This is a genomic window from Candidatus Methanoperedens sp. (genome assembly GCA_027460535.1).
GTDB lineage: Archaea > Halobacteriota > Methanosarcinia > Methanosarcinales > Methanoperedenaceae > Methanoperedens.
This window is the reverse complement of sequence record JAPZAR010000007.1, coordinates 1-57,671: the sequence shown is the minus strand read 5'-3', so window position 1 is coordinate 57,671 and position 57,671 is coordinate 1. Positions and strand designations below refer to the sequence as shown.

The following is a 57,671-nucleotide window of genomic DNA, read 5'->3' as shown; positions in this document are numbered from 1 at the left end:
CGCTATCCAGTGGTCTGTGGATAATGGGGCCAATATAATCAGCCTCTCTCTTGGGGGCGATCGCGATCCGGTAATAACCACAGCGGTTAATAATGCAATAAGCTCAGGCGTGGTGGTTGTTGCAGCCGCTGGAAATGATGGTCCTTCTGCTGACACTATAAACTTTCCTGCAGGCGAAAAAAATGTAATTGCCGTCGGGGCTGTGGATGGTTCTGACGTAATTGCATATTTCAGCAGCAGAGGGCCGATTACCGTCGATGGAGAAGTTTTAACAAAACCAGACGTCAGCGCACCGGGTGTAAGTATTAACTCACTTCGTCTAAACTCATCTGGATACACAAACGCTTATTCAGGCACCTCCATGGCAACTCCACATGTTTCTGGCACTGCTGCGCTCATACTGCAGACCGCACGAAGAGTCGGTTCAACACTTTCACCGGCCCAGGTAAAATCCATCCTTGAAAACACATCTGTGGACGTTGGCAGCCCCGGAAAGGACAATGACTACGGCGCCGGCAGGATCGATGCTTATGCTGCGGTCACATCTCCACCCATTGTAACCGCAAACCCCACTGGATACCAGGGGGGACTGGGTGCAGCCAGGAACGGCACGGTCATCACCCTCAATGGCACAATAAGAGATATGGGCTTTGGCATCAGGAACGCCAGCGTAAATGCCTTTCCACTTAATTCATCCATTGCAACTGTTTTCCTCGCAAACGTTTTGGGATTCTGGATAAACAGCAGTGTCATTATCAATACAAGCGACAGCTTCTATCTTCTCAATATTACAGCCTACGATAATGTGAGCAATGTGAACAATAGCGTGCAGCTCTCCGTGATCGTGGACAATACGCCACCTCAAGTTCACATAAACCCCGCATCCTATCAGCGAGGAAACGCTGCAAACAACGGCAGCATCATAAAGTGCAATGTTTCAGCCTCAGATAATTTAGCAGGATTGAGGAATGGATCCGTAAATGCATCCATTATTAATAATACGGGAATTATCGAACTCACCAATTTATCCGGTTTCTGGAAGAGCAATGTAACCTTTGACAAATTCGTACCCGACGGCAATTATTCATTGAATGTGACCTTCTTTGACAATGCAGGAAACATAAATAACAGTGTGCAAATCAATGTTTCCATTGACAACACACCACCATCAGTAACTGATGTCATTGTGTCATCTCAGTTCATAAACGTAAGCAGCTTTACAAATATCTCGGCTAATATCACCTCGCTCGATACAGTGTCGCCTGTGAATCAAAGTGAAGTGTTTGCACGGGTGACGTATCCAAACGGTTCTTCAATAAATTATGGCATGAACGTGGGTGGTGGCAGTTTATTCTATTATAATTTCACCGATACAGCACAATACGGTCGCTTCAATGTAACCATACTCGCAAACGATACCACAGGGAATACAAACAGCACTCAAAGAATACAATTTGCTACTGCATTCATTACAAATAATGTAAGTGTGGTTGCTCAGGCAAATAATTCAACAGTTGTCAGTGCTCCCCTGTCCAACACCACCCTGCGTTTGTTCACCAATAACACAAGCGATGGCGCAATAAACATCTCCCAATCCCGAGTAAATATTACCTCGGAGGAACTGAATATCACAAATCCCGGCATATATGTATATATAAACGCAAGTGACAGCATAAAAAGCAACCTGTCCTATGTGGTCATCAGCGTAAATTATACTGATACCGAGATAAGTTCTTTTGTTGAGAGTTCACTTCGATTATATAGATGGAATATTACATCATCGAGTTGGGATAAACTCTCTGGCGCTGGATCTTACCCCTATGTGAACGATGCGGGTGTAGATACCGTAAATAATTTCGTGTGGGCGAACCTGACGACATTAAGCGAGTTTGCGATTGCTGGAGAAATATTCGTTCCACCCCAACAGAAATCCTCGGGCGGCGGTGGCGGTGGGGGAGGTGGCGGTGGAGGGGGCCCTTCGGGTGAAGACTTCAAGAATATCGTGGTGAAGGAGAATTACGACCTGTTCATTTTTAAGGATATGGTGACGCCCTATGCTTTCACCAATGGGAGCAATCCGATAATGTTTCTCAACATAACGGGTAATATCAGTGCCGGGGAGATCAATGCGGCGGTCGAAGTTCTACGGAACACGTCCACGCTCGTGAGAAACCCTGCGTCGGGTTTAGTCTACAAGAACATCAATATCTGGGTTGGAACATACATGTTTGCCGTTCCGAAGAATATAAAGGAGGCAATAATAAGGTTCAGGGTCGAGAATTCATGGATCAGCGAGAACGCAGACACGTATATCAGACTCATGAGGTGGGACGGGAGCAAATGGGATCAGCTGGAAACAGCAGAGATCACTAAAGACAATATGTATACATATTACGAGGCAAAAACGAACGCCTTCTCGCCATTTGCAATAACTGGATTGAAAGGTGAAGCTGTATCATCTATAACCCCTGCCAAACCGGTAATTTCAGCCACATCAACCGCACCTTCTGCTGCCCTTCCGATTGACAAGGGTATACCGGGATTTGACATCATCCTGGCTATTGCATCGACATTTTCAGCGCTACTGTCAAGAAGAAAATAAACCACGGTTCGAAATGCAATCATTCTAATTTGTATTGGAATTTGAGGATTTTATTAATGCTGTGGAAGAAATAAAGCAAACAAACAAACTTTGAACCTGCTGAAAATTATCTTCACATTGACCAAGAGCATACAAAAGTAACCAATGATGAGAAGCGCATAATTTTTCCTGGAATCGATTTCGCAATATTTAAATAAAGGAAGCTACCTTCCGCTTCCGAGCGTGACCAACCACGCACAACTTGTTTACAATGTAGAAGAAGAGCAACCATAGATACTTCTTTCAATCAGGAGGCAACATGAATCTTAGACAACCAAATGCGAATGAGGCGACGCAAACCTATAATCGCTCAAAGAGTGTCTCTCCCATGTCAGGGATATGCACCCGGTGTTTAGACGGATGCCGCGGGAACTGCGAGATATTCAAATCCTCGTTCCGGGGACGCGAAGTCATATATCCGGGTCCCTTCGGGACAATAACTGCGGGCGCAGACAAAAACTACCCGGTAGATTACTCGCATCTGAACATACAGGGCTATGCAGTAGGAGCATGGGGACTTCCTGAAGGCGAGGAAGCAAATCCTGATACTGCGATCTTCCCGAGAGTGGACACGGAGACCGAATACGGCTGGGACAAGAAGGTTCGCATGAAACTGCCGATCTTCACAGGTGCCCTCGGTTCGACTGAAATCGCAAGAAAGAACTGGGAACACTTTGCAGTAGGCGCGGCGATCTCGGGTATCACGCTTGTGTGCGGAGAGAACGTGTGTGGCATCGATCCCGGACTTGTACTTGACAGCAGCCACAAGATAAAAAAATCACCAGAGATGGATCGGAGGATCACCACATACAAGAAATATCATGAAGGTTTTGGTGAGATCCTCGTTCAGATGAACGTTGAAGATACAAGGCTCGGCGTGGCTGAATATGTCTCATCCAAGCATGACCTGGATACAATAGAGCTCAAATGGGGCCAGGGTGCAAAATGCATCGGCGGTGAGATAAAGGTAAATACAATAGAACGGGCAGTAGAACTTAAGAAAAGAGGATATATCGTTACACCAGACCCCGAAGAGCCTGCCATAAAAACAGCTTATAAAGATGGGGCTATAAAAGAGTTCGAGCGCCATTCCAGGCTTGGCTTTGTCACAAAAGAAGGTTTCTTTGCAGAGGTTGACCGTCTCCGCGACCTGGGATTCAAGCGGGTCACATTGAAGACAGGTGCTTATTCCATGGTAGAAGCCGCAATGGCAATGAAATACTGCTCGGAGGCGAAAATAGACCTCCTGACATGCGACGGCGCGCCGGGAGGAACGGGCATGAGTCCATGGCCAATGATGGAAGAGTGGGGCATTCCGACGTTTTATTTCCAGTCGCTGATGTATGAGTTCGCAGAAAAATTGAGCAAAAAGGGAATGAGAGTACCAGACCTTGCCATGGCGGGAGGGTTCTCAAGCGAGGACGGCGTGTACAAAGCACTCGCAATGGGCGCGCCATACTTTAAGGCCGCATGCATGGGAAGGGCATTGATGATACCCGGGTTCGTAGGCAAGAACATCGGTCAATGGATAAAGGACGGAGACCTGCCAAAGACGGTTTCAGAGTTCGGATCCAGGCCAGAGGAGATATTCGTTTGCTATGAGGAACTTGCCCAGCGCTTCGGGAACGACATAAAGAACATCCCGCTGGGAGCAGTTGGCGTTTACACCTATGCACAGAAGTTCAGGACAGGATTGCAGCAGCTCATGGCAGGCTCACGAAGGTTCAGGGTCTCTGCTATCGGGCGCCAGGATGTCATGGCACTTACCGAGGAAGCCTCAAAAATCTCAGGTATACCTTATGTGATGAACGCATACCGAGAGACCGCAGAAGCAATACTCGATGAATGAACAGGATGAAATGCTTGCCCTAGGCAAGCCATTTTTTTCTTTTTTAAATAAGGTTACTTAATACCCTTTTCCATACGTTCGCGTTTTTTCTTCAGGGAACGAAGGGTCAGATAATTATAACCCATAGCCATTGTCGCTGCCAGGATAAGGAGAACAAAAAGATAGATAAGCATTGCTGGAGCAGTTTTATCGTAATACTTTACAGATATTGATGTATGCTCGGGATACGGATTTTTCCAGATAAGCACCTCCCTTCCCGATGCATCCCGGGTGATGTTATCCGGTTCTGGATATGCAATACCAAGGAACCTTGAACCTGTGGTGTAATTCACTGGCAGGACGATGCGGACGCTTCCATTTTTTGTGAGCATGCGTGTGAAATCCTGGCCATCGGGCTGGGAAAATGCCACGAATCCTGAGAAAGGATATTTGAAATCAAAATTTGCATAACTCCGTCCAAGGATGGTTTCCTTTGAGACATTAAAACTGATGTTCTTCCCTGAATAATCCACTGCAACAGGATTTTCGAAGGTCATTTCGCCGGTTTCCCCGATGGGGAATCTGACCGATGTTACGTTGATCACATTATCCACAACCTGCACTGATGAAATGTTTGCATAAAAAATAGTTGTATTGTTGAGGCCGGGGAGTTCATATTCGCCAGGGGTTCCGGCCTTGAACTCCGGGTTAACGCATCCTGCGAAAAGAACGGCAAGCAAAATCATGATCAAACGAGACTTCATCACTGTATCAGCATGATGTCCGGTTCAATCTTAACCATTTCCATTCCATCCTTGAAGACCCTGATAATACCTCCGCTGGTAGAAACCGTTATCGCTATCGTTTCAGTATCCCGCGTGATGGCCGCTGCGGAAGCATGTCTTCCCCCTAAACCTTTTTCGACCGGAAGGTCCTTTGCATTGATATCAAGATATCTCCCTGCCGCCCGGATTATTCCAGCCCCCGTGATCACAAAAACTCCATCCAACTGGGCAAAACTTTTAACAGTTTCCCAGCTTTTGGGGTTGACTATGTCGCAGTTATCTTTTGACTGTCCCTCAAAAGGATTGAGCACAAGTTGATGTGAACGCCGCAAGACCTCATCTGAATCACCAATTATAAAAGCGGATCCGAAGGGCTTGCCTTCCCTTCCCTGGAAGGCTATCTGAAGAGAGACATTCAAGACAGCACGCAACACCGGAGCCTCTGCACTTTCTGTACATTCCATGAGTTTTTTCATTGCCTTGTTTGTTGAGAGATCGTAGATTATTATAGAATCGTTGTCTTTCATCCTTGTAATTCCAACGACTAAACCTTTGGTGTCGAGTAGATTATTGATAAAAGCGATCACGCTCGCGTCGCTCACATCTTCAGCGGCGCTTTTTGTCCTGTCCTGCATCCTCTCATAAATATTTTTATCGTTTTCCTCAATACACCTTGTAAACTCATTTACCATTGTCAACTTTCGACCGGTAAAAACAAGCACGGGGATATGGGCGGGAACTTTAGGGATCTCCTCAGAAAAGGTAATAATGGCTGAAGCATTGAGTTTATCGGCTAATTCAAAAGCCGCACCTGTTATCAATGAGATATCCCTTTTGCCGTATGCCATATTTCGACTTTTAGAAAGACCATTTTGAATTTTTATCTTGCGTTGAAGAGCAGCACTGCTCGATACCACGGTCTCCATAAATATTAATATATAATTAATTATTACTCTTATATATAGTTTAAGTTGATACAAGATAACTATTAAAATATTATTATCTATTTTAACAGGTCGAAATACTCCCCAGGTGAAGGAATCCTTCCAAGCGCAGCGGTTATTGCGGCAAGTTCCGCTGACCCGAGATAAACCTTTGCATTCTTACCCATACGGTTGTCAAAGTTGCGGGTGCTCGTTGAGAACACGACTGAATTATCAGCCACTCTTGCCTGATTGCCCATGCACAGGCTGCATCCAGGGATCTCCATCCTCGCCCCGAGTCCTTTCAATCTCTCATAATCTCCATTCTCTTTCAGCCGCTTTTCAACGAGCCTTGTTGGCGGGGCTATCCACAGTTTTGATGAAATCCTACCCTCCCTGTAGATCAATGCGGCTGCTTTCTGGAAATGATCAAGACCGGTCATACATGAACCTATGAAAACCTCGTCGATTTTTTCCCCCCCGACCTTTGAGAGAGGTTTTATGTGATCCGGGTCGTTGGGACATGCGATAAGGGGTTCGATTATCTCAGACAGGTCGATTTCCAGGATATCTGCGTACTCTGCATCCGCATCTTTCTCCAAAAGAACCGGATTGGTCAGCCACTCCTCCATCGCAAGAATCCTCTTCTCCAGTGCTGCCGATGTGTACCCCTCGCTCAAGAGCGATCCTAGAATGGAAATATCGGTTCTCAGGAATCGGGAAACCTGCTCTTTTGACAGGGCTATTACTGCAGCTTCGGCTGAGCGCTCGGCGGAGGCATCCGTGAGTTCAAATGCCTGCTCCACAGTGAGATCGGGAATACCTTCCATCTCAATTATCCTGCCATTGAAGACATTCTTTTTATTCTTTTTTTCTATCGTAAGTTTCCCATGCTTTTCTGCAAAATACGGTATGGCATTGACGGCATCGCGCAGAAAAATACCTTTCCTGAGTTTTCCCCTGAACCGGACAAGCACACTTTGGGGCATATCCAGTGGCATTATGCCAAGAGCAGCGGCAAATGCCACAAGACCGCTTCCAGCGGGAAAAGATATCCCTATCGGGAAACGGGTGTGACTATCGCCTCCCGTCCCCACGGTGTCAGGAAGGATCATCCGGTTCAGCCAGGAATGGATAATTCCGTCCCCGGGTCTCAGCACAACGCCGCCCCTTTCCCTGAAAAATCGGGCAAGTTCAATGTGCATCATCCTGTCCTCCTGTGTGGGGTAGGCTGCGGTATGGCAGAAGGACTGCATGACTAAAGGTGCTTCGAATTCGAGGCAGACAAGCTCCATTATCTCATCTGCGGTCATGGGGCCTGTAGTGTCCTGGGAACCTACGGTTGTGATCTTGGGGAGACATGATTGACCAGGCCGAACACCATCCAGTCCGCATGCCCTGCCCACGATTTTCTGGGCAAGGGTGTAACCTTTTTCTGAGGGCTCAGGTTCCTTGGGTTTAATGAACACCTCGTATAGCTTTCCTGTCGCTTCCTGTGCCTTCCGGGTCAGGTCCTTTCCAATTATCAGCGCAAGCCTCCCCCCTGCCCTGTATTCATCGGGCAGTGTCTCCGGCTCAAGATTAAATTTTACGATCTCTTGCGATTTTTCATCAAGTATCCTCCCCTTCGAAAAATCAATCGTGATCACCATGCCGGTTTTCAATGCCGACACCTCGCACCTTATTGGAATGGCGCCGCTGTCGCGCGCCGTGTTAAAGAAAATCGGGGCTATCTGGCCTCCGATTATCACCCCTCCGTTTCTTTTGTTCGGGACCCCGGGAATATCCTTGCCGATCCACCAAAGAAGAGAGTTCATGGCCGATTTCCTGCTGCTTCCTGTTCCAACAACGTCAGCAACAAAAGCCACAGGGTGCCCCTTCTTTTTGAGTTCACTTATTTCCGGAAGCGCTTTCGGATAAAGGGATTCAAGCATGGAAAGGGCATGAAGGGGTATGTCGGGGCGCGTGCCCGCGTGCGATGCGGGAGAAAGATCATCTGTATTGACCTCGCCCTGCACCTTGAATACCGTTACCTTAAAAAAGTCAGGAAATCCGGATTTACACATGAACCAGTCTGCCCTTGCCCAGCTCTCTAGAACCTTCATGGCGCGGTTATTCGTATGCGAAAGCTCCTTTATTTTATCAAAGAACCCAAACACAAGGATCGTGTTGGAGAGAGCAAGAGCCGCTGTTTCGCCGAGTTCATCATCCTCGAGCAATTCGATAAGCGTCTCAAGATTGTATCCACCCTTCATCATGCCCAGCATCTCAACGGCATCTCGGGGAGAGACTATCACTGATCGCCGCTCGCCCAGTGCAATGAGTCTCAAAAGTTTTGCTTTTTCAAGCGCTGCGGGATCTACGCCTGGAGGAATGTTATCCTTAAGCAGTTTTAATACAAGTTTTTCATATCCGGATGGGGGATCAAAAACCAGATTTGAAAGAGCCCTGGCCTGTTCGGCATTTAAAGGCAAGGGGGGAATGCCCAGTTCCTGCCTTTTCGCAATATGTTGCAGATAAGCTTCAAGCATTTGGGAATCACTTGCCTCAAGAGTGCTGTCCTGTTCTATTAATTTAACGTTAACCGGTGTTATAATAACAAAATTTATCTACACAAATACTTATTAAACAGAAGTGAATACATGAAAAAGACACGATACATTCTTTCAATATTTTTGATCACTTTTTTGATAAGCACAGCCTACGGATTTCCTGGAATGGTACAAAATTCAACATCACCTGTTGATAACAATTCACAACAGGGCCAGATAATAGACCTGGCCAATACCACACAATCCGATCAGGATATCGTGTTAGTGCAGCATCTCATAGAACTTGATGCAGTCAGTTTCCAATCGGAAAATAAATTATCCGTCCGGGAAACATTGATATTCAGGAACAACGGCGCTGAGAATTTTTCGGGAAATCTGCGGACCTGGATCCCGGATGGATCATCTGGAATCGCTGTGGGGAGATCTGAAATGATGACCGGAGGAGGGCTCATGCCGCTTCCTTTTGACATGAAAGGAAATATCATAAGCTGGCAGGATTTTATCGAGCAAAATAGCCGGCTGCCCTTCCTGTACGTGGTGGAATACAAAGTTGATCAGACACCGGGAGGAACGCTCTCTTATGTTGAAAAATATTCCAAGATGCTGGCATATCCAACATTGATAAATTATAAATATGGTCAAAGGCCGGATCTGCCAGCTATCGTAATCAAAGTGATGAAACCTGAAGGGAGTTCGGTTTCATTCCAGGATGAAAATGGAAATAAGATCAGTCCTTCGGAGGTAACAGAGGATGGCAATTCCGTCATAAACAGGTTTTATTCTCCCGTATTCAAAGAAATAAATGTGGAAATCTCAAGATCCGCCATTGCTTCCTCAGGAAGTCTGGCAGTGTACGTGATCCTTGGGATCATTATCCTGCTTGCTCTTTCATATCCAGTGCTTCGGAAAAATAGTGAAAAGATCCGGGCATTTGAAGAGAAAATAAGAAATTCGCTGAAGAGGGAGGAGAAGAGCAGCGAAGAGGAAGTCATCGAAGAGACAAGGGAAATTCCTGCCGAAGAAATCGGGGAAGATGAAGAACTCACAGGAAAAACAAAAGACGAATTGCTGGATGAAAAAAATGAGATAACCTCAAAACTCGACATGTTGAATAAGGACTACACATCAGGAAACTTGATGGATGAAGAATACGAAGACTTGAAGAAATCCTACCAGGGGAAAATTAAAAAGCTGGACTCCAAGATAGAAAAGCTCAGTTAGCTATCCATCATTTTCAAAAAATAATGGTGTATTCTCAGATCTCCTGCCAATTCGGGATGAAACGCCAGAGCAATTATATTTTTCTGCCTTGCAGCAACGATTATACCGTTGTGTTTTGACAGGATTTCCACATCTTTGCCAGCTTCTGTGATACAGGGGGCCCTTATGAAAATCGCATTGAATGGTGAATCAAGGCCTTTAAACTCAACCAGAGCTTCAAACGACTCTCTCTGCCTCCCGAAAGCGTTCCTGCAAATTCTTGTATCCATCAGACCGAGAAGATTCTGCTTTGTCTTTTCTACCTGTTCATCACCCAGTTTTGCAAGCAATACAAGTCCCGCACATGTTCCCATTATAGGGATTCCGGCATGAGCCGCCTTTTTTATCTCCGAGGATATCCCTTCCCGCTCCATAAGCCTGCCAATAGTTGTGCTCTCCCCTCCGGGGATAATGAGGGCATCGCATGCTGGAACTGATCCTTTGTGTTTTATCTTTATGACCTCTACTTTTCTTTTTGCCTGCTTCGAAGCTTCCATGATTGCGCTGACGTGCTCTTCCACGTTTCCCTGGATCGCAATAACACCGATACGCATGCTTCTAACTTATTGGAGGATAATATAAACTTTATAGCTGGTTTCCATGACTTGATGAAAAAGTCCTCATTAATCAGTCCACACATTTCATCACAAACTCGCAGAAGTTATCTCCTTTCGCGGCACACTTTACTTCCTCCGCATCAATGGTCCTGCATTTCAGTACCTCTGCAAGACCTGCGTTGTAACCTCTTAAAAAATGACAGACTTCGACCTTCGAATTCCCGTAACCTCTTGCAATGAATGAGTTCTCGACCCTTATCACAATCTCATCGTCACTATCATCAATATTAAACTTGCCCCATCCAAGTTCGGCGTAGAAGTTCTGAACTGCCTCAATGAACTTTTCATTCTTCAAACCCCAGTCCGTGGAAAATCGATTTATCCAGCGTTCACCTGCGTTTTTCCCGGCTTCGTAAAAGAGCACAGCTGCACCATCAAAGCCTAATATCTTTTCAGCACTCTTCTGTAAATCCACAAAGGTCTTGATACTCACTATGATAGCCGGAACTTCGATAACTGAGAACTCTCCTTTACTCCTTTTCCATGAGGCAGTTTCCTTGACATCCTTTAGCATAAGCAGTCAAATAATTGTCACATGTATCATAAGCCTATCTATGGATAGGTTCTGAAATATCCAGGGATGAAATCAGGGCAAAAAGAAAATCATCCCGGTTTCACTAATGCTATAAACGTGGATGATATTTTATCAGGTTTTTCTTATGATCGTGTAAGTTTTTCGATTTTATTCAAACCATGCTGCTATGATGGGAAGAAATATTTTTCGATAACCTAATCAGATCTGAGGATAATGGTAAAGCAATGAGCAAGAAGGATCGTATCGTCCGGCTCATGGAAGAGTGGGGAGGCAGATTCTCTGCCAGGCTTGGCATTGATATTGACTCGGAGAGGTCAGAGGAGATATTCAAATGGTTCCTTGCTTCGATCCTTTTCGGTGCCAGGATACGGCAGGAGGCAGCTATGCAAACTTATCGCGAATTTCAAAGGCAGAACGTGCTCACACCTGAAGCCATTCTCAGTACAGGCTGGAACGGTCTTGTGGTAATCCTGGACGCAGGCGGTTATGTGCGCTATGACTTTAAGACCGCGACAAAACTTCTGGAGATTTCGGAGATGCTGAATAAAAGATATGGCGGAGACCTGAACCGCCTGCATGAAGAAGCCCTGGATCCAAGGGATTTGGAATCAAGACTCATGGAGTTCAAGGGAGTGGGCCCTGTGACCGTGAACATTTTCCTCAGGGAACTTCGAGGGATATGGAAAAAAGCTGAACCCCTGCCGGTCGATGTCATGATTTCAGCGGCACGCGCTCTGGGATTGACCGGATTGGAGGGAAAGAATGAAAATGAAAGGTTAAAGATCCTCAGAGAACTTGAAGGCCTTTTGAAAAAGGAAAAACTTCCTTATTCGTTTCCTGATCTTGAAGATGCCCTGGTCAAGTTCGGGATAGCATACAGGCGAAAGAAGCATCAGTAGTCAAGACTTAAAGTACCATTCATTATAATTATAACCTATGGATATACCAGGGTCAATTCCTTTCACTCTGGAGTCATAAGCATAATTCATTGTAGGAAAATTCATAAAGTTGACAGGCTGATCCTCTGATAATATGCGGGATATTTCGTTATATATCTCCTTCCTGACATCTTTTCCAAGTGCTTCCTTAGTGCGGACTTTCGCAAACAAATCATCAATTTTCTTATTTGAATAACCATAGCTATTTTGACCGCCATTCGAAGAAAACCAGACCCAACTATTAGAAGGCGCAAGTGGGTCAACTCCTTGACCAGATAAAATGAAATCCCAAGTCTCCTCGCTTATGGCCTTTGGCCCGTTATTAGGTCTTGGCTCCTGATCACTTCCTGGTACTTTGGTCATGAAATATTTCCGAAGCTCGGTTTCCCATGGGACAAGCTTAATTTCAACATCTATTCCCAGCTCTCCAAGTTCTTGTTTGACAAGGAAAGCCGTAGATTCAGCCACTTTGCTTCCGGTATTGGTCACGAGTTTTAAATTTATCTGGCTTCCATCTTTATTTCGCAATTCAATCTTTCCTTCTTTTTTTACGCCGTAACCTGCTTCAAGGAAAAGTTCTCTGGATTTATTCTTATCATAAAGGTCTCCGACTCCAAATTTCATGAGGCCATCTTCGGCATACCATGGGGAGACTTCCGGTATAAAACTGAATGCTGGCTCACCAAAACCTAGGCGTATTTGGTTGATTATTGCGTCTTTGCTTACAGCCATTGAAATGGCCTGCCTTATCCTTTTGTCTTTCAACCCAGGCCAACCATTATCCCGCATATTGTACTGCATTATCTGGTATTGTTTTGTCGGAACTGTATAGACTGCTATGCCTTTCATCTCCTTAAATTTCCTTGCCTGTTCAGGTTCAATTAATGTAGAAGTAACATCACCGGCTTCCATGGCAGCATGTCTTGCTGCAGATGTGCCAAAAAGCTTTACAGTGTAAGTCTCAAAATACGGTTCGCCCTCATCCTTGCCCAGATAATAGTCAGGATTTCGCTCAGCTACAAATTTATCACTTCGTATCCATTCCTTAAAACGGTAAGGCCCTAAATTCCCCGTATATGAGAGATTATTAAGTTCAGATGCCTGCGTAAATTCTTTAATATTACCTGCATATTTTGATACGATATGTTTCGGATACGCCAATAAACCATATACAGTGTATAGAAATTCCGGGTATGCGGTTTTCCTTGTGATGCTGAAAGTTGTCTCATTCTCGATTCTTGGCATTATGAAAACATTCTTACCATCCACTTCTTCCTGCCAGTCTCCCGCATAGGTATATGCCATCCAGTCAGCGAACATCAGGTTCTTCATGGTATAGACAAAGTCATCCGAAGTCACCTGATTTCCGTCGCTCCATTCAAGGTCATCCCTGATCGTCAGCGTATAAATCAGACCATCATCCGAGACTTCAACATCTTTTTTAAGCCACCTGAGCAGGAAATTGAACTTGTTGTCGTAAGTTCCAAGCCCATCCATAGTGAGGCCTATATAACTAAAAGAAGTGGCATCTCCGGCCAGTATCCAGTTAACAGTCTCTGCATCCCCGCCCGATGCCCCGTCGATGAAATTACCTTTGAGCTTTGGGGCAGCTGTAGCATTCAGCTCAATCGGTGGTTTTTGAAGACATCCTGCAAGCCCGATACCTGAAGCCAGAATGCCTGCCTTCGCGCACATTCCCACAAACTTCCTTCTAGTTACCTTCATTTTTCCAGTCATCTATTAAATCAAAACTACATTAATTTTGCCATGGGTTCAGATTTTATAGCGATTATAGAGTTCTTTTCTGACAGGGCAGGTGCACACGGAAGAATATCCAAAAGGTATCTGGTAGCTGCAGAGGCTCGTGTACATGCATTTAAGGAATATTATCTCGCCGTTTATGCATGACTCCACCTGGCAGAGGTCGGTCCTTTCACCGGACAAACAGGAAAAGTTTTTTTTACATCTATACGTTTTTTTTATAATGTCTTCACATATTTCAATAACCATTTTGATCTACGACCGAATCTTCGAACGCGCATAAAATTCACATTGGTCCGTATGCAGACATTATTCAACCAACGCATATATTTACCTGATGGATACGACCGAATGAAGTCCGGCGGATAATTAACTTTCAGTTTTTGTCATTTTCAATTCCCATGCAGTCAAAAGCATTAAGAGCATGAAAAATCATTGATTATCAACGAGGTGAGAACTATGTGTTTTGTAGATACCTCCGCGAGTGTGGACATCGACCCGGAAGAAATAAGTGCAATCCAGTACAAATGCATTGACTGCAATACCAGATTCAAAGGGCTGGGGAAAAAGATATGCTGTCCGTCATGTGAATCGACCAACATCAAAAAAGTTTAGAAATCATTTTTAAATCCATCAAGCTATTATAATAAATCTTATTCATGTGGATGGCTCATAAATTCAATCCGCAGAATGCGGGAATACTCGACAGCCCGGATAGAATCCGGATTTTAAATCCCGAAAGCATTCTGGATAGGCTTACCAGGGATATGATTCTTGTCGATCTTGGCTGCGGAACGGGTTATTTTTCGATACCCGCATCCATGAAGGTCAAAAAGGTGTTTGCTCTCGATGTCCAGCAGGAGATGCTGGATAGCCTCGGTGATAAGATAAAAAAAGAGAACATCACGAACATTGAGACCATTCTTTCAGGAGAATCCTCCATCCCGCTGCCCGATAATTCCGCGCATGTTCTGCTCATGGTAAATGTATTCCATGAACTTGAAGACAGGGAAGCCATATTGAGAGAAGGAAGACGCATCCTTTTCAGCGGGGGAAAGCTGATGATCATCGACTGGAAGAAAATGCAAATGGATTTCGGGCCGCCTGTCGAAGAGCGGCTTACCCCGGATGAAATTATTTCGATCTGCAAAGATAATGGTTTTGAACTCAAAGAAGAATCGGATGCGGGACCTTATAATTACCTGCTGGTTTTTGAAAAACCAGGGAAGAGGATCGAAGAGACAGAGGATAAGCATTTTCATGGAGAGCGGAAGCAGTACAGCGATATTGATGACCTGATCAAGAAAACGCTTGAGGACAGGAAAAAGAGGCGGTCTCAGCAGCTGAAGCATTAATTTTCCATATACTGCGGCAAGTGAGAATATTATTGTGGTTTCAATATAATTTGTTGGTATGAAATTATGATCCCATTTGTAGTTTAACAAAATATTTTATAAGTGCCATGTAAATAATGGTGGCAGAAAAATATTAGTACTACAATCTTGATTTAGGTGTATGGTGGTGTAATGCTGGAAAAAATAAGGTGCGTCTATCTAGGTCTACAATCTGCGAAACTTCGTAAAATTATCTCTTTGATCATAATCGGATTGCTGCTGGTTTCTCTTGCAGTTGTGTGGAGCGGCCGGGAAGGAAAAAATTGGAATAACATCGAAGGTTCGGCAACTGTGGTTTCAAAGGATGGGCCGAAAATCGCCCTCCTCTCCCTTGCAAAGGCGGCTGGTGAGGAGAAGATAAGGAGCGAATTAACGGTTTATAACCAGAATCTTGCTCTCGTAAAAGAATACAGGACGATGGAGCTCAACAGCGGCAACAATGTCATTAAATACGTCGATGTCGCCTCCAAGATAGACCCAACATCCGTGATGTTCAGGGACCCAAAAAGCGAGAACACTATGGTCGTTGAGCAGAACTATGAATATGACCTTGTCAGCTCGGATAAACTCCTGGATAAATATCTTGATAAAGATATAACAGTCACATCCGACAATGAGTCTTTCACAGGCAGGCTTCTTGGCCGCTCCGGTGGCATAGCGCTTTTGACCCAGAAAGGGGTAGTGGTTCTCAATGATGTAAAGAAAATTGAATATCCCGATGCAGCAGGTCTTCTTACAAAACCCACTCTTATCTGGCAGATATACACTGATACCTCGGGTAGCCGGGAAGTCGAGACAACATATCTCACGGAAGGGATGAACTGGAAGGCAAACTACATCGCAACCATAGACCAGAACGACGCTAAGGCGAACATCAAAGGATGGGTCACCATCGAGAACAATGCGGGAACGGCATATCCGGATGCAAAGCTTAAACTGGTGGCTGGAGACATCAACAGGGTTTATGTTCCACAATACTATCCTCAAGTATACGCGGGGGCTACTGCCACTTATGCGGTAGGGGCACCACCATCAGGTTTCAGTGAAGAAGGACTCTTTGAATACCACCTGTATACACTGCAGCGAACTACGACCCTGAACAACAATGAGATTAAACAAATTTCTCTTCTCAGCGCGGATAATGTACCTGCGAGGAAAGAGTATTCTTATGATGGCACGAGGGATGGAGAGAAAGTAAAGGTAGTGCTTAACATTACCAACTCAAAAGAAAATGGCCTGGGCATGCCGCTACCAAAGGGCGTGGTCAGGGCATATAAGGCTGACACTGACGGCCAGCTACAGTTCTTAGGGGAGGACAGCATCGACCATACGCCAAAGGATGAGAAATTAAGGATTGCTGTGGGCAATGCCTTCGATATCGTAGGCAATCGCCTTGTGACAAATGTAGAAGGCCTTGGTAGCAATGGGAACAGGGAGAGTTACAGCATCGAACTGAAGAACCATAAGACTGAGGATATTAATGTAACAGTGATCGAGCACCTCAATGGCAACTGGAAGATAACGAAATCTTCGGAGCAGTACAAAAAGAAAGATGCCTACACCATCGAATTCGAGGTTAACGTTTCAAAGGATGGTACTAAAAACATAGCTTACACCGCTGAGATCAGGTATTGACAAAGGATCTGAAGAAATAGTAAATATCAAAAATAACAATGATTGCAAGATTGCTTCTAGTCTCAAAATTAGGATGATGAAATTATGGATAAATCAAATGATTGTTCGCGCACTGTAAGGATAGTCGGGACAGCATTGGTCATAACTCCAATTATTGCCGCAATCCCGAATTTCTTGATGGCTATATTTAGCGGCGGTACATATCCAGGACCGGACAGGCCAGACCTGAGCCAGGAATATGTGGTCGCATCAGGTCTCCTGATAACTGCCGGGTTTATTCTTATCCTGTACGGATCTGTTGAAAAGTTCAAAGAAGGATACCAGGAATCGATAGGGAAAATAACTGAACCAGGTTTACGTTCGAATGATGAAGATAGAAAATGATATAGATGGATGCACAAAACCAGGTTATTTTATTTATACTTGCCATAATCCTATTAATTGTGTGGATATTTAAAGAGAGACTAAAACTCAGGGAAATGGCGCATTCTCATGAAAAAAGAAAGCTGGTCGTCATTTCAGGAGTTGCTGCATTCATGGCCGTGCTGAACAGATTGTCTTTTCTATGTTTTCGATCGTTATTCTGGATTCTATTAACGTGGTAAGCATTATAGGAAATATTGGCATGTATGCGGCTATAGTACTTGTGCCAATTATTCCGTCTGGCATGATGACGGCGTCAATTCTAAGAAATCGCATATGGGTGTCTTATACGATTTTGTTAACTTTATTAACAGGACTGTATATTGTTTTATCATGCTTCTATTGTTTCTATAGCTAGTCTGGTAGATTAGAATGACAATTCTTACACTTTTCACGCTGGCTTATGAACTGGGCATAGCACGCTCGATACCGCTTTTTGGCTTTTCTTTTTTAATCAGTGTGCTCATTTCCTTTTTTTATTCGAGAAAACTTGGAAGAAACCTGCTATCTTCGTCTCTATCCCTTCTGCTCGTATTTTCATCTTCCATCTTTATACAAAATCTACCGATATAAAGCGCCTGAATTTTCGCAAACCGGGAGAAGCTAACAAACGCGTTTCAGGGAGCGTAGTGGAATGCCGAAAGAATTCGGCAGCATCAACGGTGGCGAATGAGGGTTTCTATCGTATGCCCGTTAGTTTGGCATTGTAATAAAATAGATGGGGGCTTGAAATAATTATCTCAGGGGGGCGCAACTTCTATGGTTCTGTTGATGTTTTGAAATAATTCATCGCAGGTCTTACTTTCTTGACTTCGAGGATCTTGTTTTTAAATCATGTTTTATTTTCATGATTTCCCTTTTCAAATCTGGAATGTCCTTTTGTACTACTTGCCATGTCAACTCCAGATCAATTCCGAAGTATTCATGGATAAGGACATCCCTCATTCCGGCTATCTTTTTCCATGGAACGTCAGGATAATTGTTCTTAACCTCATCAGGTAAATTCTTGACCGCTTCCCCAATTATTTCTATTCTACGAATGATCGAATCCTGAAGTTGAACAGATTTGATGAAATCGCTGATAGTTTTATTTGCTGTATATTTTTCAATAAGTTCTATACTTTCTAAAATATGCTCAAGAAATACCTCCGGATCTTTTTTCATAGTATCACTTCCTGTTCGCGAAGTATCCTATCCTTTAAAAGAGGATGCAGGGAATTGTATGTAAGGACATCAACCTTTCTTTTCAATACCTCTTCGAGCTCTAATTTTAATCCTACAAGATCAAGTAGGCTTTTTCTGCCTCTAAACTCAACGAGAAGATCTATATCGCTCTCATCTGTCAATTCTCCTCTTACAACAGAACCAAAAAGGGAGGCACGTTTAACATCATTCCGCCTGAGTGCATTGAGGATTTTATCTTTTATTTCGATTATTTGCTCATTCATTTATGCAACCTTCTTTTAATGAGAAATAAACTCTTGTCCTGGGAGACAATTAATGATCTCTCTTTAGATTTCGTCATTCAATCAGCTCTAATTTTAAACAGTTTTTAATAATATTTTAACAGCTTCAACAAATTCATCAATTTTGATATATTCATCGATTATTTTATTTCCTCCATTCGCTTCAATATTATTTCGATAACTCCTTCCTTTAGGCGCCTTATCATTCGTGCCTTATTTTTCTCTTTATCTCATTCACCGCAGCCCCCGGCTCTTTTCTCTCCCATGCGCTCCTTACCTGTTTATTTCCCAGGAGCGAGGATATCCGCTCTATCCTTTCAGAGGCTGACTTCCTGTAATCAAGGTTAACTTCCGGCCTGACGTTCGGAGGGCCGTTCTTCCGCTCGACTTTCTCCACGCTCAAGGTATGAGAGATGTCGGGCCGTCCTCTCTGCTGCGTGGTGAGACTTAAGATCGCGCTTTTCCAGTCAGGCGCCCAAGGCGTATCCGCTATTTCGGTATGTTTTGCTGCCGTCCTTTTCACCCCGATAGCCTTTACATGGCACGCCTTCTCGCATGCGCCGCAGTAGGTGCAGAAATCCCGGACAACATCTATTTTCTTATCCTTCGGGATGATCCATGCTTTTGAAGGACAGACATTGAAACAGCCATGACATCCCACAGGATCGCAGCCTTCAAGTTTGCCTGGAATGAGTTCTATCTCGCCCTCGAAGGGTTTTTTTACCTCAGCAGCATCGTACGGGCAGACGGCTTCGCACCAGCCGCATCTGGTACACTTATCATTATCCACTTTGATCGTGCCCGCGAGCTTCGGCTCCTCCCCGAAGAACTCACCCTTAACCTTTATGGCATCCTCAGGGCAGAAAGGCACGCAGATACCGCAGTAATCGCACTTCTCCCGGTCTACCAGCAGGTTCTCAAAAGGCATGAGATCGTCCGCTTTTGCCTTTTTCTCAACGAGAACGAACGCAGGGCAAAGCTCCGCGCATGCGCCGCACAGGGTGCACTTATCCATGTCCACCTCGATCTGACCCTTCCTGCCCGCCCGAAACGGCGCAGCGGTCTCTTTTTTCGCAAATGTGAGATCAACGCTGATAGCTTCCTCGGGGCATGCCTTCTTGCAGAGCAGGCAGGGGAGGCATTTATCATTAAAGACAACGCTTGAATCAAGATGCGGGAACTCTGTTAATCCAAGCAGGTCCTTATCGTTCACAGACATTCGGACAGCCTTCACGGGACAGAAGGCGGCGCACATGCCGCAGAATGAACATTTGGTATGGTCGATGATAACCGGCGGCGCGTCCAGTCCCGTGGCTATTTCGATCAGCGGACCGGGTTCGATAGCTTTTTTTGGGCAGATATCAATGCAAATCCCGCAGCCGTTGCATCGTTTATAATCATAATCAAGGAGCTTCTTGGATTTCCCCGTTCTCTGGGTGAAGAGAAAATGAGTGTCTTTGACTTCGCTCTCTACTGCTACTTCCAGTTTTTCTTCGCTCACGAAATCACCGCTTAAGCTCGCTGCCGACCGGACCGAGTTCTTTTAGCTGCTGAACATAGTCCTTCACTATCCCGGCGAACTTCTCTCCTTCACTTGCGGCGATCCACTCAACGCGAAGCCGCCGCTCATCAAATCCAAGGTCAACGAGCAGTTTTCCAAGCACGTTCATCCTCTGCAGGGCGCAAGTATTACCTATGGTGTAGTGACACTCCCCGAGCCTGCATCCTGCCACAAGCACACCATCAGCCCCACGCCGCAGCGCCTCAAGCACAAAGGAGGGATTGACCCTGCCCGCGCAAAGAACCCTGATGCTGCGCAGGTTCGTGGGATACTGAAGGCGCAGGGAACCCGCAAGGTCAGCAGCCGCGTAACTGCACCAGTGGCACAGGAACCCGATCACCAGAGGATACTCACTGATCACCCGGGTGGCTTCCTGTATCTGCGCCATTATCTGCTCGTCCGTATAACTTCCAAGCTGTATCGCACCGTTCGGGCATGCGGCACTGCATGCGCCGCATCCCCTGCATGCCACCTCGTCCACGACTGCCTTCCCGTCGATTACCTTGATGCGTCCCAGCTCGCATACGTTTTCACATATCCCGCATCCCTCGCAAAGCTCAGGGAGTACATATGCACTCATGGGCATGATCTCTATCTCCCCCGTATGGAGAAGGCTAACGGCTTTGGCTGCGGCCGCACTCCCCTGCTCTATGGATACCTGTATTTCCTTCGGACCAGAGGCGCAACCTGCAATAAATACGCCCTTCGTATGTGTTTGCACCGGGCGCATCTTGGGATGGGAGCTCTGGAAGAAGCGGTCAGGTCGCGTGGAGAGGTTCAGCATCTTTCCCAGCGCCTCTGCGTTTTTGTTCGCCTCCATGCCGATGGCGAGCACAACGAGATCGTATTCCTCATGGCATTTCTCTCCTGAAAGAGTATCTTCATAATGGATTATCGTTTTCCCGTCGGATTCTTCTACTTCAGCCACGCGCCCGCGTACGAACGAGACGCCCATCTCCTGGGCGCGTCTATAGTACTCCTCATACATCTCGCCGCCTGCCCTGATATCAATGTAATGCACTGAGACTTTCGCATCAGGATATTTTTCAGCGATCTTGACGGCGTTCTTTATTGATGCCATGCAGCACACCTTGGAGCAATAGGGATTTCCCACCTGTTCGTCACGCGAACCAACGCACAGGATGAAGGCGGCGCTTCTCACATCCTTTCCCGTGGATGGCGAGATCACCCTGCCGTGTGTTGGCCCTGCAGAGTTCAGCATCCTCTCAAGCTCCAGGCTGGTTATGACATCCCTGTACCTGCCATAACCATACTCTTCCTTCCGCGCGGCATCAAAGGGCTGATAGCCTGTTGCAACGATTATCGCCCCTACATTGAACTCGAACTCCTCCGGCTTCTGTGTGAAATCCACTGCCTCGGCAGGGCATGCAAGCCTGCACAGGTCGCAGCCCACGCAATGCTCGTCTATGCATGCTACCAGCGGCACGGCCTGCGCAAAAGGTATGTAGATGGACTTTCGCTTTCCTATCCCGAAATCGAACTGGTTTGGTACATCGATGGGGCAGACCTGGGCGCAGATGTCGATACAGCCCTTGCATTTTTTCTCATCGATGTAGCGCGGCTTTTTAATTCCTGTTACTTTGAAATTCCCCGCTCTGCCCTCGATTTTCTTTATCTCTGAATAGGTATACAGGGTAATGTTTGGATGGTTCTGTGCATCTGACATCCTGGGAGCCAGAACGCACATCGAGCAGTCGTTGGTAGGGAATACCTCGTTCATCAGCGCCATTTTGCCGCCGATGGTCGGTTCCTTTTCAACCAGTCGGACTTTTACTCCGATATCAGCCAGGGAAAGGGCTGCCTCTATACCCGCAACTCCTGCCCCGATAACAAGCACATCCTTGTTCGCTGGAAGCGTCTTTTTTTCGAGGGGGGAGAGAAGCGCGGCCTTTGCCACGCCCATAGCTACGAGATCTTTTGCTTTCTGCGTCGCCATGCTGTTGGTATTTGAGTGTACCCATGAACCCTGCTCCCTGATATTGACCATCTCAAGAAGATGGGGATTAAGGCCAGATTGTTCAAGCACGCGCCTGAAAGTGACTTCGTGCAGGCGTGGAGAACATGCGGCCACTACTATCCTGTCAAGCTTCAGCTCCTCGATGTCTTTTTTGACCTGCTCCTGCCCGGAGTCGCCGCACGCGAAAGGTATGTCCCTTGCTACCACTACGTCTTTCAGCTTTTCTGCATGTTTCCTGACGTCCTCGACATCAATGGTTCCTGCTATGTTCGACCCGCAGTGGCAGATATATACACCTATTGGCATTAATGCTCCAGATTCTCAATGAATACTAATTTACCGTTAACAGCATTATTAATATTAGTATCAGTCTCGGTCTCGCGACTTCCCTCTTTTGTAAACCATTTTTATCATATTCTATCTTGAATGCCTTTAATGACATTTATTAACTTCTCACATTCTTTTTAATGCATAAAAGTATATGGTATCTGTGGAAGGAAATTTTTGAAAAAATATTGTCATTATCCCTTAATTCCTCACGACAGATGCCTGTCCAGAATGTTTAATGAGTTCTATGGCTCTGTCAAAATGAGTTGTGCCTGTATTATCTTGCGATAAAGTAAGGATTACAGTCCAAGCTCTATCATGAAGCATTACTGGATAGCCTTCGTATATTCCTTGCATAATTGTTAGTATATTAACGAATGATTGTTTATATATCTTATTGAGACTATAGCAGGAGAGAAATGCCCTAAAAGATGCAAAAACGGTAGAAGTAAAAAGAAGGATGATAAAAGAAGATAAGTTTTCCTAAGTATTTTTGCTTTTATCTCCATCAGAATTTTGGCATTTTAAATAATGGTAAATTGCCTTTGAAATAGCCTCTTTAATGGAGGACTCACCTGTTTTTTCCTTTAATGCAATGGTATCTTCATATAGTAATACTGATTGGACATGAACTATTTTTGTCATCATTTAGTTTTTCTCCTTCTTTTCATTCCTTTAAATAATGGATATAATAATATACTAATAAAGTATAAAAGTTTAACTCGTTACATACACATGTGAATTATCCAAATGTATATTATTGATTTTTATAAATTGCAGTAGAAATATAGGGGTTTATTATTTCCCTGATTCCTTCAACCGTTTAATCCTTGCTTGTGTTTCACCTATCGCTTTTTTATGCTGCTTCTCCAGTTGAGCGATTAAGTTTCCTTCAAATGTTATCCTGACGAGCTTCAGGGATCATTTCTATAAGCCGCTCAAGAACCGTATCCACTCCTTCTCCTGTCAGCGTGGACATACTCATATCCACACCCTCGGCCGGGGCGGAAATATCTGTCTTGTTCGCTACGACTATCATGGGGATATTGAACTCATTTTTTATCTCCTCCAGAAGATGCATCTGCTTTTCAAGAGTATAGCCGCAGGTCTCGGAGGGATCGACTATGTAGAGCATGACTTTTCCAACATGCTTGAGCGCAGAAATTGCCTGAAGTTCTATTTCATTCCTCTCTTCAAGGGGACGGTCAAGAAGCCCCGGGGTGTCTATTACCTGGTATCGCACCCTTTTCCGTTCAAAGTGCCCTACTGCCAGCCCTTTTGTGGTGAAGGGATACGGGGCTATCTCAGGGTGCGCGCTGCTCACAAGCGCAACAAAACTGGATTTTCCCACATTGGGATAACCGGCAATGACTATTGCAGGCCCCTCATCTATGGCGGGAAGTTTCCGAAGCTTATTCCTTGCATTATTCAGGAATCGCAGGTTTCCGTCTATGCTGTCCACGATAGAGGAGATGCGCCCGAACGCCTGCTTTCGCACCACCTTCGCATCCTCGGCATCACGCATCATCCCAACGTACTTTCGTGCCAGCTCATTTATCTTGGTCCCCGCCCACTGCACCGAGGCGAGATTCATTTTCATCTCTTCCACGCCCACGAGTATATCTGCAAGTTCCAGATAGAAAGGCGGTATCCCGTCCAGGCTCGGGAATTTCCTGACAACATTCACCAGGTTATCATTGAGTATGTTGGCCGCGGTGAGAAGCATGGATTCCTCGGCTTTGAGCTTGGATGCGCGGTCAAGTATGCGCTTTCCATGCTTGGCGCGCGCGGCGCGGCGGAAGGACTTGTCCAGGAGTTCTTCAGAGGTGGGGACTGTGGGGATTTTTTCGAATATCATTGAGGCTTAAGAGGTGATGGTGGGATAAAATGGTTATGTAATAAGATATATTAACTTAATGAATGGACACCGAAAATCTCAGGCAAATACTCGCCTTCACCCGCGCCGAGAAAGAACTCATTTCAAGCTTCGACATCCCCAGCGACGCCTTTCTACCGCTCCTTCTCTCTCTTAGGGACGGCGGCGATTACAGTTATTCCTCGGAGAACATAAGGACCATAGCCATCCTGGACAAAACCACAATTTACGATGACGAAGAAAGACTTGGTTATTCCCTCGAGGAAATATACCTGTTCGTAAATCCCGTCCTAAAAGAAGAAGAGGGACTCGTCCACAGGCTGGAGAAATGCGGCGAAGAGGAAGTAAGGCTGCTGGTCAGGCGCCCGTACAGGGTCAAGGTCACGAGCGATCGCATCATTAAAGCGACCGTCCATCCACTCAAAAAAGAAATAAATGTAGAAGAACTTGCAGAAAAGGATTTGGTATTTGACGGGTCAACTGCTTACGACATAGCCCATGAGATAGAGCACCTGAAGCAAAAGGAGATAAAGGGCGGGAGCCTGTGGGAATTCAAATTCGTAAGAAATCAGTAATTCATGAGAAATAAATTAAAATCTTCTTGACAAATTCCTGGATTTCCTTCAGGTCTTCTGACATGATTATAAAAAGCCGCATTGTGTCAGCTTTACCATATCTGAATCCCCTTAATATTCATCCAACGGCATCTCTTTCCATTCCTGATTCATCGGTGCAGGGTTTTTACGAAGAGCAAGAATTATTGACCCGTCACTTACCCTGTGGTTCTTGGAATCCTTTTCCTCCACCCACTTTTCGAGCGCGCCTTTCTTCAACATGGAGCGAAGCGCAAATTTTATACTTCCCCCGTCTCCGTTATTCCTGATATTCGTTGAGCCGTGGATCAGCCTGATATGCCTGAACCCGTGTTCATAGGCCTCCTGTATTTTCTCGCGCGCAGCAATCAGCGCAGTTCTATGGGAATAGCAATGCAGGTCTACCTCGATGCATTTCCTGAATATATCCACATCGAACCATGCCATAAGTGGACAGGTATTATTAGCTGATTTATTTAAGATTTTGCGATAATGTTGAAAAAGACCGCTGAGATCTATTTTTAGCCGCGACCCGGCCTTTCAATATCACAGGCCATAGGCGTCCTCCATTTTCATTGAGGCAGATGGACAGGTCAAAAGTCCTGCTCAATACTTCACCTGTAAGCACTTCCTTTTTTGGACCGCATGCAACAATACTCCCATCCCGCAGCGCCATTGTATGGGTTATGGCAGGCATTATCTCTTCAATATGGTAAGTGACATAGATCAATGTCGGGCCACCTGGCATGAGACACATTTCCTGCACCGCATCCAGAAGTTCTTCCCTTGCCCTGGGGTCAAGCCCTGCGCATGGCTCGTCCAGCACCAGTAAATCAGGTTCAGGCATCATTGCCCTGGCGATCAGGGTCTTCTGCTGTTCTCCGAACGAAAGCGTTCTGAACTGCCTGTCCCCCGACAATCCAAAAAATTCCATCAGAAAGGAAGAGCGTTCAAGGTCTGCCATGGATGGGGATTCATAAAGACCTATACTGCCGAACCTGCCTGATAGCACGATATCATTGACAGATTCCCAATCATGTACCATATCCCGTATCTCGGAACTGCATTCTCCGATATTTCTGCGCAGTTCCCGAAGGTCGGTAGATCCGAATTTTTTTCCCAGAACCCATGTTTCTCCTTCGGAGGGCTGGTGATAGCCGTTGATTATACTTACAAGGCTTGTCTTTCCCGAGCCGTTTGGTCCCAATATCGACCAGTGCTCGCCTCGATTAATGCAGAAGGAGATATCCTGCAGGACGGTTTTATTGTTCCGTACCAAAGAGACGTGACTGATGCGGACAACGGGATTGGGGACCATGGCTTCTTCATATGCGTATAGAACCATAATTTTTTTGTAACAGAGGGAAATTCAATCCCTGACCTCTTTTCTCAATAGCAGGTACGCCAACCCCAATCCAGCTAAACCGTATGCAATGAGTGGCACAAGATATCCAGCGAGTACATCGAACCCTTTCTGGTAAATCAGGACAGATTCCAGCGCCTTGATGCCCAATGTGATCGGAAGAGCGCCGCCAAGAGCAGCCATCAGCTGGGGCATGGTCTCGAACGGGAAGAAAACGCCGCAGAGGAAAAGCATGGGTATGCTCAGCACCAGGGATGAGAGCATGGCCGTATTCTCCGATTCCGCAAACGTTGCAACTGCCATGCCGATCCCTATGAAGCAGGCCGAATATATGAGTATCACCAGGAAAAGGAGACCGAGCTGGTTGACCGGTATCGCTATTCCATAAAGCACGTAGGCCACGACGATCATGATAATTCCCTGCAGCAGGGCGATAAAGATGAGCGCAGATGTCTTTGCGAGGATAAATTCTTCTAAAGATAGGGGTGTCAAAAGCGTCCTGATCAGGGTCTTCTTCGACTTCTCCTGGACGATTGTTATGGATGCAAGAAGGAATGAAACGAACATCAGCACAATTGAAATAATTGCGGGCATCAGGAAGTCAAGATATGACCTGTCGCTGAAAACCGACTCCCTTTCCAATTTAATTGGGGCGGCAATAGCAGCGGGTGACTTCTTGATCACTTCGCTTAAAACGCTTTTCGTCCAGGCAATATCCGATGATAGATTGGATGTTCCGTTGGATATTTCAGAGGTCAGGTTTCCCATCTGGAGGGAGAGGTTGGCTGAACTGTCCTTCACATTTCCCAGGGTGATGACCGCAGATTCGATATTTGTGATATTTCCAGATATACCTGAGATCTCAGCCGTGTAATTGGTTATAGACCCCTGCATATTTTGAAGCCGCGTGTCAGTCTCGTTCAATTTTTGGTGCAATTCCGCACCTTTCTGGGCTACATTCACAAGACCGTTGTAAAGAGACCTGATACGGTCAGTCCTTTCAAGCAGTAGGGCTCTTGTATCCTGTACCTGCCTGATGGTGCCGGCAAGTGAAACGCACTGCGGCGCTGATGGACCACCACAAGTCAGATTATAAGTCCCTTGCAAATTTGTCTGGATGGCAAACAATGAGGCATCCGTGGAATCGATATTATCGACCACGAATTTCAGGTCATCTCTCAGTGCAGCCGAATCGTCGTATATCGAACTCACGTTCTTATCCAGTTCGATTATCTCTGTGCGCGTTACATTGATATCAGAGCCGGTCCTGTTAAGGTCGAGACCCATCTGGTCAATGGTGTTTTTCATCAAGACGATCGACTCATTCAGGCCGGTGGCGTTTATGTTGTTCATTGAGATCAGTACTTTCTGGGTATCCCGATTCATGTCCGCGATACTTCCATTGATACGGGTGACCCCATCCTTCAGCGGATCCAGTTCGGATTCCATCTGAGCCAGGTTTTCCCACAGCTTGCTGATGAAACCAAGGGTGAGTTCGTAGGACATTTTTTCGGTGGTGGTGAGGAAAACAGTAGAAATAACCGGCGCAATCTGCACTTTTGAATTATCCAGGTATAATCGAATCACCTGGGTCTGATTCTCAGGAATGAAAATCCCTGCACTGTATTTTCCCTCTTTTACACCATTTTCAATAACAGCAGGATCGCTCGTGTTCTCTTTGACGATCACGAACATCTTGCTGGTATTCAATTCTTCAATGATTTGCTTTCCCTGGTCTGATCCACCCCCCACACCCAGCTTTACATCCTTAAGACCTTCACCTGATGAACCTGAGAACACAGACCCGATCAATATCATGATAAGGATTGGTGCAATAAAAATCAGCAGCAACGTTTTTTTATGGCGTACATAAACCTTCAAATCCTTCTTTATAACAGAAAAGCCGATCAATGCCATTCCTCCCCTGCTGCATGGATGAACACGTCCTCCAGGCTGGGCCTGCTGGATTCAACGTCCTTTATTTTTTCACCCATGGATTCGAATATTTCAAAGATCGCCTGAAGCGGCAGATCTTCCTTGAGGGATAGCTTCAATCCTTTCTCGCCAATGCTGCAGGATGATACCGCTTCCAGCAACTCCACTTTGCTTTTGATCGATCGATAGTCGCCTGGAGCGCTCGTTATCTGGATAACCCTTGCTCCCAACATTTTTTTCAGCTCTTCAGATGTTCCTTCAACGACTATCTTGCCCCTGTTCATTATCATTATCCAGTCGCACAGCAGGTCGGCTTCTTCCATATAATGCGTGGTGATAAGAACGCTAGTGCCTTCGCTATTGACTGATCTGATGGTATTCCACAATGCTTTCCTGGAAACCGGGTCAAGTCCTACGCTGGGTTCATCCAGGATGAGCACATCGGGTTTATGTACCAGTGCGCAGGCGATATTCAACCTGGTTTTCATTCCACCTGACAGCGTGCCCGCAAAACTTGCGCTCTTATCACCCAGTTGCAGCATTTCCAGGATTCTATGGCCTCTTTTTTTGATCTCAATGACTGGAATGCCGTACAGTGAACCGAAATACTCGAGATTTTCATTTACCGTGAGCTCATCATAGAAACTGTGTTCCTGAGGGACGACCCCGATGATTGAAAGCACTTCTTTCTTATCATTGACTACATCCAGACCGGAGATATATGCCCGTCCGGACGTGGGCCTTGACTGGCATGACAGTACCTTTATCAATGTAGATTTGCCTGCCCCGTTCGGGCCGAGAAGACCGAAAATCGTTCCCTTTTCTATGCTCAGGGAAACGTTATTTAACGCACTGAAATTGCCATAACTTTTCGATAATCCGCGAATTTCTATTATCGGTTCCATTGCGTACCCATGTTATTCTCTAGAATACAAAATGTCGGTCAGGTATAGTTTATATTTTCCCTGCAACTATTTAAAACTTTTTTATGGGATGATTGCGATTTCATGGAGTTCTAAATTGAAATAGTAGCACATTCATAGAACTGACCGTGAACATGAAAAAGAACACTATCATTTTGTTCAATCCGATGCCTGTAAAACATCCTGTTGCAATCCAAAATAAGAAGACCACGTCGCTTCAGGTTCCTCTTGTCAATGTCCCCCTTTCCCTTCTTGCTCTTGCCCGGATGGTCAGGAATGAATTTGAAGTTAAGATCATCAATGCAGCAGTGGATAAAGATTACAGAAAGCAGATCCTGGACGCGTGCGATAATGCGCTCTGTCTTGCAGTGAGCAGCATGACCTGCTACCAGATCAGGGACGGGATTAACATTTGCGCGGCTGTTAAAGAACGCAATCCTGATTTGCCTGTCATCTGGGGCGGGTATCACCCATCCACTGAACCGGTGCAGACGCTTGAAAACCCTAATATTGATATTGTTATCAGGGGCCAGGGAGAACTCACATTCAGGGAGGTCGTGAAGAGACTCAGCAATAATGGTGCAATTGACGGAATTCCCGGGGCTTCGTTTAAAGATGGGGGCAGGATCATGAACAACCCTGACAGGATATTTGAAAAACTCGATGCCTTTCCCCCCGTTCCGTATGATATGATAGAGGTGGAGCGGCACATAAAGGGATATAAGTTCGGGACTCGATGCATTGACTATTATACAAGCCAGGGCTGTGCCTCAGGATGTGATTTCTGCTCTGAGCCAATATTCTGCGCCAGGCACTGGTCAGGACTTGCGCATGAAACCGTGGTTTCAGAGCTTGAATACCTTGCAAAGACATACAACATAGACACATTCATGATAAGGGACAGTGATTTCTTCCTTAATGTCAGGCGTGTGAAAGAATTGTGCAGGCTTCTGATCGAAAAAGACCTGGGCATCCGTCTGACAAGTGTGAATGGCAGGATGGAGCAGCTTTCGCGCATGGATGAGAGCGTCTGGGCGTTAGCGCGCGAAGCCGGCATACATGAAATATTCATTGGATTTGAAAGCGGATTTCAGGATGCATTGGATGCAATGAACAAAGGCTCCAGGGTGAGCCAGATAAAGAATTGCATCGATAAGTGCATAAAGCATGATATTGACATCCGGGGTTCGTTCATGGTGGGGATTCCGGGGGTCGAAGCGGGAAAAGAGGTTAAAAGCACATTGAGCGAGATACATAAGATAATATGCGCATACGGCAAACATGGCAGACTTGCTCATATGGATATTCTTTTATCATTCTATACACCCTACCCGAACACGAGACTATACGATGTCTCGCTTGAGAAAGGTTTGAAACCTCTAACTTCCCTTGAAGATTGGGGTGACTTTGACCAGTTCGATTTCAAAGCACCATGGTTCCCCCGGGAGTATTTTGATATTGTGAAGGATTTCAGGGCAAATATGCCCTGGAACTCTGGATGCGGATTTGAAGAGTGGTGCAATTTCTATGAAAGAATGGTTGGCAGAATCTAAAAATAAGTAAATATCCTGAAGTTCGGATGGGATTGTTAAATACCTGTCATTTCATTTTCTTTCGTATAATGGCCACATCGCCAAGCGTGGTCCCACGGATGAACCCGCCACCGCGCTGGTCTTGAGATGATATCTTTTCGGTCAATTTTATATTAAGTGTTGTTTCAAGTTTTTTCCTTACTGCATCTTCGGGTATGAGTTCCTCACGTTCGATTTTTCTTAGTAATGTGGATTTTTCCATCATCTTCGAGGCAAGCTCTTCGATCGTTAACCCCTGAGATTCCCGGGCTTTCTTGATAATGTGGGCATAATCCGGGTTGATCTCATCCTCAAGTTTATCAAAAACATCTCTTCTTGGCCTGCGGGTTACAATTACCTTCTCTGTGGGTAACATTTTCCTGGACACCGGGGTCCATTTGTCGGTTGGTTTCCCGTAACGGGCACATTTTCCGCACACATCCAGGACAGTCCCTTCCACAGTCACCCTGGTTGGATTCCCTTTTATGTCATCGCCGCATATTTCACATTGCATCCCATTCATCTCGACGAAAACTCTATATACCGTACACGCTTAAATATCATTCGGAGACCACCATGTCTGAAGCTCAGGAAAACCGGGAAAGCCCGATCGGTATGGCAAGCGACGATTTTTCTCGCTATTTGATGGACAGGATAAAAATGCTTGAGGAAAGGAACAATATCCTGAGGGACCAGGCCAATAAGATAGAATTGGAAAAGCGTTTTACTGAGAGCCAGAAGCTCAAGTATGAGAGAGAGTTAAGGCAGTTAAAAAGCGAGCTTGAAAGGCTCAAAACACCTCCGCTGGTCGTGGGCAGTGTGGTGGATGTTCTTGAAAACAATAAGGTCATTATCAGGAGCAGCACCGGCCCGCAGTTCGTGGTGGGAGCATCACAGCTGATAAACAGCTCCGAACTCGTACCGGGGTCGCGGGTTTCTTTGAATTACCAGACTCTTGCAGTCATCGGGGTCCTTCCTTCTTCACGCGATCCGTATGTGAACGCCATGGAAGTCATAGAGTCCCCGGGTGTGTCATATTCAGATATAGGGGGTCTTGAGGAACCGATCCGCGATGTGAGAGAGACGGTAGAAATGCCCCTTACAAAACCAGAGGTGTTCGAACGTATCGGGATCGAGCCTCCAAAAGGCGTACTGTTATATGGCCCTCCGGGAACGGGGAAAACACTTCTTGCAAAAGCCGTGGCAAGCCAGACCAAGGCCACGTTCATCAGGATCGTGGGCTCGGAGCTTGTACAGAAATACATAGGTGAAGGGGCAAGGCTGGTGCGGGATCTTTTCAAAATGGCAAAAGAGAAAGCTCCGAGCATTCTATTCATAGACGAGCTTGATTCCATAGGGGCAAAACGCCTTGACACGGCAACCTCCGGAGACAGGGAAGTCCAGCGCACACTGATGCAGCTCCTTTCGGAAATGGATGGTTTTAACAATCGGGGGAATGTCAGGATAATAGCGGCAACCAACAGGCCTGATATACTTGACCCTGCGCTTCTTCGCCCCGGAAGATTCGATCGGTTCATTGCAATCCCGATGCCAAGTAAGGAAGCACGCACAACAATCCTGAAAATCCATTCAAAGAAAATGAAGCTTTCAGAAGAGGTTGATTTTGAAGCACTCGCCTCTCTTACCGATGGAGCCAATGGCTCGGATCTTAAGGCAATTGCGATGGAAGCCGGGATGCTTGCAGTAAGAGAAGAGCGATACAGCGTGGGAATGGATGATTTCCAGAACGCGATCAAAAAGTTAACGATCCAAACAACAAAAACCAATCTCCATTCTGAAGGGATGTTCGCCTAAATACTGGAAGTAAAATATTTTATAGATAAGATTCAATACATTTTTGTATACAGGGGTAATATATTTCAGGGTGATTAGAGAGTTAAATTCGGAACAATGATGGAAACAATTGCAAAATCCCTTGAAAAAGTCCTCTCTGACCTGGAGGGGGTGGGTGGTATCGAACTCGCGGCGGTAATTTCAAAGCAGGGTTTGCTTATGGTTTCGAAAGAAAAAAATAATGGGCTCAATAGTGAAGCATTTGCGGCCCTGACAGCAACCCTTTACATATCGGCAGAATCCACGACTATGCGTTTGAGCAGCCAGAAACCAAAATCCATCAGCGTCGAGACGGAGGATAAACATCTTATAACATTTACTGCAGGCCCGGATGCATTGATCGTGGTCCTTGTTGGGAAGGAAGGATACATCGGCCTGATCCTTAACGAGTTAAAAAAAGCCGCTGAGAAAGTCACGAAGATCCTTTGAATCGCAGCTGGATATAATCAGGTTCTTTGAAATTAACCGATGGGTATTTATATCGTAAATACCGTGTAAGTGTGTTACATACTAACATGATAAAGGTGATTGAATTGTCAGAAATCGGCAAAAAAATTCGACTCGAGAGGATAATGGACAGAGAGAGCAGGAACATGGTGATAATACCTATGGATCATGGGATATCCATGGGGCCTGTTAGGGGCATAGTCGATCTTGCGGACATGGTGAACAGGGTGGCAGATGGTGGGGCGAACGCTGTTCTCCTCCAAAAAGGCATGGCAAAGCATGGTCATCGAGGATACGGACGCGATATCGGGCTCATCATACACATGAGCGCATCAACATCGCTCGGACCTGATCCCAATGATAAAGTGCAGGTATGTACCGTTGAAGAGGCTATTAGAATGGGAGCCGATGCTGTGAGCATACACATTAATATTGGCTCGGAAACGGAAGCCAAACAGTTAGAAAAATTCGGGTCTGTAGCTGAACAATGCGACAACTGGGGAATGCCCCTTATTGCGATGATGTACCCGCGCGGCAAGGATATCAAGAACTCCAACGACCCCGAACTTGTGGCCCATGTTGCGCGCGTGGGTGCAGAACTGGGCGCAGATATCATAAAGACCAATTTCACAGGTGATGTGGATTCCTTCAGGTCGGTCGTGGAAGGCTGTCCTGTTCCGGTGGTAATGGCAGGCGGTCCCAAGACAAATACAGATGAGGAATTCCTTTCAATGGTGCGTGCGGCGCTGGACGCCGGAGGGCGCGGGGTCGCCATCGGACGCAATGTTTTCCAGCATGATAATCCCACGGCGATGACGCGGGCGCTCACACTCGTGGCACATAAAGGCGCAAGCGTGGAAGATGCCATGGAGGCTCTCCGGTGAAAATAGAAAAGGCCGTCTGGATAAAAGCTGACAGCGGTTCCTGGGATGAGAATAAGCCTCGCGTTACCACAGGCCTTGAGTCCGGAGCGGATGCCATACTGTTGAATTCCGAGGATGTCGGGAAGGTAAGAGAATTGGGGAATATTAAGGTCGCAGCACAAGGAGATGAAGCCGACATAATGGTCGTGGGAAAAGACGGCGAAGGTGACGGGACAAAGAAGTTACCTTCGGATTTCGCGAACTCCGAGGATATAGCGCAAGCAAGGCGCCTGAGCCGGGAAGGTAAAGCCGTTGCAGGGTATGTTGTCATAAAGAACAAGAAATATGAGCAGTTCGCAGTTGAACTGGGAAAATCGTGCGATTACCTTATTGTTATAGGTACGGACTGGAAGGTCATCCCGCTTGAGAACCTTATCGCAGGGCTTCAGAAACTTGATGTTGAGATCATAGCAGGTGTCCGGAATGCAGAGGAAGCAAAACTCGCGCTTGAGACTCTGGAGCACGGTTCCGATGGCGTGCTTCTCGATACGGATAATCTTTCAGAAATAAAGAAAGTTGTGGCTGTCAGGGATAGGTCAGGAATGGAAAAGGTCCCTCTTGCTAAAGCCAGAGTGACAAAGGTGAAGCAGGTAGGAATGGGCGACCGTGTGTGTGTTGATACTGCTTCCCTGATGATCCAGGGGGAGGGGATGCTGATAGGTTCGCAGAGCAATGGGCTGTTCCTGGTGCATTCGGAATCGGAGGAGAGCCCATACGTGGCCGCGCGGCCTTTCAGGGTGAACGCAGGGGCGGTGCATGCCTATATCAGGGTGGGCGAAAAAACACGCTACCTCTCAGAGCTTTCCTCAGGGGATGATGTCCTGATAATCAATTCCGAAGGCGAGACGCGGCCTGCGGTCGTGGGAAGGGTGAAGATCGAGCGAAGACCCCTGATGCTGGTGGAAGCCGAGGTGGAGGGAGCGAAGATCAAGACACTGCTCCAGAACGCTGAGACCATAAAACTTGTGGGAATCGATGGGAAACCCATGCCTGTGACCTCGCTCAAGGAAGGCGACGAGGTGTTGGTGTATTTTGAGGCGGCGGCGAGGCATTTTGGGATAAAGATAGAGGAGACGATTATTGAGAAGTGATTTTCCGGCGCTGGCATAATCGCTGAAGCACTTGGAAAACGTATAGCGCATTGGGGTCGGTCGCGCGCAGGAAATTTGGATTATTTATGATTGTCGGGTTTAAAAAGGGTTGAAGGGGTGAAAATGAATGCTCTGTATATTATAGACTGTTTATAAGGTCAAGCCATTCTTCTCTCGTGATTTTTGCATCGTTTATTACCTTGCGGATCGTTCCTTTTCCAATATCCTCACCGGGATGCACGGTGATTATTGTAGTTCTCCCATCCGGATGGCGCATGAACAGATGGCTGCCTTTCTGTCTTATCTGCTGGAAACCTATCTTTTCAAGCATCTTTATAACTTTCTTAACAGGCAGAGGTTTTATTGAATCCATTCAAACTGCGACCTCGACCTTCTGGATGCCTACGAAATTTAAAGGGACTTCCTGGATGAGGTCTGATTCGACTTCTAAATAAAGCTGGATCGCTTCCTTTATCCTTTCTCTTAATTCATCAAGGGTTTTTGCCTGAGTATGACATCCTTCGAGTTCGGGCACGGATGCTATGTATATACCGTCCTCGTCCTGCTCTATGACTACGGTGAATTCTTTTTTCATAATGCTGCCTCATAATAGTATGTTGAACTTGTGTATGAATTTATCGATGAGGATATTATCTATAAATAAGTTTGAAATGACCTTGCTTAAGAATGTATAGGCGATAAAGCGTGTCGGCGCCAATGGGAAGACCGTCCCTGAGGCCGAGTTCAAGGAAGGCGATGAGGTGCTGGTGAATTTCGAGGCTGCTGCGAGGCATTTCGGGATCAAGATAGAAGAGACCATAATAGAGAAGTAGATTTGATCCGCTTTCATTATAATTCTAAGAAAGCCTGATAATAGATTAAGTTAATAATGCACAGGCAGTAATACTTTACTATAGCTGGCAGGAGGAATGATTTATGGACATGGAACTCAAAGATAAATTCATCGAACTCTGGAAAAAATATTTCAACAATGCGGAACTTCCCATCACCTTTTACTATACTGATGAGGAAGGACATGCAGAATTCGTAAAACCCGGCTCCGTAGCAAGATGTATAATAGGGGCTTTATCGAATGTCAGGAAGGGCAAGTCCCTCTGCTTCAACATTGAATCCGTGGGCTGCTTTGGCGGGAAAAGATACCTGGGTTTTTCAGAAAAAATCAGACCCAACTTTGAATTCTTCCTTTCATGCGGGATTCCTGGCGAGCTTGAAGGTGAGCGCTACAAGAAATCCCCCGAACTTGTGAAAGAATTGATGAAAAATGTACCTGTTTTTAAAGCTCCTTCGCAGTTCATCGTATTCAAGAGGTGGGACATGCTTGAGAATGATGATAATCCTGAGGTTGTTATTTTCTTTTCCAAACCCGATGTTCTCTCCGGCATTTTCACTCTTGCCGGTTTTGATGTGGGTGAGCCGAACGGTGTGATCTCGCCCTTCGGGTCAGGCTGCGGTACCATCGTTCAGTATCCCTATCTTGAAAAGGATTCTGAAAATCCCAGAGGGGTTCTTGGAATGTTCGATGTCTCGGCGCGTCCCTATGTTCATGCGGATGAACTCACACTTGCAGTGCCAATGACGAAATTCGTTACGATGGTGGAGAACATGGAAGAGAGCTTCCTCACAACGGGGTCGTGGAAGATGGTGCAGAAGAGGATACGTTAATCCATCCCGGGATATTAATCCATAATCATCTTTTTATATTTCCCCGGGCAATACGGGCAGGTAATGAAGACAATAATCATCGGCGGCGGACTCGCAGGGCTTGCAGCTGCATATAAGCTTTCCGGGAAAGAAGAAGTTGTTGTCGTCGAGAAAGAGCCAGAACTCGGAGGAATGGCATCAAGCTATACCATAAAAGTCCCGGATCTTAATACGGGAACGTATCATATCGAAAAATACTATCATCATATCTTCGCAGGTGACGGGGAACTCATATCTCTTATAGAGGAACTGGGTCTTAGGAATCGGCTTGAATGGCGCAGGGGCACGACAGGATATTACCTCGAAGGTAAAATATTCCCGATGAACACGCCTTTTGAGATACTGAAAGCATTGCCGTTGATGGATGTTATAGGATTAACATGGCTCGTGTTGAAGGCAAGAAGGATAAAAGACCTGGCTCCATATGATGATATTACCGCAAAGGAGTGGATAGTGGATACAGCGGGCGAATCTGTTTATAATAATTTCTTCCTTCCCCTGCTTTCGGGCAAGTTCGGTGATAACAAAGACAAGGTGTCAGCAGCCTGGCTCCTTGGTCGCGTTCGCATCCGCTCGGACAGGAGCGCGAAAGGGGAGCGCCTGGGTTACATGCGCGGGGGTTTTCATGCTCTCATGGAGGAGATGGCTTCGCATATCAGGAAAAAGGGGGGCGCTATAAGGCAGGGCAATGTGTCACGGATCGAGGTAAACAATGGTTCTGTCCGGGGCATTATCGTTGATGGTGAGTTCATCGGATGCGACAGGGTTATTTCAACCGTTGCCCCTTCTGTCCTCCAGAAAATAATGGATACGGAATTTCTGGGACTTGATATGGAAATCAGTTACCAGGGTACGGCATGCGCACTTTTTGGATTGAGGGAAAGGGTCATGGATGATACCTACTGGCTGAACATCAGGGTTGAGGTGCCCTTTGGCGCCATGATAGAGCATACTAACTTTATCCCGGCATCAGATTATGGGGAAAACCTGATGTATGTGACCTCATATTTCCAAAGTATTGATAGCGTTCTCTGGAAATCAAAAGATGAAGACATCATCGAATTATACCTGAAAGGGCTTGAAAAGCTCTTCCCGGAATTCCGGAAGAAGGTGAAATGGTGGCGCCTGCGCAGGGATAAGGACACGGCACCAGTGTATGAAACAGGATACGGAAAAAAAGTCCTGCCTTATGAAACAAAGATCAGAGGGCTCTATTTAGCGGGTATGTTCTCGGACGCGAATTACCCGGAGAGGAGCATGAATGGCTCGATCGTGGCAGGATTTAAATGCTCTGAAAATATATTGAAGAAGGAGGCATTACAATAGTAGAGGTTTCAATTGTCCTTCCGGCTTATAACGAGGCAGCGCGCTTGGAAAGCACGGTGGAGAGAACAGCAGCAGCGCTCCGGGAGATAACGCCATCTTTTGAGATCATAATTGCCGAAGATGGAAGCAGGGACGGCACGGATAAAATATGTGAAGCCCTCTCGAAAAAATATGATTTTGTGATACATCTGCATTCTGATGAGAGGCAAGGCAGAGGCCGGGCGCTCAACCGGGCGTTTGCGGCCTCAAAAGGGGAGATCCTTGGATACATCGACGTTGACCTTGCAACAGATATGAAGCACCTGATGGAACTCATACAATCCATCCGCGATGGTTACGATTTTGCCACGGGTTCAAGAATGCTTCCGGAAAGCAATGTCAGAAGACCTTTCAAAAGGGGTCTTGCAAGCAAAGGTTTCAACTTCCTTACGAGATTGATGCTTGGCTCAAAACTCTATGATCATCAATGCGGTTTCAAGTCCTTCAAACGCAGCTCCCTGTTTGAGATCATGGATTCTGTGAAAGATACCCACTGGTTCTGGGATACAGAATTATTTGTTCGTGCACAGCGGGAGGGTTACAGTGTAAAGGAATTTCCCGTTGAATGGAAACACGGCGGTGCAACAAAGGTCAATCTGGTAAAGGATGTCTTCGGGATGGGTTCACAGATATTCAGATTATGGTGGGAATTCCTGTGGAATTGATAAAATAGTCATACGTTTATATATAATGATTAACAAATCATCTCTCAATGAGAGGAAATATTGGGATTGTCGTTATTATGGCGCTGGGCTGACGTATTGCTGAAGCACACTCAACATAGCTATCAAAATTTAAGAAAACGTCACATACCATTCCATGACTAACAAAATACAGCTTCTTACTGGAAAATCGGATACAAAAGAAGTCTTTATAGATGCGCAGGAATTGGTTACCGGAAGAACGTGCGTAATAGGTCAAAGCGGGAGTGGTAAAAGCTACTTAATAGCAGTACTCTGCGAACAACTGCTGCAAAATAATATCGCTTTTTGTATAGTTGATACGGAAGGGGAATATTTCTCTTTAAAAGAAAAGTTTCAACTGTTATGGGTTGGTGGGGAAGAAGCGGATGTTAGAATAGACTTTGATTTCTATGAACTCATAACAAAATCAATAACAAATAACGTTTCTTTAATTTTAGATGTATCGGATGTCCTGAAACAAAGAAAAGTTGTTTCTGATTTTGCAGGTAAATTATATGAAATCGAAAGCCAGATAAAGCAGCCGTATTTATTGATTATCGAGGAGGCGGACAGGTTTGTTCCGCAAAGCAAGGACTCTATAAAGGAAATCGAGGAGATTTCAAAAAGAGGGAGAAAGCGGGGGTTGGGTTTGCTTGTTGCAACTCAAAGACCTTCGCTTGTAAATAAGAATGTCCTGTCCCAATGCGGAAACCAGTTTATCGGGAAATTAACAACCGAAAACGATTTAAAAGCGGTGGATCTGTTTTTTGCAGACAGGAAAGAACTGGAATTATTGCCTAAATTGACCACCAGCGAATTTTTTGTGATGGGGAATGTGGTGAAAGAAAAAACCAGGATGCAGACCGTCCAGAGAATAACACAGCACAAAGGGCTTACCCCGAAACTGATTCCAAAGGCGACAGGTAAAATTACCGAACTAAAAACAAGCCTGGGCTTTGCAGGGATACTGGAGGAGAAGGAAAAAGTAAAAGAGGCTTATGAGTCTGGCGAGAGAAAATTAAAAGGAGTCAAGGCGCAAATCCCAAAAGAGCAGATAGAAGCTATCGTTGATGGTAAAAGAAGGAAAAAGTATTGGTTGTCTGGGGAAAAGGAGCATGTAAAATCTATCGAGCTTATCTATCATCCACTTGTCTGGGTTGAAGTAACTGCTCCGGAGGGATTTATCACGAAGAGCCTTGCATCGCATTCAATTATAGTAGATTCTATAAGCGGCGAATTTGTGGATATTAAACATGGATTAAAATACTCAACAGGTATTTCTAAATTAATCGGTTTGAATGAAAACGAGATCAGGATTCTGTTGGAAATCTATAGAAATAAAAAAATTACAATCGGTGATCTTGAACTTAAAACCAAACTGTCCGAGACGACAATAAGAACTATCATACACCATCTACAGGATAGAAAGATGGTAACTTTTTCAAAAGAAGGAAATTTAAAATTATATTCTTTTCTTATCAACTTTGAACCCCCGGATTTAAAACAGTCTTTAAGCCGCCCTGAGATACAGCAAATTTCCGGGAAAACAAATAAACAGGCGCTTACAGAGGATGTTATGCGAAAAATAATAAAGGGCCTGGAAGATGATGCTGACATAACAAAATTTGAGGTTTTTTATTACCCCATATGGTTTGTAAACCTGGAAAATAGAAGTCTGAAAATAGATGGTGTCGCCGGGAAAGAAATTTGAGGCTCGCTTTGGTTTTGCAGCTGTGTGAGAGCCCAGTGCCTTGAACCACAATGCGTGCCTGCCGGCTTAATGGCAAGGGTTATTATTGAAAAAATCAGAGTTTCACCAAAAGCTGTTTATAATGGTTGAACTTACAATTAGAATAAATAAGTATTTATTGTGATGCTATTACTTTATTATTCATAACTGGATTATGGGACTGTGCCTGATTTCATGAGGGGGGTTATATCATTATTATGATACTAACAATTATTATTTATATGAATAGATATTTATATTCACAGGGATAATATGTATTTGCTGGATAGGTTTATCGGGGATGGGAGTGGTTTACCTCCAATAAAAAATTTGGTATCCATCGCAACGGAGGGAGGACGATGTTATTTTGGAATGCCAGAGTTAATCCCTGCCTCTCCTGGGAATTTTCAAATATGAGTAGCTTTTTAACCCAAAGATATTTCTTATAAATCGTATGTTTCATCCTTTGTCTGTCATAAATGCAATATAGGATTAGAAACATGGTGAATTATTATGGTGTTGAACCTGTTTGACATAGCTATCTGGTGGCTGGCTTTAGAGATCATCGGACTAATTGCTCTTCCCATTGCCGCACACGTGGGCTCAAATCTGAAAGATAGGGGATATTCCATTTCAAAACCACTTGGATTACTGCTCCTGACATATATCAGCTGGATAATATCTGTTCTTGGTTTCAGATATTCTTCTTTTTCGGTTCTATTTTCGGCAGTGATCGTAGCCGCATGTTCTTGCATCATTTTCTGGAAGAAAATGCCGCTTTTTGTTGAAAAAAAATATATCATCAAATTTGAATTATTGTTTTTGATCGCGTTTGCCATCTTTTCCGCTATCCGTGCTTACAGCCCTGATATTTACTGGACTGGAGGGGAGAAGTTCATGGATATGACTTTCATAAATAATCTTCTCAGGACTTCGCAATTCCCACCTTCCGACCCATGGATGTCGGGGACAACGGTCCCCTATTATTATTTCGGGTATCTCATCGTAGCGAATATGATCAAAATAACAGGGATTCTGCCATCCACAGCTTTCAATCTTGCCACCGCGTCTTTTTTTGCGCTGTCCCTTACAACAGCATTCGGTATCGGATATGCTCTCACCGAAAGAATTCGTTACGGGATTATAACAGCTTTCCTTGTGGCAATTGCAGGAAATCTTGTGGGTTTTTTTCAATTGATGGACATCCTGCGCAGAGGAGATGTGGTATCTAATATCTTAAAGTTCAACTACTGGACGAGCTCACGTGTAATACCTGATACTATCAATGAATTTCCCTTCTTTAGTTTTCTCCAGGGGGATGTCCATGCCCATATGATATCAATAAGTTTTCAGCTATTAATTGTTCTCCTTTTGATGAGTATCTTCAAATCCCGGGCTATGGATGCGGTTTCGATATTTATTCTCGGATTATCTATTGGTTTCCTGTACCCGCTTAATTCCTGGGACTATCCTGTGTATCTGGTTGTCGCGATCGTTGTCCTGGCTTTTAAATTTTACCTTGACTTTTTGTCCTCAAGAGCATTAAAAAAAGAGCTCTTAAAACCGATTTTAATAGTTGGCACCTTAACTGTCCTGAGTTATCTATTGTACATGCCGTATCATCTTTCTTATGGATTCGATCGGATAATCTCTTATATTCCTTCGGGAAGGACCAACCTGTTATTCTATCTTGCCATCTATGGGTTATTCCTTTACATTATATCCCGATTTGTCCTGTCAAAATCCAAAAAGTTCCATATGAAACCTGTAAATCTATTGGTCCCTATGGTTTTGATTTTAGTTCTGTCGGTGCTATTGAAGTTTGAATTATTGATTTTACTTCTTCCTCTCCTTGTTCTGTCAGTAGAATCACTGTTAAAAGAAAGAGATGAGAACCATGCCTTTGTGCTCATCTTAATTATAGCAGGCATTCTGATATCGTTTTTCTGCGAGCTTTTTTACATCCAGGACGCACTTGGAAAAGGCAACCCGGCCTATATTCGCCTTAATACGGTCTTCAAATTCTATCTCCAGAACTGGATCTTGTGGGGAATTTCAGCAGGAATGATTCTATTCCAGTACAGGGATTCTTTTTCCAGAAAAAAGACGTGGGGCATCGTGGCTACGCTCCTTATTCTGATGGTTTCCGTATATCCGGTTTTTGCCACTATAGGAAAATCCGGCGCCTTTGGCGCCGAGCCGACCCTCGATGGGGAAGCATGGGTAAAAAAACAGCATCCTCAGGAATACATGGCGATCCTGTGGTTTCGGAATTTGAGCGGACAGCCGGTAGTTTTGCAGGCGCCGGGGGAACTGTATCAATGGAATACCTATGTGACCGCATTTACCGGTCTTCCAACGGTGATAGGCTGGGGTGGGCATGAGCTTAACTGGAGACTGGACTCAAAAGAGGTCAACGCCCGATGGTCAGATGCCAATACCATGTACACCTCTCTCAGTTTAGAGGATGTCGGTATGCTTCTGCAAAAATATAATGTATCATATGTTTACTTCGGAGAAGCCGAGGCGAATAGATACAGAAGTCCGAGGCTGTACGAGTCGCATCCGGAGAGATTTGAAAAGGTATTCGAGTATGGGGATGCGGTCGTTTATAAAGTGAAATCATATCCGGGGTAGCACATAATTAACTTTTGCATAGCTATGGGTGTTGGGAAGTCAGATAGACATTTAGGACTCAAATGATCAAGCTACGTCGATCAAGGTGCATCCGGCATGCCTGCGGATTTCATACCGTTAAATCTTTTTACTAATAAGTTATGCAAGTGGAAGGAGTTATGGATGAAAGAAAGGTATAACCCGCACGAAATAGAGGAAAAATGGCATTTAATGTGGGCCCGGGCAAAAATATTCGAGCCTGAACCGGATGACAGGGAGAAATTCTTCATCACGATCCCATATCCCTATTTGAACGGGAACCTTCATGCAGGCCATACCAGGACATTCACTATCGGCGACGTGATCGCTCGGTACAAAAGGATGCGGGGCAAGAACGTCCTGTTCCCCATGGGTTTTCATGCCACGGGAACCCCGATTGTGGGTCTGGCAGAACAGATCCAAAAAAAAGACCCTGAGACAATAAGGGTTTACAATAAGCTTCATGAGATCCCGCTCGAGGTCCTGGATACAATCCAGACACCTGAGCAAATAGTGGAGTATTTCGCTAGGGAAGCCGAAGCCGCAATGAAAAGCATAGGATTTTCGATCGACTGGCGAAGAAGATTTACGACCACAGATCCTCATTATAAAAAATTCATCACATGGCAATTCAACCTTCTTCGGGACAAGAACAGGGTGGTAAGAGGTGCGCATCCGGTTCGGTGGTGCCCGAATGACGAAAATCCTGTGGAGGACCATGACATACTGAGAGGGGAGGATGCCACAATAATTGACTATACTCTTATAAAATTCAGGCTCGATGGGGATATCCTGCCATGCGCCACACTTCGTCCCGAAACAGTATTCGGGGTCACGAACCTGTGGGTAAATCCAAAAATAGTCCATGTGAGAGTCAAGGTGAACAGCGAGATATGGATAGTCAGCAAGGAAGCCTATGAAAAACTCAAGTTCACAGATAAAAAAGTTGAACTCATGGGTGATATAATCGGCGAGGACCTGATAGGAAAGAAAGTGAAAAATCCTGTGACCGGGTCTTCCGTTTTGATCCTTCCTGCATCCTTCGTTAACCCCGAGAACGGGAGCGGCATCGTCATGAGCGTTCCGGCGCATGCGCCATATGATTATCTTGCCCTGCGCGATCTGAAAGGCGCGGACCTGACGAAATATGGCATCGAGGATGATGTCTCAGGGATACCGCTCATTTCCCTGATCAAAGTGGCGGAGTACGGTAAGTATCCTGCGGTTGACGCGGTCACTGAACTGAAAGTGAAAGACCAGAACGATCCAAGAGCAGAAGAAGCTACAAAACTTGTATACAGGCGGGAATTCCATGGGGGTGTGCTGACCGGGACAACCGGAAAGTATGCCGGCATGGCGGTTTCGAAAATAAAAGACGTCCTGACACACGACCTGATAGCCGGCGGCTTCGCTGATGTCTTCTACGAATTCAGTGAGCAACCGGTAATATGCAGATGTGGTGCCAGATGTGTTATAAAAATGGTGGAAAACCAGTGGTTCTTGAATTATTCAGACCTGTCATGGAAGGAACAGGTTTACAAATGCCTAGGGAAGATGCAGATAATCCCGCCTGAAATGAGAGCGGACTTTGAAAACAAAGTGGACTGGTTGAAGGACAAAGCCTGCGCAAGAAAAAAAGGGCTGGGTACGAGACTTCCCTGGGACAAGGAGTGGATGATCGAATCCCTCGGGGATTCAACAATATATATGAGTTATTATATTATCGTTAAGTACCTTGATAAATTTGAACCTGAACAGCTAAAGGAAGAGTTCTTCAATTATTGCCTGCTCGGATCGGGTTCTCCCGAAGAAACTGCTGCAAGAACAGGAATAGCTATTGAAGTCATTAAAAGTATCAGGTCTGATTTTGAATATTGGTATCCTGTGGACCTTCGCACATCGGGCAAAGACTTGATCCCGAACCATCTTTTGTTTTTCCTGTTCCATCATGTTGCCATATTCCCTGAGATTTACTGGCCCCGTGCCATAGCTATCAATGGTTTTGTCTCACTTGAGGGGCAGAAGATGAGTAAATCCAAGGGACCTTTGCTCACATTGAAATCCGCTGTGAAAGAATACGGCGCCGATATAACCCGCCTTTATATCCTGAGCACGGCTGAGCACGTTCAGGATGCGGACTGGCGGTCTGCAGATGTGGAATCCACGCGGAAACAGGTTGAAAGATTCTATAAGATGGCATACGATATTGTCAATACAAAAGATACCGGGGAGCTAAAATTCATTGATAAGTGGATGTTAAGCAAACTGCAGTACAGGATACAGGAAACCACCGATGCTCTTGATAAAATGCAGACGCGCAGAGCGGTACAGAATGCTTTCTATCTTCTCATGAACGATATGAAATGGTATGAGCGCCGGGGGGGAAGTGCAGCCAGGAAACGGGTTCTTGACACCTGGATAAGGTTGATGGCACCTTTCACGCCTCACATATGCGATGAAATTGAAGAAGAATCAGGCGGGAAATTCATATCATTGGCAAATTATCCAGAAGCAGATCCATCGCTAATTGATAAGGGCGCAGAACTTGCAGAAGAGATAACAAACAACACCCTCAAAGATATGGAAGAAATAATCCGCCTTATTAAGATAAAACCAAAAAGGATAGTATTGTACACAGCAGCATCATGGAAAAAAGCCGTCCTTAAAAGAGCCATATTGATGAAAAAACAAAAAGCTCTTGATATGAAAAGCCTCATGAATGCTCTAATGAGCGACACTTCGATACGGGCTTATGCGAAGGAGATACCGAAATTTGCGCAGAAAGTGATTAACGATATCCAGGGTATGGATGCGGAATTGATGAATTCATTGATCGATGTGGATTTTGATGAGATTTCCGCTTTGAATGAAGCAATGGAATTTCTGAGCCGGGCCGTTGATTGTAACATAGATATCTACAGCGCCGATGCCCCGGAATACGATCCGCAGGGGAAAAGCCGTTTTGCATCGCCTATGAGACCTGCTATTTACATTGAATAGACAGACAAGAGCAAAAAATCCAATGCTTAGAATTGTGTCACTAGACCAATATTAGTGCTAAGATTACAGTTGGTATCCATTCACCGTCTATTATTAGATCTAAAGATTTCCCTATTATTATGCCTTCTCTAAAAAAAGACAGGATATACCAGTATCCATAAAGGATGAAGAAAACTAGAACGATATAATGGCCAAGGAAAAATCCGTTTATATAGGAAAAAGCGAGCCATGGCAGGAGCGTTGAATTAAGAAGAACCACCAGGATTTTCGTTTTGCGCATCCCCAAGACTACAGGAATTGTTTTCACTCCGCTAATCCTATCACCTTCAATGTCCCTAACATCGGATGCAATAGAACCAATAAATACACGGATGTAAAAGAAATAAAAGATAAAAGAAATTACAGTGAAATTACTAGAATGGACTGTCACGGGTAAAAAAGTCCCTATTACAGCCCATGATACTGCAACTGTGATATTTTTTATTCCAACAATGTCTTTTAATCTGAAATTTGATATCTTAATACTATAGAAAATACCCATCAAAAAAGGAAAGATCATTATAAGAAGGGCAAAAGGACTCTGTAGAAGTGATATGGTGATTGAAGCAACGAAAGATGCCATTATAGCAAAAATAATAAAATTCTTATATTTTTCAACGAATCTCACCCTTTCCGGCACATTTATAGAATCCTCTTTAATGTCTGATAATTTATTCAGACTATAGATGGCAAAAATGCACAGGGAAGAAGCTACAAGTAAGTTAAAATTAGGCCTTACGTTGAGGAGCAAAAAAGAAAAATAAGGTAGTAGAAAGGCTGTTATTGCGATAAATATAGAACTCTTCATCAAAAAAGATGTAAATTTATAAAAAGATACTTTTATATGTTTTATAATTTTTTTTTTTCAAAAGACAAATCTTTCTTTTTCGTTTCTAATATCTTGATTTTATGCAGCCCTGAAAAATTACTATTTTCATTTGATAACATTATAGTCTTACCTCCAGCGTTAAGTTAATGACTGTTGATTTTTCATAACCCTATTAAAAAAGAATAAAATTATATTATTTATAAAAATACTAAAATAGCGGCATCAGCCGTAAAGCTTGCATTTTCTGCTTTCTGTAAACTAACGAAGATACATGCATTGTAATATTTCATAAAAATCCAGAATGTATCACATCTCCATTTGTTCAATGTGTTATACAATATTTTCTCAGGTTTGAGGGAAGTCTATGATTTATTTTTTGGAATGTGCAAAATCTTTTGGTGGCAAATTTCGCTTAAAGTAACTTTTGCATTCTTGGCATGCTTTGCGGTGCAGGATTTTCCACCGCGGAGGGCGCAAAGTACGCAAAGGATTTGCTGAACACCAAACTTTTTTACAGTCCCTGTTTTTGGAAGGTTTTATACATAACGACATAAGTAATTACTCGTAATTGAAATTATTTTTGGTATGTATTAACCGCAGATGAACGCAGATAAATGCAGATGCGTAGCAGAAAATCCGCATTCATTTGGTTTTTTCTGCGGTTCTATTTTTGACTGATTGCATAAGCAATTATTTATGACTCTGTGTATAGTATTATTTGGATATCGGCTTGAGCAATTCCCACAAGGAAATAATATCTTCACTAAACAGTCAAAAATTTTATTTAGTAATATTTCAGCGCAGAGGACTACACAACCCTTTCAGATAATTGTAGCAAATCTTCAAATAATTCTCTTCCCCATTCAATCGCTTCCTTATTGTAACTTATTAGATCGTTGCCATAATCATATGTGCCATCGATATGAAAAAATCCAATCGATAGGAAATAATCAGTAACAGTGAAAGCTACCTTTGCATTTTCTTTTATTATATATAATTTAAATTTAATATCCTTCTGAGTCAACAATTTTTTCAAAACTTCTTTATCTAATTTTTCTTTTATTTCTCTTGTTAATAAAAGTTGGATTTCAACATTTTTCTCGAATACAAGCATTTCAAGGAGTGAACCAAATTCTGGAATAAAAAAAGGAGAAAAGCCTCTAATCTCTTTAGCATTAGTTAAAAGGTTGATAAAATTTGAGTGGACTTTAAAAATATCGATCTCAGTGTTTTTAACAAGAACAGAATCTTTTAACCATCCAATCTTTTCCATCATATACTCAGGAATTCCGCTCAGGTCATGCTCAAGCCAGAACCTTTCATGTTCTTTCATGACTTCTGCAGCATTGCTGAAATCCAGTAGTTTCAGGACCACCATCCTTCCGATATTCGTGAGCGCATAACTCTTATCTTTCTCCTGGAAAACAAGGTTATTCTTTTCAAGTTCCTTCAATGCATGTATAGCAGTTGTAGAACTTATGTTCAGACAATCTCTGAATTCCCAAAGGGATTTTTTCCCCTCCTTCAAATTGACAAGGAGATTCCTTCGCAGATCGGAGCAAACTGCAAGACGGAGCATATCGCGGGTTGCTATTTTCTTGCCTGTCCACGCTTCATTTTCATACATATTCTCTTGTCTTCCGCTCCTTATCACAACTATTATCAACATATACATTTCTTGCATATATAGTTAAAGATTTAAAATATTGCCAATTTTAGGCAATGTTGCCAAAGAAAATGACAAACTTCATATATTCCCAAACCATAAACACTATTTAATGGGATTTAATGACAAATTTATCGAATTATACACATTTGATTACGCCGGAAAATGAATTGTTCATATATAAATATAGTGTTTGTAAAATAATAAGGTGAAAATGACGACAACAGAGTCGCTTGAGAAAGTCTTAAATAATCTCAGGAGTATTGGTGGGGTTGAAGCATCTGCTATTGCAAGCAGGGATGGCTTGCTTATACATTCAACGTTGCCCAGAAAATACCATGCGGATACATTTGCGGCAATGTCGGCTACAATGCTGGGGGCAGCAGAAACCGCAACAACAGAGCTTGGTAAAGGCATCCCGGACAGGATAATCGTGGAATCAAAATATGGGAAAATAATTGTAACAGGGGCAGGGTCAAAAGCAATACTCATAGTGATGGCCGAACCCGATGCGGGTCTTGGATTAATTCTGGTCGAGGTGGCAAAGCTATCTGGAAAAATAAAAGAAATCCTGGGGTGAGAACATAAAGCAGGTTGCTACCGGAGTTAGCGGTCTGGACAAAGTGCTGGATGGAGGATTCCTCAGGCCGTCAATCATATTAATAGCGGGTTCAGCCGGGACAGGAAAAACTACCTTTGTAATGCAATCCCTCTTCAACGCCGCAAAAAATGAGGAGATCTGCATGTATATAACAGCACTTTCAGAGCCTCTAGCCATGATAAATAATTTCATGTCCAGATTCTCGTTTTACAACATTTCATTACTGGGAGAAGGCAACGTAAAGTATGTACCTATCGGGATTGAAACTATCCGCAAGGGCCCGGAAGCTATCATAAAAGAAATGGAGAAGAACATTGAGACGATCAAGCCCGACAGGATTGTTATCGATCCTGTGAATGTGTTTACCATAGAACAGGATGTAGAATCCCAGCGCCAGTTCTATTACGATTTTTTCACGAGCATGAAGGAATGGAATTCCCTTGTTATATTGACAGGCGAGTTTACATCGGATGAGCTTGTTAAAAGCACACTGAGTTATCTTGTTGACGGCGTCATTCATATCAGCTATGAACCTTCCTACGACAGGAACATTCGTTACCTCAATGTCCTGAAGATGAGAGGGCAGGAATTTCACGGAGGAAAACATTCGTGTAAAATAACCAGAGACGGATTCGAGGTATTTCCTCGGTTACCCTCAGAGGGAAAAGAGTCCATAATAAAAGAAAGGTTATCCACGGGGATCAAAGGACTGAACCAGATGACCGGCGGCGGTTTTAACCGTGGTTCGTCAGTCTTGCTTTCAGGTTCGAGCGGAACTGGCAAGACGACAATCGGGACGCAATTCATTATCGAGGGTTTATCTAAAAAAGAACCGGCTGTTATAGTTTCCTTTGAAGAGGATGCAGTCCAGATACGTGAAAATGCAAAAATATTTGGGTGGAATCTGGATGAATTTGAAAACAAGAACCTGCTAAGGATAATTTCTGCACTGGATTTCGATGTCCATGAACTGGCAATTCTTGTCCAGAGAACTGTCGAAGAAATAAATGCCAGACGTTTGCTGTTCGATGGGACAGGCCGACTAGAACGCATGTTGCCGCAATATACTCCATTGCCTGAGTATATGGATAATATGGTCAATTATCTCAAAAATAAAAATATCACGGCAGTATACACGAACGAGACTTCAAACCTTACAGGGGTGACACAGATAACGGGCATAGGTATTTCCCCGATCATGGACGTTGTTATTTTATTGCGGTATGTAGAGATAAAAAGTGAGATGCGAAAGGCAGTATCTGTACTCAAGATGAGAGGCAGCAATCATGATAAAGAGATTCGAGAGCTCATTATTACTGAAAAAGGCGTTGAGATAAGACTGCCTTTTATTGAATATTCAGGTATCCTGTCAGGCAATCCGACAAAGACGCCTTCTGAAGCTTTCGTAGAGGCTTTCAAGAAATAAATTTTTATGGCAGATTTGATTTTATTCCAACAAATCGTTGAAATATACCTTTGGATTGTAGCTGCTCTTATTATGATTTTTGTGGCGGCAATAGCCAAGTTTTATCAAAATAAATTCGGCATAAAAACGTTTTATTATTTCTATATCGTTCCTATAATTGTTCTTTTTGCTGCAGCTGCGCAATTTTATTATCATAATATGTTTTTATCAGAATTTATGGAATTTACGGGGTCGGTTGCTTCCTTTCTGGCAAGCTATTACCTGTTTAGAATAATGGTGGGTGTAAAAAAATGAACTTTAATATGGAACCGATGGATGCAATATCATATTTTTTGTTAACCTTGATCCTTTATTTTTTAAGCACTCTCAGTAAAAGACTGGGTGATGTTATGGGAATGAAAAAGTATTACTATATTTATTATGCAGGCATGCTTTTTACAGCACTCAGTTCTATTATGAGTTTATTGTCGGGTGAAAATATTATTTTTATTAAATATCTTTTTTTAGCAACAGGTCTAACCCTTGGACTTGCAGCCACGATAAAATATTGGGGATGGCTAATTAAAGAAATCATTAAAGGATAGTGACTGATACTTTTCTCAGATTCATAGAGCATATCATGGACTAATCAAGAGGTAGTGCTTTTTTCAATATTCACAAAGTGGTTACCTAAGTATTTATTAAGGATAAGGAATGTTCCTGCCCCAGATCAAAGATTAGTTAATTAAAGGACTCATTAGATAATGTCAATGCAGACCGTGTATTTGATCATCCTAATCCTGCTGGCAATGACTGGCTGCATCGATAAGCACGAAAAGGTCCACCTTAGTATTGTTCAAATGCCAGGCGTCAGATATAAATGACAGCGCTTATGATTCCATAAGGGAAATGAGGAAACGAATCAAATGAAAAGCTTGCGGTTCAGGATTATTATTTCAACATTAGCAATAATATTCTTAATAATAACCGGGTCCTATCTGGTGATACAGGATACTCAAACCAGCATATTTGAGAAAGAGTTCCGGGATAAAGGATATTTGCTATCCAACCATCTGGCACTGGAAATCGGGACCCCTTTGCTTGCTAATGATCTAATAGAAGTGAGAAAATCTGTTGATGATCTGAAGAATAGCTATCCTGATATCGAGTATGTTTTCATTACAGATTCACGGGGGATTGTCCTTGTTCACACGTTTGAGGGAGGGTTCCCAAAGGTGCTTCAAAATAATACCAACCCTAAAAATTCCTTGAATGAATCTGTATTCGAAACGGACAGAGGGATCATCCACGAATTCGATGCACCTGTCGAGAACTTAGGTTACGTTCATGTGGGCATTTCAGAAAACAGGGTAAGAGCTCAAATCCAGGAAGCATCATGGAAACTCCTCCTGCTGGCCAGTGCTGCAATGTTTATGGGGGGATTATTTACATTCTACATCGGAAGAAGGTTAACGGATCCCATCATGGCGCTAAAAGAAGGGGCGAACAGGATAAATAAAGGTATTCTTGATCAGAAAATAGATATCAGAACAGGCGACGAACTGGGAGAACTGGCCAGGACGTTTAATGATATGGCCATGAACCTGAATCAGAAGATAGGTGATCTGATAGCTTCAAAGGAGCAGACAGAGAAGGCACAAAATTATCTTGAGACTTTGTTTGACAGCATCGATGATGGAATTTTTGTTATTGATCCAGATCACGAAATTGTTAAGGTGAATAAATCCTCTCTAAAAATGATAGGATTGATGGAAGAGCAGGTCAGGGGAAAAAAATGCCATGAAATTCTTTTCGGGAATGCAAAACAAATGAGGGAGAGGGATGAATGCCCCATTGATACATTGCTCCGGACAAAGAGTCCTGTAAGGTTCGTGCATGAAATGGAAATCAATGCGACCAAAAAGATCCTGGAGATAAATGCATCGCCGTTCATTGATAAAAATAATATCACAAATATAATTTTAGTATTAAGGGATGTGACGCAGAAAAAAAAGCTTGAAGAAGAGATTATCGCCCGGAACAGGGAACTCATGATACTTAACGATATCTCAAAAAACATAAACGACACATTTGACATTGATAAACTTTTATTAAAGTCACTTGATAATTTATTGAAACTCACTAGTATGGAAAGCGGATATATATATCTTCGGAATGAAAAGTCCGGGGAATATTCACTAAAAGCGCATACCGGGACTGAAGAAAGGAACTCGGTCAATCCGGATTTTAGAGAGTTCTCCATGAAAGATAGAGCTGAGATAAAAGCAGATGGGAGCGGGAAAAATATATTCATACCCCTTAAATCTAAAGATAAAATGCTCGGGATCATTACGCTTGCTAGCACAGAACCCCGTTATTTTTCAAATAGGGATTTGGAATTTTTCTCGGCAATCGGCAACCAGATCGGAGTGGTAATAGAGAATATCCTTTTTTATAACAATATAAGATATTTGAATGAATTTAACGAAGAGATCCTGAATAATGTTAACCTGGCGATACATGTTGTTGATAGAGACATGAAAATCCTGGCAGTCAACAACGAGCTGCTGAAATTCGGCAGAGGCAGGATAAGAAAAGAGAAAATTGTAAATAGAAACCTTTTTGAAGCCTTCCCGTTCCTGAAAGAAAAACAAACCGATAAAGAATATGAATATGTCATGAAAACGGGGGAGATTTTCATGAGCGATGAAAGAACCGAATATTATCATGATGTCATTTACACAAGTACCTCCAAGATCCCCATTAAAGATAAGAATGGTACTGTTGAAAAGATCATAACGGTCATAAAGGACGTATCTGAACAGAAAAGGCTTGAAGAGGAACTCAGGGATTCTTATGAGGAGCTTCGCCTGACGTATTCTAAACTCAAAGAACTTTACCGGATAAAAGATAATTTTCTTTCAAATATTTCATATGAACTGAAAACTCCTCTAACATCCATAATGGGGTATACGGAACTGATTCTTGAAGAAAATATGACCCGGGAGCAGCGCCATAAATTTGAAGCAATACTCCGAAATTCAAAAAGGTTATCCAATTTAATAAATATGCTTCTTGACACAACACTTATCGAATCCAGGAATCTTGAGCTCGACATGCAATTGTTATCTATTCGTGACCTTGCCCTTGAGGTCGCAGAGGATATGAAGACCATGGCGGCTATCAAAAATATACCGGTGTATATCGATGTCCCTCCTGTGATGATCAAGGGTGACAGGGAGAGGCTGGCGCAGGTATTGTCAAATATAATGGACAATGCGATCAAATTCACAATCAAAGGTGAGATAAGATTATCAGCCTCGGAAGAAAATGAAAACATACACATAAAGATCAGCGATACGGGCATCGGCATTCCAGAGGATAAACTTGAGCTGATATTTGACAGGTTCTACCAGTCCGAGCTGGCGCATGAGAGTAGATTCGGCGGTACTGGACTGGGTTTATGGATCTCAAAGAATATTGTGGAAGCTCATGGGGGGAAGATCTGGGCGGAAAGTAAAAATATAGGAAGCACGTTTCATATTTTATTACCAGGATTGAGAGCGAATGACCAACAAGGCATCGGATAAGAAAGTATTGATAGTGGACGATGAACCAGATACACTCGAGCTTGTCAAATTAGTGCTCGAGAGTGGCGGTTTTAAAACGGACATAGCCACGAACGGAAAGGATGCGCTGACCATGATAGCTGCTTCAAAGCCTGATTTAGTGCTTCTTGACATAATGATGCCTGATATGGACGGGTGGGATGTTTTCAGGAAGATAAAAGAACAAGTACCGGGTATTCCGGTTGCTATTTTGACAGCCAAAGCGCAAAATATCGATAAGCTGCTTGGATTACATGTATTAAAGGCTGATGATTATATAACAAAACCTTTTGGAAAGAATGAATTAATAGGTAAAGTTAAGAAATTGACGGGTTTAACGTAAATGACCATAAATTAAAATAACACCTTAAAACAATGGAGAACTCATGCAAGAAACGAAATTTATAATCCCGTTCTATACTCAGGAACGATGGCAAAACTGGATAAATAAAGTAAAGGAAAGCGGTTTTAAGCTGGACGACGAGGAGAAAGGGGCAGTTTTCGTATATATGGAAGACGATGTGGTTCTTGCGTGTTTGAAGATAATTGCGAAATTCGATAAGAACGTCATCTCCAGAGATGATGCACTGAAATACCTGTCAGAGATCAAGGAAATTGTCCTCTACAAGATCGAACCCATAAGCGAAGATATTGATATTATGCTTGAATCAACGCAGTTGTCCCTGATGGGTGTTTTTGCTTCATGCGAATGTTATGTGGAGAAGGCTTTTGAAAAAACAAAAACCCTTGGCAAGCTCATAAAAAGCGCAATCCAGGCGGAGAAAGAGGAAAATATGGGAGCTGCGCTCGGCAATATCGCGGAAATAGGTGCGAACCTCCTCGCAGGCGGGAAGCTCAAAGAAAAGGATATGGAAGATGTCCCGGAAGGGCTTGTGGCTGAATGGCTCGATGGGATAGACTCTATCAGTGCTGCAATGGTTGGAGATACAAGTTATCGTGACGATGAGCCGGATTCAGGCGATTAGGATAAGAACCGCAGATAAACAAGACGAAAGTAGATTTGTCCATTCTTTTAAGTTGCGGTCATTATGCTTTCAATGGCGATCATAAATTAAAATTGATGATGATTCAATATGCTGATCCACGATATTTTAGGTATTAAAAGCCAGGAGGACGTCTACTTTGTTGAAGAAAGCTACCCGTCTTTAAAAAATAATACATTATCGCTACAATATCTTGAGAACATCCAGAAAGACCCTCTGGCAAAGATCCAGGGAATTCAGGATGAGAACGGGAACATTATCGGGTTAGCCCTGAATAATCCTGAAACAGAAGATTCGCCCGGGTTCCTTGCGATATTCACGAACCTTGTTTCATCAATACCTGTTCCAAATGAAAGCAGCATGCTATTTTCCAGCGTTGCGAAAAATCTAAAGCTCAATGAGATATACAACACCACATGCGCGAAATTTAGTGAAGCGATAATTGAATATTATTCCAAAGCTCTGGTGAGCAGGCAGCTCTGCGAAAACTGCCTCATATCCAAAGAACCCTACGAAATGGTATATATCGAAAGCCGAAATGCCAGATTGAAAGGAATTCTTGATAGATACGAACTCAAAGGAGAGTTGCTTGAGATATGCTGCGGCAACGGCATGTCGACACTTCCCCTTCGAAAGATGGGGTATGATCCACTGGCCATCGATAATGATAAATGCCAGATCTGCCAGGGACTTGAACATAATGTGCTGGACCCAAAAAAGACCATAGTTCTTGATGCAACCAGACTTTCAGAATTTTTCAGGGAGAATACATTTGATACAATCGCAGGCTTCATGCTTGGAACGATATATCCTTTTAACAGGAATATCTGGGAAAAAATGATTGTTGAATCGGTTAAAGTCTTGAAACCGGGAGGAATGATCCTGTTGACCGTAAATAAAAGGGAAGAGATGGAGATCCTGGAAAAGGCTCTTGAGAGAAATCATATCAGCGGGAAGATGATCGATAATACCGATCCTGGAGGCATTTATGACCAGTGGGTATATGTAGGGAATAAATAAGATGCCTCGTGATAGAAGGGATTACTTTTACAGGAAAGCCAAGAAGGAGGGATATCGTTCCCGTGCAGCTTTCAAACTCAAGCAGATAAGCGAGAGGTTTAAACTTATTAAAAAAGGAGATACTGTAGTCGATCTCGGGGCTGCCCCGGGAGGCTGGCTCCAGGTAGCGAAGGAACTCTCAGGCGGGAAAGTGATAGGTGTGGACATCCTTCCTATCGAGGAAATAGAAGGTGTGGAGACAATAAAGGGGGATATACGCCTCGAAGCGACCGTGGAAAAGATCAGGGAAAAAATCAAAAAAGAGGGGGCTGATGCAGTCATTTGCGATGCCGCGCCAAATCTATCCGGGAACTGGAGCTATGACCATGCACGTTCCATCGACCTTGCAACTTCGGCTCTTGAATGCGCAAGGAAAATATTGAAATCGGGTGGGGGATTCGCAGTCAAGGTCTTCCAGGGGGACATGTTCCCGGATTACATGGATAAGGTGCGGAAGCATTTCATCAAGGTACAGGCATTTTCCCCGGAGGCATCGCGTAAGCAGAGCGCCGAGATATATGTTATTGGCAAGCAATTGCTGTCAGGCGCGGTATCTCTAAATGAAGAACACACAGTTACCATCGAAGATATCGGAGCGGACGGGGATGGGATTACAAGGATAAAAGATCTGGTCGTGTTCGTAAAAGGTGCAAGAAAAGGAGAGACGGTCAGGATCAGGATACGGCATGTTAAGCCCAAATTTGCTTTTGGGGAGATCATCGAATGAATTGGAGCAAAAATAGTGACCGTTACATTACAGGTTGGTACAATTAAGGCAATTGGATGGGATCAAACATCCAATCTGGATTAACTCCCACGGAATACATTGTATTCTTATCCCTATTTGGTACAGAAGAATAAAAAACGAAAATTTTTATAAAACTTGTAGGTCGTAAAATTTTCATCATGGCCCCAGAAGAACTGGTCATTTTGGTGAAGATTTAAAAGAGATAATTTCTGATTCCAAGGTGGTTACCAATTCATGAGTTAGCCTTATAAATTTAACTATTTTTTATACTTGCAGCAAAATTTATTATATACATCCCCTCATTAATATTTTAATCACAAATTCCAAAGAGGGGATGTACATTGGAGTTTAATGTAGA

General features: G+C 44.0%; 52 protein-coding genes (1 of these 52 running past the window's edge). 31 read left to right on the top strand and 21 right to left on the bottom strand.

Annotated features, from left to right (window positions below):
- Positions 1–2,602, top strand: partial view of a S8 family serine peptidase gene (locus tag O8C65_01915; GenBank protein ID MCZ7355666.1) — the 3' portion only. 851 nt of this gene lie to the left of the window's left edge; the window shows 2,602 of its 3,453 coding nt (coding positions 852–3,453); the start codon falls outside the window, past its left edge; it ends in the stop codon at positions 2,600–2,602.
- Positions 2,603–2,900: 298 nt separating this feature from the next.
- The gene (locus O8C65_01910) at positions 2,901–4,490 is read left to right on the top strand and encodes a glutamate synthase-related protein (protein ID MCZ7355665.1); all 1,590 of its coding nucleotides are present in this window, start codon (positions 2,901–2,903) and stop codon (positions 4,488–4,490) included.
- 53 nt (positions 4,491–4,543) lie between these two features.
- On the opposite strand, the gene O8C65_01905 is transcribed toward O8C65_01910, so the two are convergent.
- The 3 genes from O8C65_01905 to O8C65_01895 all read right to left on the bottom strand — a co-directional run bounded on the left by O8C65_01905 (position 4,544) and on the right by O8C65_01895 (position 8,708).
- Positions 4,544–5,233, bottom strand: coding sequence for a DUF5803 family protein (locus O8C65_01905; protein ID MCZ7355664.1), 690 nt, complete (start codon positions 5,231–5,233; stop codon positions 4,544–4,546).
- The gene (locus O8C65_01900; GenBank protein MCZ7355663.1) at positions 5,233–6,102 is read right to left on the bottom strand and encodes a diadenylate cyclase; all 870 of its coding nucleotides are present in this window, start codon (positions 6,100–6,102) and stop codon (positions 5,233–5,235) included. The genes O8C65_01905 and O8C65_01900 overlap by 1 nt, the downstream gene beginning before the upstream one ends.
- A gap of 155 nt (positions 6,103–6,257) precedes the next feature.
- The gene (locus tag O8C65_01895) at positions 6,258–8,708 is read right to left on the bottom strand and encodes a bifunctional aconitate hydratase 2/2-methylisocitrate dehydratase (protein MCZ7355662.1); all 2,451 of its coding nucleotides are present in this window, start codon (positions 8,706–8,708) and stop codon (positions 6,258–6,260) included.
- Between the two features lie 111 nt (positions 8,709–8,819).
- On the opposite strand from O8C65_01895, the gene O8C65_01890 reads away from it, so the two are divergent.
- Entirely contained in the window at positions 8,820–9,950 is a 1,131-nt protein-coding gene (locus O8C65_01890; protein MCZ7355661.1) for a hypothetical protein, read from the top strand.
- On the opposite strand, the gene pdxT is transcribed toward O8C65_01890, so the two are convergent.
- Both pdxT and O8C65_01880 read right to left on the bottom strand, forming a co-directional pair.
- Positions 9,947–10,543, bottom strand: coding sequence for a pyridoxal 5'-phosphate synthase glutaminase subunit PdxT (pdxT, locus tag O8C65_01885; GenBank protein ID MCZ7355660.1), 597 nt, complete (start codon positions 10,541–10,543; stop codon positions 9,947–9,949). The two genes, O8C65_01890 and pdxT, sit on opposite strands and share 4 nt — an antisense overlap.
- Positions 10,544–10,616: 73 nt before the next feature.
- Positions 10,617–11,120, bottom strand: a complete 504-nt coding sequence (locus O8C65_01880; GenBank protein ID MCZ7355659.1) for a hypothetical protein — start codon at positions 11,118–11,120, stop codon at positions 10,617–10,619.
- A 245-nt stretch (positions 11,121–11,365) separates the two neighbouring features.
- On the opposite strand from O8C65_01880, the gene O8C65_01875 reads away from it, so the two are divergent.
- On the top strand, positions 11,366–12,040 hold the full coding sequence (locus O8C65_01875; GenBank protein MCZ7355658.1) for a hypothetical protein: 675 nt from the start codon (positions 11,366–11,368) through the stop codon (positions 12,038–12,040).
- Here O8C65_01875 and O8C65_01870 read toward each other — a convergent pair whose 3' ends face one another.
- A complete protein-coding gene (locus O8C65_01870) occupies positions 12,041–13,804 on the bottom strand; it encodes an ABC transporter substrate-binding protein (protein ID MCZ7355657.1) in 1,764 nt (587 codons plus the stop codon).
- Between the two features lie 42 nt (positions 13,805–13,846).
- Between O8C65_01870 and O8C65_01865 the strand changes: the two genes are divergently transcribed.
- From O8C65_01865 to O8C65_01845, 5 genes are all read left to right on the top strand, one after another.
- Positions 13,847–13,987 carry a hypothetical protein gene (locus tag O8C65_01865; protein MCZ7355656.1) on the top strand — a complete coding sequence of 47 codons (141 nt, stop codon included), beginning with the start codon at positions 13,847–13,849 and terminating at the stop codon, positions 13,985–13,987.
- Positions 13,988–14,299: 312 nt separating this feature from the next.
- On the top strand, positions 14,300–14,455 hold the full coding sequence (locus O8C65_01860) for a hypothetical protein (protein ID MCZ7355655.1): 156 nt from the start codon (positions 14,300–14,302) through the stop codon (positions 14,453–14,455).
- A gap of 50 nt (positions 14,456–14,505) precedes the next feature.
- Positions 14,506–15,195, top strand: a complete 690-nt coding sequence (locus tag O8C65_01855) for a class I SAM-dependent methyltransferase (protein MCZ7355654.1) — start codon at positions 14,506–14,508, stop codon at positions 15,193–15,195.
- A gap of 171 nt (positions 15,196–15,366) precedes the next feature.
- A complete protein-coding gene (locus O8C65_01850; GenBank protein MCZ7355653.1) occupies positions 15,367–16,869 on the top strand; it encodes a DUF4139 domain-containing protein in 1,503 nt (500 codons plus the stop codon).
- 84 nt (positions 16,870–16,953) lie between these two features.
- On the top strand, positions 16,954–17,253 hold the full coding sequence (locus O8C65_01845; GenBank protein MCZ7355652.1) for a hypothetical protein: 300 nt from the start codon (positions 16,954–16,956) through the stop codon (positions 17,251–17,253).
- Between the two features lie 837 nt (positions 17,254–18,090).
- Here O8C65_01845 and O8C65_01840 read toward each other — a convergent pair.
- The 6 genes from O8C65_01840 to O8C65_01815 all read right to left on the bottom strand — a co-directional run bounded on the left by O8C65_01840 (position 18,091) and on the right by O8C65_01815 (position 24,482).
- Positions 18,091–18,456: a DUF86 domain-containing protein gene (locus O8C65_01840; GenBank protein MCZ7355651.1), complete on the bottom strand. Its 366-nt coding sequence runs from the start codon at positions 18,454–18,456 to the stop codon at positions 18,091–18,093.
- Positions 18,453–18,740 carry a nucleotidyltransferase family protein gene (locus O8C65_01835; GenBank protein ID MCZ7355650.1) on the bottom strand — a complete coding sequence of 96 codons (288 nt, stop codon included), beginning with the start codon at positions 18,738–18,740 and terminating at the stop codon, positions 18,453–18,455. The genes O8C65_01840 and O8C65_01835 overlap by 4 nt, the downstream gene beginning before the upstream one ends.
- A gap of 220 nt (positions 18,741–18,960) precedes the next feature.
- The gene (locus tag O8C65_01830) at positions 18,961–20,259 is read right to left on the bottom strand and encodes a 4Fe-4S binding protein (GenBank protein ID MCZ7355649.1); all 1,299 of its coding nucleotides are present in this window, start codon (positions 20,257–20,259) and stop codon (positions 18,961–18,963) included.
- Between the two features lie 4 nt (positions 20,260–20,263).
- A complete protein-coding gene (gene hdrA2, locus O8C65_01825) occupies positions 20,264–22,603 on the bottom strand; it encodes a CoB-CoM heterodisulfide reductase HdrA2 (protein ID MCZ7355648.1) in 2,340 nt (779 codons plus the stop codon).
- Between the two features lie 504 nt (positions 22,604–23,107).
- The gene (locus O8C65_01820; protein ID MCZ7355647.1) at positions 23,108–23,272 is read right to left on the bottom strand and encodes a DUF5371 family protein; all 165 of its coding nucleotides are present in this window, start codon (positions 23,270–23,272) and stop codon (positions 23,108–23,110) included.
- Positions 23,273–23,516: 244 nt separating this feature from the next.
- A complete protein-coding gene (locus tag O8C65_01815) occupies positions 23,517–24,482 on the bottom strand; it encodes an NOG1 family protein (GenBank protein ID MCZ7355646.1) in 966 nt (321 codons plus the stop codon).
- A 62-nt stretch (positions 24,483–24,544) separates the two neighbouring features.
- Here O8C65_01815 and O8C65_01810 point away from each other — a divergent pair, with 62 nt between their 5' ends.
- Positions 24,545–25,075, top strand: coding sequence for a hypothetical protein (locus O8C65_01810; GenBank protein MCZ7355645.1), 531 nt, complete (start codon positions 24,545–24,547; stop codon positions 25,073–25,075).
- Between the two features lie 111 nt (positions 25,076–25,186).
- Here O8C65_01810 and O8C65_01805 read toward each other — a convergent pair whose 3' ends face one another.
- From O8C65_01805 to O8C65_01790, 4 genes are read right to left on the bottom strand one after another with little or no spacing between them, the layout of a single operon-like run.
- On the bottom strand, positions 25,187–25,540 hold the full coding sequence (locus O8C65_01805; GenBank protein MCZ7355644.1) for a Smr/MutS family protein: 354 nt from the start codon (positions 25,538–25,540) through the stop codon (positions 25,187–25,189).
- A 25-nt stretch (positions 25,541–25,565) separates the two neighbouring features.
- Positions 25,566–26,411: an ABC transporter ATP-binding protein gene (locus O8C65_01800; protein MCZ7355643.1), complete on the bottom strand. Its 846-nt coding sequence runs from the start codon at positions 26,409–26,411 to the stop codon at positions 25,566–25,568.
- A 51-nt stretch (positions 26,412–26,462) separates the two neighbouring features.
- A complete protein-coding gene (locus tag O8C65_01795; protein ID MCZ7355642.1) occupies positions 26,463–28,373 on the bottom strand; it encodes an ABC transporter permease in 1,911 nt (636 codons plus the stop codon).
- Positions 28,364–29,296 carry an ABC transporter ATP-binding protein gene (locus O8C65_01790; GenBank protein MCZ7355641.1) on the bottom strand — a complete coding sequence of 311 codons (933 nt, stop codon included), beginning with the start codon at positions 29,294–29,296 and terminating at the stop codon, positions 28,364–28,366. The genes O8C65_01795 and O8C65_01790 overlap by 10 nt, the downstream gene beginning before the upstream one ends.
- 152 nt (positions 29,297–29,448) lie before the next feature.
- Here O8C65_01790 and O8C65_01785 point away from each other — a divergent pair, with 152 nt between their 5' ends.
- Complete coding sequence (locus tag O8C65_01785; protein ID MCZ7355640.1) at positions 29,449–30,867, top strand: radical SAM protein; 1,419 nt, start codon at positions 29,449–29,451, stop codon at positions 30,865–30,867.
- 46 nt (positions 30,868–30,913) lie between these two features.
- On the opposite strand, the gene O8C65_01780 is transcribed toward O8C65_01785, so the two are convergent.
- Positions 30,914–31,399: a multiprotein bridging factor aMBF1 gene (locus tag O8C65_01780; GenBank protein ID MCZ7355639.1), complete on the bottom strand. Its 486-nt coding sequence runs from the start codon at positions 31,397–31,399 to the stop codon at positions 30,914–30,916.
- Positions 31,400–31,461: 62 nt separating this feature from the next.
- Here O8C65_01780 and O8C65_01775 point away from each other — a divergent pair, with 62 nt between their 5' ends.
- The 4 genes from O8C65_01775 (at position 31,462) to O8C65_01760 (ending at position 35,200) form a co-directional block, all read left to right on the top strand.
- Positions 31,462–32,700 (top strand): proteasome-activating nucleotidase, encoded by a 1,239-nt coding sequence (locus tag O8C65_01775; protein ID MCZ7355638.1) that lies wholly within the window; start codon positions 31,462–31,464, stop codon positions 32,698–32,700.
- Between the two features lie 96 nt (positions 32,701–32,796).
- Positions 32,797–33,168 (top strand): roadblock/LC7 domain-containing protein, encoded by a 372-nt coding sequence (locus O8C65_01770; GenBank protein ID MCZ7355637.1) that lies wholly within the window; start codon positions 32,797–32,799, stop codon positions 33,166–33,168.
- Between the two features lie 104 nt (positions 33,169–33,272).
- The gene (locus O8C65_01765; GenBank protein MCZ7355636.1) at positions 33,273–34,070 is read left to right on the top strand and encodes a 2-amino-3,7-dideoxy-D-threo-hept-6-ulosonate synthase; all 798 of its coding nucleotides are present in this window, start codon (positions 33,273–33,275) and stop codon (positions 34,068–34,070) included.
- Between the two features lie 2 nt (positions 34,071–34,072).
- The gene (locus O8C65_01760; GenBank protein MCZ7355635.1) at positions 34,073–35,200 is read left to right on the top strand and encodes a 3-dehydroquinate synthase II; all 1,128 of its coding nucleotides are present in this window, start codon (positions 34,073–34,075) and stop codon (positions 35,198–35,200) included.
- Between the two features lie 139 nt (positions 35,201–35,339).
- Here the strand turns inward: O8C65_01760 and O8C65_01755 are convergent, their stop codons facing one another.
- Together O8C65_01755 and O8C65_01750 are read right to left on the bottom strand one after the other, a co-directional pair.
- Positions 35,340–35,573, bottom strand: a complete 234-nt coding sequence (locus O8C65_01755) for a type II toxin-antitoxin system HicA family toxin (protein ID MCZ7355634.1) — start codon at positions 35,571–35,573, stop codon at positions 35,340–35,342.
- Positions 35,574–35,795 carry a type II toxin-antitoxin system HicB family antitoxin gene (locus O8C65_01750; protein ID MCZ7355633.1) on the bottom strand — a complete coding sequence of 74 codons (222 nt, stop codon included), beginning with the start codon at positions 35,793–35,795 and terminating at the stop codon, positions 35,574–35,576.
- A gap of 103 nt (positions 35,796–35,898) precedes the next feature.
- On the opposite strand from O8C65_01750, the gene O8C65_01745 reads away from it, so the two are divergent.
- The 7 genes from O8C65_01745 (at position 35,899) to leuS (ending at position 46,354) form a co-directional block, all read left to right on the top strand.
- On the top strand, positions 35,899–36,033 hold the full coding sequence (locus O8C65_01745) for a hypothetical protein (GenBank protein MCZ7355632.1): 135 nt from the start codon (positions 35,899–35,901) through the stop codon (positions 36,031–36,033).
- Positions 36,034–36,136: 103 nt separating this feature from the next.
- Positions 36,137–36,883, top strand: coding sequence for a DUF169 domain-containing protein (locus O8C65_01740; protein MCZ7355631.1), 747 nt, complete (start codon positions 36,137–36,139; stop codon positions 36,881–36,883).
- A 63-nt stretch (positions 36,884–36,946) separates the two neighbouring features.
- The gene (locus O8C65_01735; GenBank protein MCZ7355630.1) at positions 36,947–38,248 is read left to right on the top strand and encodes an NAD(P)/FAD-dependent oxidoreductase; all 1,302 of its coding nucleotides are present in this window, start codon (positions 36,947–36,949) and stop codon (positions 38,246–38,248) included.
- Positions 38,245–38,952: a glycosyltransferase family 2 protein gene (locus tag O8C65_01730; protein ID MCZ7355629.1), complete on the top strand. Its 708-nt coding sequence runs from the start codon at positions 38,245–38,247 to the stop codon at positions 38,950–38,952. The genes O8C65_01735 and O8C65_01730 overlap by 4 nt, the downstream gene beginning before the upstream one ends.
- Before the next feature lie 154 nt (positions 38,953–39,106).
- Complete coding sequence (locus O8C65_01725; GenBank protein MCZ7355628.1) at positions 39,107–40,681, top strand: DUF87 domain-containing protein; 1,575 nt, start codon at positions 39,107–39,109, stop codon at positions 40,679–40,681.
- A 531-nt stretch (positions 40,682–41,212) separates the two neighbouring features.
- Positions 41,213–43,336 (top strand): DUF2298 domain-containing protein, encoded by a 2,124-nt coding sequence (locus tag O8C65_01720; GenBank protein MCZ7355627.1) that lies wholly within the window; start codon positions 41,213–41,215, stop codon positions 43,334–43,336.
- A 162-nt stretch (positions 43,337–43,498) separates the two neighbouring features.
- Positions 43,499–46,354 carry a leucine--tRNA ligase gene (leuS, locus tag O8C65_01715; protein MCZ7355626.1) on the top strand — a complete coding sequence of 952 codons (2,856 nt, stop codon included), beginning with the start codon at positions 43,499–43,501 and terminating at the stop codon, positions 46,352–46,354.
- A 40-nt stretch (positions 46,355–46,394) separates the two neighbouring features.
- On the opposite strand, the gene O8C65_01710 is transcribed toward leuS, so the two are convergent.
- Positions 46,395–47,201 carry a UbiA family prenyltransferase gene (locus tag O8C65_01710; protein MCZ7355625.1) on the bottom strand — a complete coding sequence of 269 codons (807 nt, stop codon included), beginning with the start codon at positions 47,199–47,201 and terminating at the stop codon, positions 46,395–46,397.
- Positions 47,202–48,030: 829 nt separating this feature from the next.
- The gene (locus O8C65_01705) at positions 48,031–48,675 is read right to left on the bottom strand and encodes a DUF1724 domain-containing protein (protein ID MCZ7355624.1); all 645 of its coding nucleotides are present in this window, start codon (positions 48,673–48,675) and stop codon (positions 48,031–48,033) included.
- Positions 48,676–49,102: 427 nt separating this feature from the next.
- Between O8C65_01705 and O8C65_01700 the strand changes: the two genes are divergently transcribed.
- From O8C65_01700 to O8C65_01660, 9 genes are all read left to right on the top strand, one after another.
- Positions 49,103–49,468 (top strand): roadblock/LC7 domain-containing protein, encoded by a 366-nt coding sequence (locus O8C65_01700; GenBank protein ID MCZ7355623.1) that lies wholly within the window; start codon positions 49,103–49,105, stop codon positions 49,466–49,468.
- A 4-nt stretch (positions 49,469–49,472) separates the two neighbouring features.
- Positions 49,473–50,915, top strand: coding sequence for a hypothetical protein (locus O8C65_01695; protein MCZ7355622.1), 1,443 nt, complete (start codon positions 49,473–49,475; stop codon positions 50,913–50,915).
- 6 nt (positions 50,916–50,921) lie between these two features.
- Positions 50,922–51,209, top strand: coding sequence for a hypothetical protein (locus tag O8C65_01690; GenBank protein ID MCZ7355621.1), 288 nt, complete (start codon positions 50,922–50,924; stop codon positions 51,207–51,209).
- A gap of 8 nt (positions 51,210–51,217) precedes the next feature.
- On the top strand, positions 51,218–51,499 hold the full coding sequence (locus O8C65_01685) for a hypothetical protein (GenBank protein ID MCZ7355620.1): 282 nt from the start codon (positions 51,218–51,220) through the stop codon (positions 51,497–51,499).
- A gap of 321 nt (positions 51,500–51,820) precedes the next feature.
- Positions 51,821–54,484, top strand: a complete 2,664-nt coding sequence (locus O8C65_01680) for an ATP-binding protein (GenBank protein ID MCZ7355619.1) — start codon at positions 51,821–51,823, stop codon at positions 54,482–54,484.
- Positions 54,462–54,845: a response regulator gene (locus O8C65_01675; GenBank protein ID MCZ7355618.1), complete on the top strand. Its 384-nt coding sequence runs from the start codon at positions 54,462–54,464 to the stop codon at positions 54,843–54,845. The genes O8C65_01680 and O8C65_01675 overlap by 23 nt, the downstream gene beginning before the upstream one ends.
- A gap of 43 nt (positions 54,846–54,888) precedes the next feature.
- Positions 54,889–55,488, top strand: coding sequence for a DUF2150 family protein (locus O8C65_01670; GenBank protein MCZ7355617.1), 600 nt, complete (start codon positions 54,889–54,891; stop codon positions 55,486–55,488).
- A 108-nt stretch (positions 55,489–55,596) separates the two neighbouring features.
- Positions 55,597–56,526 carry a class I SAM-dependent methyltransferase gene (locus O8C65_01665; GenBank protein MCZ7355616.1) on the top strand — a complete coding sequence of 310 codons (930 nt, stop codon included), beginning with the start codon at positions 55,597–55,599 and terminating at the stop codon, positions 56,524–56,526.
- A gap of 1 nt (position 56,527) precedes the next feature.
- On the top strand, positions 56,528–57,292 hold the full coding sequence (locus tag O8C65_01660) for a 23S rRNA (uridine(2552)-2'-O)-methyltransferase (GenBank protein ID MCZ7355615.1): 765 nt from the start codon (positions 56,528–56,530) through the stop codon (positions 57,290–57,292).
- The last annotated feature ends 379 nt before the right edge of the window (positions 57,293–57,671 follow it).

Bases quoted from the DNA above. Each gene is read 5' to 3' on its own strand.
- O8C65_01910 (MCZ7355665.1), top strand. From the start codon at position 2,901: ATGAATCTTAGACAACCAAATGCGAATGAGGCGACGCAAACCTATAAT.
- O8C65_01905 (MCZ7355664.1), bottom strand. From the start codon at position 5,233: ATGAAGTCTCGTTTGATCATGATTTTGCTTGCCGTTCTTTTCGCAGGA.
- O8C65_01900 (MCZ7355663.1), bottom strand. From the start codon at position 6,102: ATGGCATACGGCAAAAGGGATATCTCATTGATAACAGGTGCGGCTTTT.
- O8C65_01895 (MCZ7355662.1), bottom strand. From the start codon at position 8,708: ATGCTTGAAGCTTATCTGCAACATATTGCGAAAAGGCAGGAACTGGGC.
- O8C65_01890 (MCZ7355661.1), top strand. From the start codon at position 8,820: ATGAAAAAGACACGATACATTCTTTCAATATTTTTGATCACTTTTTTG.
- pdxT (MCZ7355660.1), bottom strand. From the start codon at position 10,543: ATGCGTATCGGTGTTATTGCGATCCAGGGAAACGTGGAAGAGCACGTC.
- O8C65_01880 (MCZ7355659.1), bottom strand. From the start codon at position 11,120: ATGCTAAAGGATGTCAAGGAAACTGCCTCATGGAAAAGGAGTAAAGGA.
- O8C65_01875 (MCZ7355658.1), top strand. From the start codon at position 11,366: ATGAGCAAGAAGGATCGTATCGTCCGGCTCATGGAAGAGTGGGGAGGC.
- O8C65_01870 (MCZ7355657.1), bottom strand. From the start codon at position 13,804: ATGAAGGTAACTAGAAGGAAGTTTGTGGGAATGTGCGCGAAGGCAGGC.
- O8C65_01865 (MCZ7355656.1), top strand. From the start codon at position 13,847: ATGGGTTCAGATTTTATAGCGATTATAGAGTTCTTTTCTGACAGGGCA.
- O8C65_01860 (MCZ7355655.1), top strand. From the start codon at position 14,300: ATGTGTTTTGTAGATACCTCCGCGAGTGTGGACATCGACCCGGAAGAA.
- O8C65_01855 (MCZ7355654.1), top strand. From the start codon at position 14,506: ATGGCTCATAAATTCAATCCGCAGAATGCGGGAATACTCGACAGCCCG.
- O8C65_01850 (MCZ7355653.1), top strand. From the start codon at position 15,367: ATGCTGGAAAAAATAAGGTGCGTCTATCTAGGTCTACAATCTGCGAAA.
- O8C65_01845 (MCZ7355652.1), top strand. From the start codon at position 16,954: ATGGATAAATCAAATGATTGTTCGCGCACTGTAAGGATAGTCGGGACA.
- O8C65_01840 (MCZ7355651.1), bottom strand. From the start codon at position 18,456: ATGAAAAAAGATCCGGAGGTATTTCTTGAGCATATTTTAGAAAGTATA.
- O8C65_01835 (MCZ7355650.1), bottom strand. From the start codon at position 18,740: ATGAATGAGCAAATAATCGAAATAAAAGATAAAATCCTCAATGCACTC.
- hdrA2 (MCZ7355648.1), bottom strand. From the start codon at position 22,603: ATGCCAATAGGTGTATATATCTGCCACTGCGGGTCGAACATAGCAGGA.
- O8C65_01820 (MCZ7355647.1), bottom strand. From the start codon at position 23,272: ATGATGACAAAAATAGTTCATGTCCAATCAGTATTACTATATGAAGAT.
- O8C65_01815 (MCZ7355646.1), bottom strand. From the start codon at position 24,482: ATGATATTCGAAAAAATCCCCACAGTCCCCACCTCTGAAGAACTCCTG.
- O8C65_01810 (MCZ7355645.1), top strand. From the start codon at position 24,545: ATGGACACCGAAAATCTCAGGCAAATACTCGCCTTCACCCGCGCCGAG.
- O8C65_01805 (MCZ7355644.1), bottom strand. From the start codon at position 25,540: ATGGCATGGTTCGATGTGGATATATTCAGGAAATGCATCGAGGTAGAC.
- O8C65_01800 (MCZ7355643.1), bottom strand. From the start codon at position 26,411: ATGGTCCCCAATCCCGTTGTCCGCATCAGTCACGTCTCTTTGGTACGG.
- O8C65_01795 (MCZ7355642.1), bottom strand. From the start codon at position 28,373: ATGGCATTGATCGGCTTTTCTGTTATAAAGAAGGATTTGAAGGTTTAT.
- O8C65_01790 (MCZ7355641.1), bottom strand. From the start codon at position 29,296: ATGGAACCGATAATAGAAATTCGCGGATTATCGAAAAGTTATGGCAAT.
- O8C65_01785 (MCZ7355640.1), top strand. From the start codon at position 29,449: ATGAAAAAGAACACTATCATTTTGTTCAATCCGATGCCTGTAAAACAT.
- O8C65_01780 (MCZ7355639.1), bottom strand. From the start codon at position 31,399: ATGCAATGTGAAATATGCGGCGATGACATAAAAGGGAATCCAACCAGG.
- O8C65_01775 (MCZ7355638.1), top strand. From the start codon at position 31,462: ATGTCTGAAGCTCAGGAAAACCGGGAAAGCCCGATCGGTATGGCAAGC.
- O8C65_01770 (MCZ7355637.1), top strand. From the start codon at position 32,797: ATGATGGAAACAATTGCAAAATCCCTTGAAAAAGTCCTCTCTGACCTG.
- O8C65_01755 (MCZ7355634.1), bottom strand. From the start codon at position 35,573: ATGGATTCAATAAAACCTCTGCCTGTTAAGAAAGTTATAAAGATGCTT.
- O8C65_01750 (MCZ7355633.1), bottom strand. From the start codon at position 35,795: ATGAAAAAAGAATTCACCGTAGTCATAGAGCAGGACGAGGACGGTATA.
- O8C65_01740 (MCZ7355631.1), top strand. From the start codon at position 36,137: ATGGACATGGAACTCAAAGATAAATTCATCGAACTCTGGAAAAAATAT.
- O8C65_01735 (MCZ7355630.1), top strand. From the start codon at position 36,947: ATGAAGACAATAATCATCGGCGGCGGACTCGCAGGGCTTGCAGCTGCA.
- O8C65_01725 (MCZ7355628.1), top strand. From the start codon at position 39,107: ATGACTAACAAAATACAGCTTCTTACTGGAAAATCGGATACAAAAGAA.
- O8C65_01720 (MCZ7355627.1), top strand. From the start codon at position 41,213: ATGGTGTTGAACCTGTTTGACATAGCTATCTGGTGGCTGGCTTTAGAG.
- leuS (MCZ7355626.1), top strand. From the start codon at position 43,499: ATGAAAGAAAGGTATAACCCGCACGAAATAGAGGAAAAATGGCATTTA.
- O8C65_01710 (MCZ7355625.1), bottom strand. From the start codon at position 47,201: ATGAAGAGTTCTATATTTATCGCAATAACAGCCTTTCTACTACCTTAT.
- O8C65_01700 (MCZ7355623.1), top strand. From the start codon at position 49,103: ATGACGACAACAGAGTCGCTTGAGAAAGTCTTAAATAATCTCAGGAGT.
- O8C65_01690 (MCZ7355621.1), top strand. From the start codon at position 50,922: ATGGCAGATTTGATTTTATTCCAACAAATCGTTGAAATATACCTTTGG.
- O8C65_01685 (MCZ7355620.1), top strand. From the start codon at position 51,218: ATGGAACCGATGGATGCAATATCATATTTTTTGTTAACCTTGATCCTT.
- O8C65_01680 (MCZ7355619.1), top strand. From the start codon at position 51,821: ATGAAAAGCTTGCGGTTCAGGATTATTATTTCAACATTAGCAATAATA.
- O8C65_01675 (MCZ7355618.1), top strand. From the start codon at position 54,462: ATGACCAACAAGGCATCGGATAAGAAAGTATTGATAGTGGACGATGAA.
- O8C65_01670 (MCZ7355617.1), top strand. From the start codon at position 54,889: ATGCAAGAAACGAAATTTATAATCCCGTTCTATACTCAGGAACGATGG.
- O8C65_01665 (MCZ7355616.1), top strand. From the start codon at position 55,597: ATGCTGATCCACGATATTTTAGGTATTAAAAGCCAGGAGGACGTCTAC.
- O8C65_01660 (MCZ7355615.1), top strand. From the start codon at position 56,528: ATGCCTCGTGATAGAAGGGATTACTTTTACAGGAAAGCCAAGAAGGAG.